This window comes from Streptomyces lacaronensis, assembly GCF_047337785.1.
GTDB lineage: Bacteria > Actinomycetota > Actinomycetes > Streptomycetales > Streptomycetaceae > Streptomyces > Streptomyces lycopersici.
In genome coordinates this window covers 1-53341 of record NZ_JBLHDK010000001.1, presented here as the reverse complement: position 1 = coordinate 53341, position 53341 = coordinate 1, and the positions used below count along the sequence as shown (strand labels likewise).

67 protein-coding genes (1 of these 67 cut by a window edge) are annotated in these 53341 nt (G+C 69.5%); 52 read left to right on the top strand and 15 right to left on the bottom strand.

What is annotated here, in order from left to right:
- From ACMTAK_RS00335 to ACMTAK_RS00325, 3 genes are all read right to left on the bottom strand, one after another.
- Window positions 1–621: the 5' portion of a hypothetical protein gene (locus tag ACMTAK_RS00335; protein ID WP_413804249.1), read on the bottom strand. It extends 1899 nt beyond the left edge of the window; 621 of the gene's 2520 nt are visible here — the first part of the coding sequence; the start codon lies at window positions 619–621; the stop codon falls past the left edge of the window.
- A gap of 1385 nt (window positions 622–2006) precedes the next feature.
- Window positions 2007–2603 (bottom strand): GIY-YIG nuclease family protein, encoded by a 597-nt coding sequence (locus ACMTAK_RS00330; RefSeq protein WP_413804248.1) that lies wholly within the window; start codon window positions 2601–2603, stop codon window positions 2007–2009.
- A gap of 73 nt (window positions 2604–2676) precedes the next feature.
- Window positions 2677–3429 carry a GNAT family N-acetyltransferase gene (locus ACMTAK_RS00325; RefSeq protein WP_413804247.1) on the bottom strand — a complete coding sequence of 251 codons (753 nt, stop codon included), beginning with the start codon at window positions 3427–3429 and terminating at the stop codon, window positions 2677–2679.
- A 373-nt stretch (window positions 3430–3802) separates the two neighbouring features.
- Between ACMTAK_RS00325 and ACMTAK_RS00320 the strand changes: the two genes are divergently transcribed.
- Window positions 3803–4336, top strand: a complete 534-nt coding sequence (locus ACMTAK_RS00320) for an NUDIX hydrolase (RefSeq protein ID WP_413804246.1) — start codon at window positions 3803–3805, stop codon at window positions 4334–4336.
- 2 nt (window positions 4337–4338) lie between these two features.
- Here the strand turns inward: ACMTAK_RS00320 and ACMTAK_RS00315 are convergent, their stop codons facing one another.
- Window positions 4339–5658, bottom strand: coding sequence for a helix-turn-helix domain-containing protein (locus tag ACMTAK_RS00315; RefSeq protein WP_413804245.1), 1320 nt, complete (start codon window positions 5656–5658; stop codon window positions 4339–4341).
- Window positions 5659–5800: 142 nt separating this feature from the next.
- Here ACMTAK_RS00315 and ACMTAK_RS00310 point away from each other — a divergent pair, with 142 nt between their 5' ends.
- Window positions 5801–6073 carry a hypothetical protein gene (locus tag ACMTAK_RS00310; RefSeq protein WP_413804244.1) on the top strand — a complete coding sequence of 91 codons (273 nt, stop codon included), beginning with the start codon at window positions 5801–5803 and terminating at the stop codon, window positions 6071–6073.
- Window positions 6074–6225: 152 nt separating this feature from the next.
- Here ACMTAK_RS00310 and ACMTAK_RS00305 read toward each other — a convergent pair whose 3' ends face one another.
- Window positions 6226–6573, bottom strand: a complete 348-nt coding sequence (locus ACMTAK_RS00305) for a GntR family transcriptional regulator (protein WP_413804243.1) — start codon at window positions 6571–6573, stop codon at window positions 6226–6228.
- 142 nt (window positions 6574–6715) lie between these two features.
- Between ACMTAK_RS00305 and ACMTAK_RS00300 the strand changes: the two genes are divergently transcribed.
- The 23 genes from ACMTAK_RS00300 to ACMTAK_RS00190 all read left to right on the top strand — a co-directional run bounded on the left by ACMTAK_RS00300 (window position 6716) and on the right by ACMTAK_RS00190 (window position 24128).
- Window positions 6716–7096 (top strand): hypothetical protein, encoded by a 381-nt coding sequence (locus ACMTAK_RS00300; protein ID WP_413804242.1) that lies wholly within the window; start codon window positions 6716–6718, stop codon window positions 7094–7096.
- A 311-nt stretch (window positions 7097–7407) separates the two neighbouring features.
- The gene (locus ACMTAK_RS00295; protein ID WP_413804241.1) at window positions 7408–8154 is read left to right on the top strand and encodes a hypothetical protein; all 747 of its coding nucleotides are present in this window, start codon (window positions 7408–7410) and stop codon (window positions 8152–8154) included.
- A 157-nt stretch (window positions 8155–8311) separates the two neighbouring features.
- Window positions 8312–8818: a hypothetical protein gene (locus tag ACMTAK_RS00290; RefSeq protein WP_413804240.1), complete on the top strand. Its 507-nt coding sequence runs from the start codon at window positions 8312–8314 to the stop codon at window positions 8816–8818.
- 116 nt (window positions 8819–8934) lie between these two features.
- Window positions 8935–9132 (top strand): hypothetical protein, encoded by a 198-nt coding sequence (locus tag ACMTAK_RS00285; RefSeq protein WP_413804239.1) that lies wholly within the window; start codon window positions 8935–8937, stop codon window positions 9130–9132.
- 34 nt (window positions 9133–9166) lie between these two features.
- Entirely contained in the window at window positions 9167–9472 is a 306-nt protein-coding gene (locus tag ACMTAK_RS00280; protein WP_413804295.1) for a WhiB family transcriptional regulator, read from the top strand.
- 154 nt (window positions 9473–9626) lie between these two features.
- Entirely contained in the window at window positions 9627–9848 is a 222-nt protein-coding gene (locus ACMTAK_RS00275) for a DUF5999 family protein (RefSeq protein WP_413804238.1), read from the top strand.
- Window positions 9849–10022: 174 nt separating this feature from the next.
- Window positions 10023–10220, top strand: a complete 198-nt coding sequence (locus ACMTAK_RS00270; RefSeq protein WP_413804237.1) for a hypothetical protein — start codon at window positions 10023–10025, stop codon at window positions 10218–10220.
- Between the two features lie 226 nt (window positions 10221–10446).
- On the top strand, window positions 10447–10710 hold the full coding sequence (locus ACMTAK_RS00265; protein WP_413804236.1) for a hypothetical protein: 264 nt from the start codon (window positions 10447–10449) through the stop codon (window positions 10708–10710).
- Window positions 10707–12452 carry a DUF2637 domain-containing protein gene (locus tag ACMTAK_RS00260; RefSeq protein ID WP_413804235.1) on the top strand — a complete coding sequence of 582 codons (1746 nt, stop codon included), beginning with the start codon at window positions 10707–10709 and terminating at the stop codon, window positions 12450–12452. The genes ACMTAK_RS00265 and ACMTAK_RS00260 overlap by 4 nt, the downstream gene beginning before the upstream one ends.
- Before the next feature lie 356 nt (window positions 12453–12808).
- Entirely contained in the window at window positions 12809–14878 is a 2070-nt protein-coding gene (locus ACMTAK_RS00255; RefSeq protein WP_413804234.1) for a hypothetical protein, read from the top strand.
- A 144-nt stretch (window positions 14879–15022) separates the two neighbouring features.
- Window positions 15023–17467: a DNA translocase FtsK gene (locus ACMTAK_RS00250; protein ID WP_413804233.1), complete on the top strand. Its 2445-nt coding sequence runs from the start codon at window positions 15023–15025 to the stop codon at window positions 17465–17467.
- A 2-nt stretch (window positions 17468–17469) separates the two neighbouring features.
- On the top strand, window positions 17470–17778 hold the full coding sequence (locus ACMTAK_RS00245) for a hypothetical protein (protein ID WP_413804232.1): 309 nt from the start codon (window positions 17470–17472) through the stop codon (window positions 17776–17778).
- A 112-nt stretch (window positions 17779–17890) separates the two neighbouring features.
- Entirely contained in the window at window positions 17891–18550 is a 660-nt protein-coding gene (locus ACMTAK_RS00240; RefSeq protein WP_413804231.1) for a hypothetical protein, read from the top strand.
- Window positions 18551–18656: 106 nt separating this feature from the next.
- Window positions 18657–19403 (top strand): hypothetical protein, encoded by a 747-nt coding sequence (locus tag ACMTAK_RS00235; RefSeq protein ID WP_413804230.1) that lies wholly within the window; start codon window positions 18657–18659, stop codon window positions 19401–19403.
- A 219-nt stretch (window positions 19404–19622) separates the two neighbouring features.
- Complete coding sequence (locus ACMTAK_RS00230; RefSeq protein ID WP_413804229.1) at window positions 19623–20168, top strand: hypothetical protein; 546 nt, start codon at window positions 19623–19625, stop codon at window positions 20166–20168.
- Between the two features lie 224 nt (window positions 20169–20392).
- A complete protein-coding gene (locus ACMTAK_RS00225; protein ID WP_413804228.1) occupies window positions 20393–20848 on the top strand; it encodes an RRQRL motif-containing zinc-binding protein in 456 nt (151 codons plus the stop codon).
- A gap of 19 nt (window positions 20849–20867) precedes the next feature.
- Entirely contained in the window at window positions 20868–21113 is a 246-nt protein-coding gene (locus tag ACMTAK_RS00220) for a hypothetical protein (RefSeq protein ID WP_413804227.1), read from the top strand.
- A complete protein-coding gene (locus ACMTAK_RS00215; protein ID WP_413804226.1) occupies window positions 21110–21385 on the top strand; it encodes a hypothetical protein in 276 nt (91 codons plus the stop codon). Before ACMTAK_RS00220 ends, ACMTAK_RS00215 begins: the two co-directional genes overlap by 4 nt.
- A 126-nt stretch (window positions 21386–21511) precedes the next feature.
- Entirely contained in the window at window positions 21512–22129 is a 618-nt protein-coding gene (locus ACMTAK_RS00210; protein ID WP_413804225.1) for a hypothetical protein, read from the top strand.
- Window positions 22126–22476 carry a hypothetical protein gene (locus tag ACMTAK_RS00205; protein ID WP_413804224.1) on the top strand — a complete coding sequence of 117 codons (351 nt, stop codon included), beginning with the start codon at window positions 22126–22128 and terminating at the stop codon, window positions 22474–22476. Before ACMTAK_RS00210 ends, ACMTAK_RS00205 begins: the two co-directional genes overlap by 4 nt.
- Before the next feature lie 114 nt (window positions 22477–22590).
- Window positions 22591–22980, top strand: a complete 390-nt coding sequence (locus ACMTAK_RS00200; RefSeq protein ID WP_413804223.1) for a hypothetical protein — start codon at window positions 22591–22593, stop codon at window positions 22978–22980.
- Window positions 22981–23086: 106 nt separating this feature from the next.
- A complete protein-coding gene (locus ACMTAK_RS00195) occupies window positions 23087–23758 on the top strand; it encodes a hypothetical protein (RefSeq protein ID WP_413804222.1) in 672 nt (223 codons plus the stop codon).
- A 154-nt stretch (window positions 23759–23912) separates the two neighbouring features.
- Entirely contained in the window at window positions 23913–24128 is a 216-nt protein-coding gene (locus ACMTAK_RS00190) for a hypothetical protein (RefSeq protein ID WP_413804221.1), read from the top strand.
- Between the two features lie 139 nt (window positions 24129–24267).
- Here the strand turns inward: ACMTAK_RS00190 and ACMTAK_RS00185 are convergent, their stop codons facing one another.
- The gene (locus ACMTAK_RS00185) at window positions 24268–24765 is read right to left on the bottom strand and encodes a nuclear transport factor 2 family protein (protein WP_413804220.1); all 498 of its coding nucleotides are present in this window, start codon (window positions 24763–24765) and stop codon (window positions 24268–24270) included.
- Between ACMTAK_RS00185 and ACMTAK_RS00180 the strand changes: the two genes are divergently transcribed.
- The 9 genes from ACMTAK_RS00180 to ACMTAK_RS00140 all read left to right on the top strand — a co-directional run bounded on the left by ACMTAK_RS00180 (window position 24685) and on the right by ACMTAK_RS00140 (window position 30022).
- Window positions 24685–25296, top strand: coding sequence for a GGDEF domain-containing protein (locus ACMTAK_RS00180; protein ID WP_413804219.1), 612 nt, complete (start codon window positions 24685–24687; stop codon window positions 25294–25296). The genes ACMTAK_RS00185 and ACMTAK_RS00180 overlap by 81 nt on opposite strands.
- Window positions 25293–25751 (top strand): ASCH domain-containing protein, encoded by a 459-nt coding sequence (locus tag ACMTAK_RS00175; RefSeq protein WP_413804218.1) that lies wholly within the window; start codon window positions 25293–25295, stop codon window positions 25749–25751. The genes ACMTAK_RS00180 and ACMTAK_RS00175 overlap by 4 nt, the downstream gene beginning before the upstream one ends.
- Window positions 25748–26032, top strand: a complete 285-nt coding sequence (locus ACMTAK_RS00170) for a hypothetical protein (protein WP_413804217.1) — start codon at window positions 25748–25750, stop codon at window positions 26030–26032. The genes ACMTAK_RS00175 and ACMTAK_RS00170 overlap by 4 nt, the downstream gene beginning before the upstream one ends.
- A 213-nt stretch (window positions 26033–26245) precedes the next feature.
- Window positions 26246–27088 carry an Lsr2 family DNA-binding protein gene (locus tag ACMTAK_RS00165; protein ID WP_413804216.1) on the top strand — a complete coding sequence of 281 codons (843 nt, stop codon included), beginning with the start codon at window positions 26246–26248 and terminating at the stop codon, window positions 27086–27088.
- A complete protein-coding gene (locus tag ACMTAK_RS00160; RefSeq protein WP_413804215.1) occupies window positions 27088–27552 on the top strand; it encodes a hypothetical protein in 465 nt (154 codons plus the stop codon). The genes ACMTAK_RS00165 and ACMTAK_RS00160 overlap by 1 nt, the downstream gene beginning before the upstream one ends.
- A 172-nt stretch (window positions 27553–27724) precedes the next feature.
- Window positions 27725–27964 (top strand): hypothetical protein, encoded by a 240-nt coding sequence (locus tag ACMTAK_RS00155; RefSeq protein WP_413804214.1) that lies wholly within the window; start codon window positions 27725–27727, stop codon window positions 27962–27964.
- A gap of 107 nt (window positions 27965–28071) precedes the next feature.
- Entirely contained in the window at window positions 28072–28785 is a 714-nt protein-coding gene (locus tag ACMTAK_RS00150) for a hypothetical protein (protein WP_413804213.1), read from the top strand.
- Between the two features lie 126 nt (window positions 28786–28911).
- Window positions 28912–29187 carry a hypothetical protein gene (locus ACMTAK_RS00145; RefSeq protein WP_413804212.1) on the top strand — a complete coding sequence of 92 codons (276 nt, stop codon included), beginning with the start codon at window positions 28912–28914 and terminating at the stop codon, window positions 29185–29187.
- 76 nt (window positions 29188–29263) lie between these two features.
- Window positions 29264–30022 (top strand): HIT family protein, encoded by a 759-nt coding sequence (locus ACMTAK_RS00140; RefSeq protein ID WP_413804211.1) that lies wholly within the window; start codon window positions 29264–29266, stop codon window positions 30020–30022.
- Between the two features lie 88 nt (window positions 30023–30110).
- On the opposite strand, the gene ACMTAK_RS00135 is transcribed toward ACMTAK_RS00140, so the two are convergent.
- Window positions 30111–30926, bottom strand: coding sequence for a DUF6292 family protein (locus tag ACMTAK_RS00135; protein ID WP_413804210.1), 816 nt, complete (start codon window positions 30924–30926; stop codon window positions 30111–30113).
- Window positions 30927–31255: 329 nt separating this feature from the next.
- Here ACMTAK_RS00135 and ACMTAK_RS00130 point away from each other — a divergent pair, with 329 nt between their 5' ends.
- Both ACMTAK_RS00130 and ACMTAK_RS00125 read left to right on the top strand, forming a co-directional pair.
- Window positions 31256–32518: a ParA family protein gene (locus tag ACMTAK_RS00130; protein WP_413804294.1), complete on the top strand. Its 1263-nt coding sequence runs from the start codon at window positions 31256–31258 to the stop codon at window positions 32516–32518.
- Window positions 32515–33588 (top strand): ParB/RepB/Spo0J family partition protein, encoded by a 1074-nt coding sequence (locus ACMTAK_RS00125; protein WP_413804209.1) that lies wholly within the window; start codon window positions 32515–32517, stop codon window positions 33586–33588. Before ACMTAK_RS00130 ends, ACMTAK_RS00125 begins: the two co-directional genes overlap by 4 nt.
- Before the next feature lie 163 nt (window positions 33589–33751).
- Here the strand turns inward: ACMTAK_RS00125 and ACMTAK_RS00120 are convergent, their stop codons facing one another.
- Together ACMTAK_RS00120 and ACMTAK_RS00115 are read right to left on the bottom strand one after the other, a co-directional pair.
- Window positions 33752–34639, bottom strand: a complete 888-nt coding sequence (locus ACMTAK_RS00120; RefSeq protein ID WP_413804208.1) for a hypothetical protein — start codon at window positions 34637–34639, stop codon at window positions 33752–33754.
- A gap of 132 nt (window positions 34640–34771) precedes the next feature.
- A complete protein-coding gene (locus tag ACMTAK_RS00115) occupies window positions 34772–35071 on the bottom strand; it encodes a hypothetical protein (protein WP_413804207.1) in 300 nt (99 codons plus the stop codon).
- A 372-nt stretch (window positions 35072–35443) separates the two neighbouring features.
- Between ACMTAK_RS00115 and mobF the strand changes: the two genes are divergently transcribed.
- The 5 genes from mobF (at window position 35444) to ACMTAK_RS00090 (ending at window position 41617) form a co-directional block, all read left to right on the top strand.
- On the top strand, window positions 35444–37345 hold the full coding sequence (gene mobF, locus ACMTAK_RS00110) for a MobF family relaxase (RefSeq protein WP_413804206.1): 1902 nt from the start codon (window positions 35444–35446) through the stop codon (window positions 37343–37345).
- 3 nt (window positions 37346–37348) lie between these two features.
- Complete coding sequence (locus ACMTAK_RS00105; protein WP_413804205.1) at window positions 37349–37609, top strand: hypothetical protein; 261 nt, start codon at window positions 37349–37351, stop codon at window positions 37607–37609.
- A 212-nt stretch (window positions 37610–37821) separates the two neighbouring features.
- The gene (locus ACMTAK_RS00100; RefSeq protein ID WP_413804204.1) at window positions 37822–38022 is read left to right on the top strand and encodes a hypothetical protein; all 201 of its coding nucleotides are present in this window, start codon (window positions 37822–37824) and stop codon (window positions 38020–38022) included.
- Window positions 38023–39308: 1286 nt separating this feature from the next.
- Window positions 39309–40706: a replication-relaxation family protein gene (locus ACMTAK_RS00095; RefSeq protein WP_413804203.1), complete on the top strand. Its 1398-nt coding sequence runs from the start codon at window positions 39309–39311 to the stop codon at window positions 40704–40706.
- Window positions 40707–40849: 143 nt separating this feature from the next.
- Complete coding sequence (locus tag ACMTAK_RS00090; protein WP_413804202.1) at window positions 40850–41617, top strand: hypothetical protein; 768 nt, start codon at window positions 40850–40852, stop codon at window positions 41615–41617.
- On the opposite strand, the gene ACMTAK_RS00085 is transcribed toward ACMTAK_RS00090, so the two are convergent.
- Both ACMTAK_RS00085 and ACMTAK_RS00080 read right to left on the bottom strand, forming a co-directional pair.
- Complete coding sequence (locus ACMTAK_RS00085) at window positions 41607–42242, bottom strand: 2'-5' RNA ligase family protein (RefSeq protein WP_413804201.1); 636 nt, start codon at window positions 42240–42242, stop codon at window positions 41607–41609. The genes ACMTAK_RS00090 and ACMTAK_RS00085 overlap by 11 nt on opposite strands.
- A 1-nt stretch (window position 42243) precedes the next feature.
- Window positions 42244–42495, bottom strand: coding sequence for a hypothetical protein (locus ACMTAK_RS00080; RefSeq protein ID WP_413804200.1), 252 nt, complete (start codon window positions 42493–42495; stop codon window positions 42244–42246).
- 168 nt (window positions 42496–42663) lie between these two features.
- Here ACMTAK_RS00080 and ACMTAK_RS00075 point away from each other — a divergent pair, with 168 nt between their 5' ends.
- Entirely contained in the window at window positions 42664–42954 is a 291-nt protein-coding gene (locus tag ACMTAK_RS00075; RefSeq protein WP_413804199.1) for a hypothetical protein, read from the top strand.
- 107 nt (window positions 42955–43061) lie between these two features.
- Here the strand turns inward: ACMTAK_RS00075 and ACMTAK_RS00070 are convergent, their stop codons facing one another.
- Window positions 43062–43724, bottom strand: coding sequence for a hypothetical protein (locus ACMTAK_RS00070; RefSeq protein WP_413804198.1), 663 nt, complete (start codon window positions 43722–43724; stop codon window positions 43062–43064).
- A gap of 181 nt (window positions 43725–43905) precedes the next feature.
- Between ACMTAK_RS00070 and ACMTAK_RS00065 the strand changes: the two genes are divergently transcribed.
- The gene (locus tag ACMTAK_RS00065) at window positions 43906–45786 is read left to right on the top strand and encodes a pRL2-11 (RefSeq protein ID WP_413804197.1); all 1881 of its coding nucleotides are present in this window, start codon (window positions 43906–43908) and stop codon (window positions 45784–45786) included.
- A 70-nt stretch (window positions 45787–45856) separates the two neighbouring features.
- On the opposite strand, the gene ACMTAK_RS00060 is transcribed toward ACMTAK_RS00065, so the two are convergent.
- On the bottom strand, window positions 45857–46174 hold the full coding sequence (locus tag ACMTAK_RS00060) for a hypothetical protein (protein WP_413804196.1): 318 nt from the start codon (window positions 46172–46174) through the stop codon (window positions 45857–45859).
- A 363-nt stretch (window positions 46175–46537) separates the two neighbouring features.
- Between ACMTAK_RS00060 and ACMTAK_RS00055 the strand changes: the two genes are divergently transcribed.
- The 3 genes from ACMTAK_RS00055 to ACMTAK_RS00045 all read left to right on the top strand — a co-directional run bounded on the left by ACMTAK_RS00055 (window position 46538) and on the right by ACMTAK_RS00045 (window position 48341).
- Complete coding sequence (locus ACMTAK_RS00055; protein WP_413804195.1) at window positions 46538–46957, top strand: hypothetical protein; 420 nt, start codon at window positions 46538–46540, stop codon at window positions 46955–46957.
- 331 nt (window positions 46958–47288) lie between these two features.
- Window positions 47289–47804 (top strand): hypothetical protein, encoded by a 516-nt coding sequence (locus ACMTAK_RS00050; RefSeq protein WP_211831925.1) that lies wholly within the window; start codon window positions 47289–47291, stop codon window positions 47802–47804.
- 240 nt (window positions 47805–48044) lie between these two features.
- A complete protein-coding gene (locus ACMTAK_RS00045) occupies window positions 48045–48341 on the top strand; it encodes a hypothetical protein (protein WP_413804194.1) in 297 nt (98 codons plus the stop codon).
- Here the strand turns inward: ACMTAK_RS00045 and ACMTAK_RS00040 are convergent.
- On the bottom strand, window positions 48320–48682 hold the full coding sequence (locus ACMTAK_RS00040) for a hypothetical protein (protein ID WP_413804193.1): 363 nt from the start codon (window positions 48680–48682) through the stop codon (window positions 48320–48322). The genes ACMTAK_RS00045 and ACMTAK_RS00040 overlap by 22 nt on opposite strands.
- Window positions 48683–48766: 84 nt before the next feature.
- Between ACMTAK_RS00040 and ACMTAK_RS00035 the strand changes: the two genes are divergently transcribed.
- The 6 genes from ACMTAK_RS00035 (at window position 48767) to ACMTAK_RS00010 (ending at window position 52645) form a co-directional block, all read left to right on the top strand.
- Window positions 48767–49627, top strand: coding sequence for a TIGR02391 family protein (locus ACMTAK_RS00035; RefSeq protein WP_413804192.1), 861 nt, complete (start codon window positions 48767–48769; stop codon window positions 49625–49627).
- Between the two features lies 1 nt (window position 49628).
- Window positions 49629–50144: a hypothetical protein gene (locus ACMTAK_RS00030; protein ID WP_413804191.1), complete on the top strand. Its 516-nt coding sequence runs from the start codon at window positions 49629–49631 to the stop codon at window positions 50142–50144.
- Window positions 50145–50207: 63 nt separating this feature from the next.
- A complete protein-coding gene (locus tag ACMTAK_RS00025; protein WP_413804190.1) occupies window positions 50208–51008 on the top strand; it encodes a DUF6042 family protein in 801 nt (266 codons plus the stop codon).
- Window positions 51005–51568 (top strand): AAA family ATPase, encoded by a 564-nt coding sequence (locus ACMTAK_RS00020; RefSeq protein ID WP_413804189.1) that lies wholly within the window; start codon window positions 51005–51007, stop codon window positions 51566–51568. Before ACMTAK_RS00025 ends, ACMTAK_RS00020 begins: the two co-directional genes overlap by 4 nt.
- Window positions 51569–51641: 73 nt before the next feature.
- Window positions 51642–52262, top strand: coding sequence for a zinc finger domain-containing protein (locus ACMTAK_RS00015; protein WP_413804188.1), 621 nt, complete (start codon window positions 51642–51644; stop codon window positions 52260–52262).
- A 71-nt stretch (window positions 52263–52333) separates the two neighbouring features.
- The gene (locus ACMTAK_RS00010) at window positions 52334–52645 is read left to right on the top strand and encodes a hypothetical protein (RefSeq protein WP_413804187.1); all 312 of its coding nucleotides are present in this window, start codon (window positions 52334–52336) and stop codon (window positions 52643–52645) included.
- Window positions 52646–52832: 187 nt separating this feature from the next.
- On the opposite strand, the gene ACMTAK_RS00005 is transcribed toward ACMTAK_RS00010, so the two are convergent.
- The gene (locus ACMTAK_RS00005) at window positions 52833–53222 is read right to left on the bottom strand and encodes a hypothetical protein (protein ID WP_413804186.1); all 390 of its coding nucleotides are present in this window, start codon (window positions 53220–53222) and stop codon (window positions 52833–52835) included.
- Between the last annotated feature and the right edge of the window lie 119 nt (window positions 53223–53341).

Sequence of the window (53341 nt, the reverse complement as noted above, 5' to 3'; positions counted from 1 at the left end):
CCGAGAGCTGTCCACACTGCCCGGACACAACTGCAACCAACCCTTGGAGTTCGAGGACAGCACCATCAACAGCAGCCCGAGACGATCCGTCGCCGCCCCGCGACCCATACGGTCCGCGAGCAACCCCGCCGGGGTCACCGACCCATCCCTGTGCGACCACCCCGGCCCGAACAACACCTCGATCAGCCGCAACAGCACCGCAAGCTCCACCCGCGACAACGCCAGCACATGCCGCCGGTCCCCCGCCTGCTGCGCCCGGTACATCGGGATCACCCAGCACTCCAGGCCCGTCGCCCACCCGGCCGCGTTCGTCTTCGCGATCGAACCGAGCACACCGCGCTCCCGCAGCCGCGGCAGCACCGCATGCGCGACCCGGGACGTCCTCAGCCCCAGCCACCGGCCCAACTCCCCCGCACGGATCACCGTGCTGTAGTCATCGGCGACCCGAGCCTTCGACGTCAGCACCACCGACGCCAACCGCGCGGGGTCACCAGCACCCTCCAGCGCCGGATCCGACACCAGCGCGAGCACCGCCGCGAGCAGGCGGGCACGCATCGTCTTCGACAGCTGCAGCGGGTTGCCGAGCTCCAGCTGCTCCACCGGACCGGCCTGATCCGGCACAGCCCGCAACCGACGCCGACGTTGCCCCGGCACGCACGTCCTCCTGGCGGCCTCCGCCGCCACGGCACTCACTGGGCCGCCCGCACGGCGCGGGCAGGCAACAACGGAAACGCGTGAAAGATCACGGGGCGACCCTCGAACGGATCACCTGTGGACAGAGATCGAGCCGAACCGCCGTGACGGCCAGCTCGGGACGCATTGGAGTGGACGGGCAGGACGGTGAACGCGGAAGTGGTCCTCACGCCTGCTACAGGTGTGGGAATCCGCCGCGGTGTGACACCGATCGGCCGATCGTCCCGCCAGCCGGGATGTACCAGACAAAACGGGCTGTGAGATTCCGCCAGACGGGAAGCCCTCAACTGGCAAACATGGGTGAAAAGGGCATAACTGGACTGGCGAAAGGCAAAGCGGTCGTGCACAATGACGACGTCCCTTCGAGTAGTCGGGAGGGCATGACGAAGCCCCAAAGGGTGCTTCGTGGTTCTGGGAGGAACCTGACTTGCTCAGATCGACCGGGTGGTACCGGAAGATCGAGCCTTCGCTTCGGTTGGTAGCCGGAGCGGTGACGTGAAGGGCCGCAGGATCCGCAGGTGGCTGGTAACCACCACGCGGACGCGGCCGACGATCTACCTCATCCCGACCCCCTCAACAGAGGGGCGCTTCGGCGCGGGATCAAATGCGAACACCCCGCCGACGGGCCAGCGCTCACGCATGCGTCGCTGACCCCACGGCGGGGTGCTGTGTGTCTGGTGCAGGGTACGGGTACCCTGATGCATGTCGATCACCTTCGTATGGCTATAAGGGTGCTCGGCAGGCCGAGGACCCCCGCTACAAGGTCCGATGGCCCGCCCCCTCGACTTGCTCAAGGTCGTGGGGGCCATTTTTTGATCAATGTCGGAGACACGATACTCCCCCACCGAGGCCTTAGGGGCACCAGGGAAACCCGTGTCGCCGCCGCCGTAAAGTCCCCGCGAGCGAACAACATGTGACTCCATCTCACGAGCGCCGACAGTCCGACAGCTGCTTGCCAGACCACCCTCCGCGCACTGCGGCTGCGCAGCACGGGCGTCGGGGCCGACCAGAACATGAACGTGCCGACTCACCTGGCTCATCCGTCCGCTGTACCTCCCCGATGAGGTCTTTGAGTCGTTGTGTGATGCCTACGAACGCGCGGTTGTAGCGCCCATGATCCGAGCAGACTTTTTCGGATTCGCCAAGAGGGTTATGCCGGTTTCGCCGGACTTCCCGTCCGGCGAGCAACTTGCCGCGCACGCCTCCCGCCAGGCGGGAGGCGTAGACGGTGTACTGCCCGTGGGACGGTGTCGACGACTCGCGCCTGCTGTGCGGGCACTGTCATAAGCGGGCAGCTGGTCGATGGTTCCTCATCAGCCCTTCTTCGCCGCTTGACACCGACGGCAGTCTGCTGCCGCTGTCAGCCATGCGCTCGGCGACCATGGCACATCGCTTCGGAACTCGAGGCACTCGCATCCGTAATCACAGCCCCACCCAGGGATGAGGCCGCCACAGGTGTAGGGAGGAGGCCCTCCGTGGGCGGTTGTGGTGTGTCCGCACTTGCAACGGATGCCCTTACCGGCGCCTTCGGTAGCCCAATCTGGAATCCCGCTGGGCGGTCGGTGTGTGTGCCCGACCACGAAGGTCCGCTTTCCACCCTGCTTCTTGTGGAGCTTCTCGCCTTGCTCCGGGCACTGCTGCTCCAGGAGTTCGGCCACCTGGGCGATTTCTTCGGGCCAGTCATCCTGTTGGAAGCGGAACCACTCCCCAGACACGCGCTGCGCGGCGAAATGACGGTGCAGCTTGGTTTCCAACGCAGGGTCGGACGTTTCTCGCTGCCACCACACCTGGAGTGGGACCGGTGAGGCGGTTTGTAACTGACGCAGCCTCTTGGTGACGTTACCTGACTTGCCGATCTTCACGGGTGCTGGCTGTTCTGAGCTACTGATGGCGTACAGGAATGTAGTCATCGGTCATCTCCCGGTATGTGATGATTGGTGGCTTTGGCGGGGCACCCTCGGGTAGATCGACGAGGTCAGGCCATCAGCCCCACTCATGGGAGAGGACGGAGTACAGCACACTGTCGCGCCAGGCACCGTTCGTGTAGACGTGATCGCGCAGGACTCCCTCCCGGGTGAATCCGAGCTGCTCCACCATGGCGATCGAAGCCGCGTTCTCGGGTCCGATCGCCGCACTGATTCGGTGCAGGCCCAGCTCCGTAAATGCGTACGTCGTGAGGGTGCGGGCCGCGTCCGTGGCGTAGCCGCGGCCCCATTCCTCTGCTGCGATCGCGTAGCCGAGCTTGCCAGCTTTGACGCCGGCGTATCCGATCCGCGCGAAGCCGATGACCTGGTCGTCGCCGTGCTTGGCCACTGCCAGGTAGTACTCCGTCCGCGGCTCCTGCTGGGCGCGTTCGAGTGTCCCCTCGATCATGGCGATGGCCTGGTCCCGGTTTCGACTGTCGAAGGACAGCCACTCGGTGACCTTGTCGTCGCCGATGATCGCCAGGACGTCCTCGACATCATCGTGGGTGAACTCGCGCAGGACGACTTGGTCGCCGACGATGCGAAGTCGTTTGATGGGCAGTTGCGGGCGGACGACCGTCCCGTGACCACGCGACGACGTGACGAGACCTTCGGCTTCGAGAGCCTTATAGGCCGCGTGGACAGTTGATTTCGATCCCTCGCCAGCTGCCACGAGATCTCGGATGTGGGGCAGCTGCTGGCCGGGAGTGAGGTCGCCACGTCGAATCTGCGAGGCGAGCCTGTCCGCCAGCTTCCGCCACTTTGGTGCCATCCGTACCTCCTCCGGCCAAGGGAATCATAGTCCTAGGACTACTGTCGATGGGGGCTATTCTTCGTAGCTCGAGCTGCTTGGACGAGCTCCGCCGAGATGGCGAACGGTTGCCCAGAGATGCGGGAGTTGTGGCCATGGGCGCACACGGGTGCCGATCAGATAGCCGAGCTGGCGCACGTGGAGTGGTCCAAGGTGCACATGATGATCGCCTCCAGCCGCTGGTTCGTACGCCAACCAGCATCTGCAGGAGGACAGTCGTGTGAGAGGTCACCTGGATTACCCACGGTGGGTAAACGCTGGTCCGCCCCGCGGTCGGGATGGTTCAGTCTGAGATCCTGGAGCCAAGACGAATACAGGGAGCGGGGCCGAATTCATGCAGTGGACCGTGCACGGCGAGCGCCAGATTTACAGCAACCCATGGGTGAACCTGTGCCTCGTTGATGTGGAGCAGCCGGACGGGGCACGCTGGGAGTACCACGTCGTCCGGCTGCGGCACCTCGCGGTCGCCGTCGTGGTCAACGACCGCCGAGAGGTCCTCATGATGTGGCGGCACCGGTTCGTCACGGACTCGTGGGCCTGGGAGTTGCCCATGGGCCTGGTCGAACAGGACGAGACTCCGGCGGAGGCCGCGACGCGAGAGGTTCTGGAGGAGACCGGGTGGCGGCCAGAGGTGATGAAGCCGCTCGTGTATGCGGAGCCTGCCAATGGCATCACCGACTCCCAGCATCATATTTTCCGTGCGGACGGAGCAACCTATGACGGGCCGCCGACCGAGAAGAATGAATCGGACCGCATTGAGTGGATCCCTATCAATCGCATCCGCGGCATGATAGACCGCAAGGAGATCATCAGCAGCGGGAGCTTGGTAGGCCTTCTCTATCTCCTTATGGACGAGGCTGGCCGCTGACCTCATGGAAGCGCATGCGACATACGCTGCTCAAAAGCCACGACTTGCGGTGAGTTTCGGTAAGGGTGGAGTTCCTTCCGAAAATCCCTCAGATGCTCTGCAACCCTCTGTGAATCGACGGATGAGGCCAACGTGACGGCCTTTTCTGCCGAGTTGCATGCCTCATCTAGGTTCCCGTTCTGGAGTTGGCTGGTCGCCAGCCAGAAAAGGTGGAAAGCCCTACCGCGCTGATTAGACGTTGGCTCGTGACTCAGAGCCTGGGCGATCAGCGGTTCGGCCGCAGAAGCCTCGCCAAGCTGACCGTGGGCGATACCAGTGTCAACGGTCAGCTTGGTTTCATCGAAATACACCACCCATGATGGGTCATCGTCAGCGCCAGAAGTCAGAGCGAACTGTCGGTGAGCTTCACCGATCGCCGCGTGCGTACTCGTACGATCACGGAGCGTCGCATGGGCGAACGCCTCACGCATGGCCAGCATCGCCATGACCCTCGGGGTGCCGCGGCCGCGGACACTGTCCTGAGCCGCAGTCACCAAGGCGAGCGCATCAGCCGGTTTGTCTTCGTACGTGGCCTGGAGGCTCAAACAGGCAAGGACGTTCGCGACGAAGGCACGGTCATCGATTTCCCTCGACAACCGTAGTGCCTGCGTGAAATAGGAGCGAGCCTGGCTGTACTCCCGGGCGTCGAAATGTGTCCAGCCAGCCATCCGCGCCAACTCGGCCGCGACAGCTTGCAATCCGCGTCGCAGAGCGCCGTCCCTGCTCTCCTCTACTAGTCCGAGAACATACCGGAGCTGGCCCGTCACGGCTGGACGCAGAGCTGTCCCACCGTGTTCATCGTCTCGCCGCCAGTAGTCCTGAATAGAGGCCTGTAGGGCTCGCAGCGTCGACGGAGTGGACTGGGGTCCCGCTGCGATAGCAAGGATGCCCTCCAGGTCCGTACTCGGCAGAGCAACTCCCTTTGGTGAAACTTCTTCCATCGCACCGCGCTGCGAGCCCGGTGGAATAAAAAGCCCGGAAGCCGGTTCCTCGCCCTTTTCCCATGACCTGCGGGCCAGCCCGAGCATGTGTCCAGGAATTCCAAGACCATCGGCCACACGCTCGATCACAGCGATATGCGTCAGTGAACGACGACCCGAGATGATTTCACCCACTCGGCTTGGAGTCATGTCGCATCGACGCGCAATCCGTGACGGATAGAGCCCCGCCCGCTTAGCGAGGGCGAAGACTTTACCGAAGTCGCGGTCCCGACAGGCTTCCACCATCGCAGGATCCGAGAGCAGGCGCTGCGGGAGACCTGGCTCCTCCCGGCTGTCAGCCATCGTGTGCTCCCCGCTTCGCGCATCCGCAATAACCGGATCCTACCCACTGTGGGTAACCCAACGGACCTCCTTTCACAGGTCCCGCACCGGTCACCGTGAAGACAACCCAGGTCCACGCCAAGCACGTTGAGAGGAGGGCACGATGTCCAAAAGGCGGCACGTGGTGACCGATGCGCATGGTCGCTCGCTCGACCTCACGGCCATTGGCCAGGCACCCCAGGTGCCCGCGCATCCGAGCCCGCAGCACCGACTGATTCCTTCCGTTGTTGCTGTTACCGCAGTGCTGGTTGGTGGCGTAGTCGGGATCGCGCTGATCAACGCGATCCACGACATCGCCATGACGGTGGCAGGGACAGGTGCCACCGGCTTGATCTTCAAGGCTTTGCTGGCGACATCGAGCCGACAAGAGCGGTGATCTCTGTGACCACTCTTGAGCATCGGGCGGCGCCGCAGCTGTGCTGCTGCCTCAGTTATGTACGGGGGCAGCAGCAGGTGGCCGACGAAGGGTCAGGATTCGAAGGTGCCCGGCACGTTACCCGGCTGTTCGCCGTACACGATGCGCAGCACTCAGCTTTCCTGTCTGGTGTCGTCCTGCGACCGCTCTATCCGCTCCAAGCGTGCGGCCAGGTCCGCCACCTGGTTCTCCAACCGCTTGATGGCCTGGGCGGTCGGGTCAGCAACAGCCTCCACCGCCGACTCGCGGATGTACGAACCACGCCCCTGGTGGGAGTAAATGACGCCATCCGACCGCAGTTCTGCGAGCGCTCTCTGCACCGTGCCCGGGGCTACTCCAAAGCGATCAGCGAGCTCTCGGGTACTGGGCAGTTTGTCGTTGCCTTTCAGACGGCCGAGCCGGATCTGGTCGCGCACGTCTTGCGCGATGCGCTGATAGGGCTGCATGGCCTCGTCCGTCATGAACCACATCGTAAGGCCGCCTCGTTGGTCTGGATGGCTTGCACAACTTGGTTGACACAGTTACTGTATCAGCTAACATGAGTAAGTCAGTAAGGTTGGTCAACCGGGAAGCATGCACCCCTTCCGAGAGGAGCGCCACCTCATGAACGTCATCTCCACCCCTGCCGCCGCAGCCGATCTGGCCACGTTGTACGGCCGCTACTCCGCCCGCCTCGCCGCGCACGCCGCTGAGCGCCTGGCCGCTGCGGGCGCCGACCCGGTCAACGAGGTTGACGACGTGACGCAGGAGGTGTGGTTGTGGGCCGGGCAGCAGCGCCGTCTGCCCGGGTGGGAGGGCTTGCAGGTGATGACGGACTGGGTGGTCGAGGCGGCTACCTCCGAGCGGCAGGCCCGGCTCGAGGTGCCGGTGGGTGTGCGGCTGTCCGGTACGCCGGTCGTTCCCCTTCTCGGCCTTGAGAGCGTGCGGCCAGTGCGCATTGAGGCGGCCGAGGCGTCCCCTCTCTCCTTGTCGCCCGCGGCCTGACCTCGCCGGGTCCTCACGGGCCCGGCTCCCCCACCCGGAACCGCCCCTCGGGCGGCGCCGGCTGAGGGAGCCGGAACCACGGTCCCTGACCAAGCGCCACCGCAGAACAGCAGGAGTCACCGTCCCCTCCGGGGCGGCGGCAGTGGGGTTGAGCCCGCGCTCCCCCGGTCGAGGCGCCTGTACCGAATACCGCGTACCACCTGATCTACCTCGAACAGCGCGCTGCGCTGTCTGTGCGCCAGGCCGCCGGGTTACCGGTCCGGCCTGGCGGGCGGAGAGAGCAGCACCGCTCGATGAACCAGGAGGACTCGATGCCCCAGAAGCGCCCCGGCCGGACCCGCACCAAGCGCACCAACCGTCGTGAGCCGCTGCTGCTCAGCACGGTGGACCCGCAGTGCTACAACGTCCGGCCGGACGAAACGCGGTCGATTGTCTGCCCGGACTGTCGTACCTGGCGCCGGATCATGGGTGAGAAGACGCTCAAGATCCGTGAGCACTGCATCTCCGACCGCGTCGCTGAGGGTGAGACGCACGTCTGCTGCCCCGGAAGCAATCAGGTCGTCATCATCGACATCAACGTCCGTGATTGGCAGCGGCAGGCGGACCGGCTGCTGAGGGATGGAATGTGGGCCGACCAGCGGCGTGCGGCCCAGCAGTTCCACAAGCCGATCCCGTCGTCGGCCACGCCCGTTACCAAGATGTTGCCGGTGCCGATGAGCGCGCAGGCCGCTCTCACCACCTACCGCCAGCATTTCAAGAAGTGCCGGGCCTGTACCGGCACCCAGCGTTGCGCCGACGGCGCCCACCTCGCCGAGCTGTACGAGCGGCTGAAGCGCACCCAGCCTCGGCGCGACAAGGCCCGCGCGGTCCTCGCCCGTGAGCGGGCCCGGTTCGACCGCGGCTACATCGCAGAGGGCGCCGAGAAAACGGCCGCCGTATGGACGGCGGCCCGGGAGGCCACCGCCAACCCGAAGGTATTGGCCAAACGCTCCGGTACGGCGCTTGAGGAGCAGAACAACCAGTGCAAGCGGCAGCCGCGTGATGTGCTCCCTGCCTGATCAACACTGACGAACGACCACGGCCGTCGCCATCAAGTTCAGATGGCGGCGGCCGTGGCTGCTCGTACGGCAGTCAGCAGCCCCCCGGGGACGGCCATCCCCGGGGGGCTGATCTCACACCACTGGACCTAAATGGGAGGCCCAGATGACCGTCAGCATGACACACACGCCCCCGCCGCCCGCGGCTGAGCCCGACCCGGTGATCCTCGAAGCTCTGCGCAGGGTCATCGACGACCAGATCGGCCCGCGCCGCCCCGGCGCGCTCTACCAGAACATCGACGGCGCGTTCGAGGTCCTGGCCGTGGTCCGCGCCCCGGAGCAGGCCCGGGCCCTGCTGGGGCGCCGGTGCGCCCAGTGGGCCGTGATCGTCCGTGATGTGCTCCGTGCGGACGGCGAGCCGTTCGCGGTGGGGTCGGTGTGGACCACGGAGGACCGTCTGATCCGCGCCGCGGACGATGCGTGCCCGTTGTGCGGGTACTGGACGTGCCGGTGCGGCGAGGCCGTCGCGCTGGCCACGGCGGTGAAGGCCGCGGTCCCGGAAGTCTCCGGGGCCGATCAGCGGTGCGTCTGCGGGCGTCCTGCGGATCAGTGCCGGTGCAAGGACCCGTACCCGTCCGGGCGGATGAGGGTCCGCGCCGGTGCGCTGGCGGCGGTGGTCCGGTGAGCTCCTGCGGACATCCCCCGAAGTTAGTGACCGTCAACCACGTTGGCGCCGACGGCAAGTCCTACCAGTCGGTGCGGCACGAGCCGTGCCAGTGCGGCGGAAAGAAGCAGTAACGCGTGCATCACCTACGCCGGGCCCGTACCGCGCATCGTCTCGCGGTACGGGCCCTCGCGCAGCGCGGCCTGGCCCATCCGGCTGCAAGCGCCCTGCTCGCCGCGGCCGCCCTGGCGGCCGCGGCGGCATGGGAGGCCGGCCACCGCGTCACCGACATCCACCCGCCCACCGGCAACCAGCCCGACAGCGGGGCCCGTTGACTCACACGCATCCCCGGGAGGATCCGTGAAGCACATCGTGCGCACCACCTTCGCCTCGAGCCTTGCCTCGGACGACCGCGACCGTGATTTCCGGGCCAGCGGGGTCTGTGGAGGGGAGGAGCCGGACCTGTTCTTCCCGGTCGGCAACACCGGCCCTGCCCTGCTGCAGATCGAGGAGGCCAAGGCTGTGTGCCGCCGCTGCCCGGTCATGGAGACCTGCCTCCAGTGGGCGCTGGACACCAACCAGCACTACGGCGTCTGGGGCGGAATGAGCGAGGACGAGCGGCGGGCACTGAAGCGCCGCGCCGCCCGCAAGGGCACCCGCAACACCAGCGCCTGATCGCAGCCCTGCGCTGCCCGGGCACCACCGGACCGGCTTCTGCCCGGCCCGGTGGCGGCGGGGAACGCAGGGACCGCATCCAGCAGGCGACCACACGGTCGCGCTGACTTCCGGTCCACACCTCAACCGCACCGGCAACCAAGGGAGATCACTCATGGCAACAACCCCCGCTTGCCCGCACACGCCACCGTGCCCGCTGGCCGGCAGCTCCGACCGGGAGGCCGCCCATCTGGTGGCGCACCACCCGGAGCAGGGCTGGAGCCTGCTGTGTAACGGCGTTCTCCTCTTCGAGGACACCGGCGAGCTGCTGCCCGATGGGCGGGTCATCGCCCCGCACCGGCCGCTCACCGGCCAGCGCATCAGCGTCGCCGCTTGAGCCTTTCTGTTGGTTGTCTTCTCTGCTTCGCTCCCGCCCGGCGGGAGCGCCAGACAACTTCCTGCCCGCACCGCAGCACTACCTCGAGTCGGCCGCCCGCACCCCGGGTGGCCGCGTTGTTCCGCCTGCTGCTCCTGGCGACAGTCCAGGAGCGATACCTCGAAGGAGTCCTCGATGGCCGGGATATTCGCCCGTCTGACCAGCCCGTTGCGCCACATCGACGCCGACCCGGACCAGCTGGTCCTGGAGGCGTACCAGCTGCTTCAGGACGCGAAGAAGAACCACGGCGTGTGGCCGGCGATGGCGGCGTACACCGGGATGGCCACCGTGAAGATCCAGATTGCTCAGTACCTCAAGGAGCACCGCGGCTGACGGCCGCCTGGAGCCACCTGCCGCGGCCCCGGACGGAGTTGTTCTCCGTCCCGGGGCCGGCGGTTCTCCCGCTTCGCCACGACCGCCTGGGCTGTGGCGGGGGCGGAGAGCCGGAATCGGCTCGGCAAAGAGAAAGAGGCCCCATGCCCGGGGCCTCTCCTTTGTTCTCGCGATCCGCTGATAAGGGAGCGATTCGCATGGTCAACGCTACCAGCGGGGGTGCCCGGTGAGTACCACCGCCACCACCCCGGACCTTGACAAGACCCCGGCCGACACCTACGTGGCGCGCAGCCCGCTGTCGGCCCTGCTGGCCACGCTCACCGCACTGGTCGCCACCATTTTGGCCTTGTTCGACCTGTTCGCGAACGGCCTGTGGCCCACAAGCCTGCACCTGACCGTCGGCCTTGCCGTGTTCGGCGTGGTCCGGCTGTGTGTCGGCCTGGCCCTGGACCCGTTCTTCCCGACCGACGACCCGGAGAGCAGCACATGACCGCCGTCGACATCCGAAAGCCCGACATGGTCCGTCCGGACGGCGACGACGACTCCCGCTCCTGGGGTGTCCCCGACCTGGCTGACCATCCCGACCACGGCGAGGACCAGGAGCCGGAGCAGCACGATGTTCCGGAGCAGGCGCCGAAGCCGGACAACCCGCGCACCATGCGGCTGCTCGCCGTCATCGCCGGTGTTGGCGGCCTGGTGCTTGCCGGGATCGGCTTCACCGGTTCCTACGACACCCTGCGGCACCTCGCGGAGGGCAAGGGCTTCGGCACTTTCTCCTATGCGTTCCCCATCGGCATCGATGCTGGCATCCTCGTGCTCCTTGCGCTCGACCTCTATATGACGCGCAAACGGATGCCGCTGCCGGTGCTGCGCTGGGCCGCGCACGGCCTGACCGCCGCCACGGTCGCCTTCAACGCCGCCGCCCCGCCGGGGCCGGTGTCGGCCGACCCGCTCGCGGCGTCCATGCACGGCGTGATTCCGGTGCTGTTCATCATGGCTGTGGAGGCGGCCCGCCACTACATCGGCCGGATGGCCGACCTGCTGGCCGGTGCTACTCCGCTCGGGTCGGTCCCGCTGGCCCGATGGATCCTCGCCCCGCTGTCCACACCCCGCCTGGCCCGCCGGATGCGGCTGTACAACCTCCCCTACAAGGAGGTCGCCGCCCAGCATCAGCAGCTGCGGATCTACCGCGAAGGGCTGCGTCAGAAGTACGAGAGCGCCCCGGAGAGCTGGCGCAAGGCGGCGACGCCGGACGAACTGCTGCCGTTCAAACTCGCCCCGTTCGGCTTCGATGTGGAGAGTGCTCTGGAGGTGCCGCTCCAGGAGGAGACCAAGCTCATCGAGCGGAGGGCGCGGGCGGCTGTTCAGCGGGCCGAGGCCGAGATTCAGCGAGTGAGGACTGATGTTCAACTCGGAGAGGCTCGCATTCAGGCGGAGGTCGACAGGATCCGGGGCGAGGGCCGGTTGAAGATCGCCAAGGCCGAAGCGGAACGCGAGGCTCAGGCGGAGATTCAACAGGCCGAAGCCGATGCTCAACTGCGCGAGGCGAAGCGTCAGCACGCGCTCAAGCTCGCGGAGGACCAGGCCGCGGCCGAAGCGCAGGAGCTCGCCGACGAGACCGAGAAGCGCCGCACCCTCTCCCGCATCGAGCGCGAGAGGGTGCAGGCCAGCTGGGGTCTGGAGCAGCAGCAGATGGCCACGGAGGCGACCGAGCACGAGCGCCGCATCCAGGCCGATGCCGCCGCCCGCGCCCAGCGCGATGAGGCCGCCCGGCAGGCCGGCATCGCGGAGCAGGACCAGCGCCGCGCGCGGGCCCTGGCCGAACAGAAGCGGGCCCTCGAAGTGGCCGCTGAACACGAGCGGAAGGAGGCTGAACACCGCGCCGCGACGGTGAACGCGGCCCGTCAGGAGCAGATCGCCAACGAGGAGATCGCCGCCTCGAAGGCCCGGGAGGAAGCCGCGGTCGAGGAAGCCGCTGAGCACCGGGCGCGTGCCGCTGAACACGAGGCCCGTGCGGTTGAAGCCGCCGCGATGGCCCGCATGTCTCAGGTCGACTGGGACACCCACCGGGTCGCCGCGATGATCCAGGCCCGGGGCGAGAGCGCGGTCACCGTCCGCGTCATCGCCGAGGAACTGGGCATCTCCACCGGCTCCGCGCAGGACCGTAAGACCCGGGCCGTCGCCCTGCTCAATGGCGGCGGCAACGGGGCCCCGGAGCAGGCCGCAGCCTGAAAACGGAATCTGATCTGAGAGCCCTCCTGGCCCCCAGGGTTGCCCCTCGCACCTCCCCTCCGGCGCGCCGCCGGACAGGGCGGCTGCGGGGGTCGGCCGCGGCCGCCAGGCCACTGCGTCACCCGCTCCACCCCGCACCAACCGGCCCTGCCAACGGGCCGGAAAGCACCTTTTGTACCCCCGGCCCTGTCGTTTACGGAAAGTAGCGGCGAGGCGAAGCGAGGCGAGGCGAGGCGAGGGGAAACACCCCTCCCAGCCCCCTGCTGAGCCCTTCAACCGGGGGTGAAGGGGGGCTTCGTGCTCGCGTCGCGCCGCCTCGCCTCGCCTCTCCGCTACACATTGTGAGGAGATTCGTCGTGGCAGACACCGCGACCGCGCCCCCCGACATCACCACAGACAGCACCGGTGGTGAGGGCGCCGATACTGCCGATTACCCCGTCGTCACCGAGCCCTCGAGTGGCGCCGGCCTTGCCCCGGAGCCGAAGAACACCAGCCGCGGACGCCCCCGGGCGCTGCCGCTTCTGATCCACGGTGGCAACACAACCGGAATAGCCGCAGGTGTCGCGTACGGCGCCGCCGGAGTGCCCGGACTCATCGCCGCTGGCGCGGCCGGAGCAGCGGTCGGCGCCGCCGCGCTGGTCGGCCGCAAGAAGCGCTCGAAGGTCTCCAACGTCCGCAAGGTCACCACCGGCAACCGTTCTGGTGGCGGCTTCGGCCGGTCTGGGGGAGGCGTGGGCAAGGGCGGCCTGTTCGGACGCGGCGGTGGTCGCGGCCGGGGCGGCGGTGCTGCCGGTGGCGGCGGCCGGGGCCGGACGAACGGCACCGGCTCCACCGGGACCGGTGCCGGACGCCGACCCGGCGGCGGCCGCCACGCCGCAGGCGGCGGCTCCGGCCGCGGCCCCGGCGGCCGGGGAAGCGGGAACGGGAAGAACGGGCGCGGCCTGGGCGGTCTCCTCGGCGAGGGCGGCCGCCGCAAGAACAAGGGCGGCCTGGGCGGTGCCAACAGCCCCGGCGCCAACATGCCCAAGGGCACCGGCGGCGGCAGGAACAGCCCCGGGAAGGCTGGCGCTCACCAGCAGTCCCGCTCCGGCAAGGCGTGGCAGACCCTCAAGGGCTGGGGCAACAGGATGCGCCGCAAGAACGACGGCGCGGGCGCCGGGGCTTCCGGCTCCGGGAACTCCGGTTCTTCCGGCGGCTCTGGCACCAGCGGCAAGGGCACCGGTACCGGATCGTCCACGCCCGCCACGACCCGCTTCGGACGCGCGCTGCGGAAGATGCGCGGCTGGGCGGGCAAGCTGCGCCGCTCGAAGAAGGGCAAGAACGGAAGTTCCAACGGCTCCGGCAGCAGCGGACCGGCATCGGGCCGCCTCTACCGGCTGCGCCGCGTCGCCGCCCGCAAGCTCGGGCACTGGGCGCGCTGCGCCGGCGCCGGGTTCCTCGCCGGACTCGGAGGGTTGCTCACGCTGCCCCTCGGACTCCTGTGGGGCGCCTGGCGCCTGCTCACCCGGCACCGCGACCCGCTGGGCGGGTTCGCGTTCCCCGTCCGCATCGCCGGACGGATTTGGCGGTTCTTCTTCCGCCGCTCCCAGGCCCGCCACGACAAGGAAGCCCAGGCGGACCAGCTCACCCTCAAGGTCAACAACCCGAGGAAGGACACCGACCCCGTGACCGGACCCTCCCTGACCGCAGGCACCACGGTGCTGGACGGCAACAACAGCAAGTTCGCCATGGCCATGCGCGCCGCGCACTCCGCCTACACCGGCTACAGCCCGCGCAGCATGATGGAGGTCGCCGCCGAGTACGCCGGCCTGCCCAACGGCATCCGCGCCGCGGCGATGGCCGTACACCAGATGGCCGTCAACTCCGACCAGAAATACCCGTGCAGCAAGCGGGCCATCGCCAAGCTGAGCGAGGCGTACCAGCGGCTGATCGCCGCTGCCTCTCGCGCGGACAACATGGTCGCCCTCTTTCGTGGTGCCCACGCGTTCGACATTGAGCGGATCGTCGCCCCGAGGACGAACGAGTGGATGTGGAACGTCACCCCGACCGGGGCCGACGCCCCCGAGGGTGCGATGTTCATGCCGGGCCGGATCGAGTCCGGGTGCGTCCTGATGGCCGTGCTCTACCGCACCTTCGAGCCGGTCCACATGATGCAGGTCGGCAGCGAGTTCCAGGGCACCGCCTACGGGATCACCGCCCTGGCCGACTGCATCCATACCCTGCACCAGCGCACCCGCGACCTGTACCCGGTCGACGACCGCGTCACCGACGAGCTCGGCATGCTCGAGTCGATGATCCGCGCGGCCGGCGACGACGCCGACATGGCCGCGAAGCTGTTCCTCGAGGACCACAGCCGGGAAATCAGCCACAACATCAACCCCCGCAAGGGCCCGGCTGCCGAGTCCATGTGGAACACCCCCCGCTGACCCACACCCCCCAGCACGACCGCACCACCAGGAGCCGGTGGCCGGACCCCGAACCCCGGGTCCGGCCACCGGCTCCCTTGCTGCCTGCCTATCGCCTTGCTGCCCCCGCCCCCGCCTTCCTGACCAGGATGGAGAACTCTTCCCATGCCGATGCGTCACTGGGACTGGTCGCTGCCCAGCGGCCACACCACCTTCCTCGGATACGCCAGCGAGACCGCCGCCTCGATGGTGATGCTCGCCCCGATCACCGGACTGCCCTGGCAGGCCGCCGCCGTCACCCTCACCGGCGCGGCCGCCGCCGGGACGGTCCACGACCTGCGCGAGGGCACCACCGCCGGCACCCTCACCACCCGCGCCCTGTCCTGGCTCACCGCCGCCGGATGGGCGTCCTGGGCGCTGGCGACCGCGCCCCTGACCTCCACCGGCTGGGCAACCGGCCTGGGCCTGGCCGCCGTCGGCCTCGCCGCGAACGCGTCGGCGACCCGTACGGAGTCCACCCGCTCCCAGCGCAAGCGGCTGCTGAAGCTGCGCCGCGAGTCGGTCGGCATCCTGCGCGACTGGGAAGACCGCATGGCGCGCGTCGCCCGGATCGAGAAGTGCCAGGGCAAGGACGTGCAGCACTGGCCCGGGAAGGTCGGCTACACCGTGGAGATGGACCTGCCCGACGGCGGGACCACCATCGACGACCTCAACGGCTACGGCCCGAAGTTCGCCAGCGACCTGCGTCTGGCCGACGGCTGTGGTGTGGAGATCTTCCCCGGCGCCAACCGCGGCACGATCCTGATCGAGGTCACCCTCAAGGACGTCATCAGCGAGGACATCCCCTACCCGGAGGACTACTCCGAGATCAGCCTCACCGAGCGGTTCCCCTTCGGTGTGCACCGCAACGGCGAGCCGGCGCTCGGCAGCCTCTGCAACGACTGCGGGATCCTGATCGGCGAGACGGACGCGGGCAAGACGAACTCGCTGCGCGTGGTCACCGCTCAGCTCGCCCGGATGCCCGACGCGCTGATCTGGGCCATCGACATCACAGGCGGCGGCGTTGCTCTCCCGTGGATCACCCCGTGGGCCACCGAGGGCCTTGCCTCCGCGCCGATTGTCGACTGGATCGCGCATACCGAGGACGAAGCCCGCCTCATGCTCAAGATGGCCGGGGAGATCATTGCTGCCCGCAAGGCCGGCTACCAGCAGCTGATGCGTGAGCAGAAGACCGACAACAAGCTCCCGATCAGCCAGGAGATTCCCGGCATCGTCATCATCTGTGACGAGACCGCCTCCCTGCCCTTCGACATCAAGGAAATGGTCGACAAGGTCGAAGAGGAGGGCCGCGCGATGCGTGTGCGGGCGCTGGTCGCGGCCCTGCGCGCCACGCAGGACGCCATCACCGCGATGATGAAGCTGATGTCGAAGTGGCGTGTCGGCATGACCGTGAGCGACCCGGAGGAGCTGGCTTACCTTTTCCCCGGCTACATCAAGATCGACCCGAAGGACGCGCCCGTCGCGGGTTCCGGCTGGACGATGCACACCCGGCTGGGACCGAAGAAGCCCACCGCGATGAAGGTGTGGCGCCTGGTCGACGAGCTGATGGACAAGATCTGCGCGGCGACCGCCGGGCGGCGGCCCAAGCTCGATGAGCTGTCCGCGTCCGTCGACAGTGGCGCGCACTACCCGCAGCGGTGGGCGCGCACCTTGCCGGACCTCTACAAGGGCCAGAAGCTCACCGAGTCCGCGCAGTACGCCATCGACAACGCCGGGGAGATCATCGACGCCTCCACCCTGCTCGCCGCCGACCCGGCCCCCGCCGCGGCGGCCGGCACCACCGAGGCGGCCCCGGCCGCCTCGGTGCCGCAGGGCTTCGAGGGCTTCGGCGGCGCGGCGGAGCTGTTCGCCGCCGTCACCGCCAGCCTGGACCCGACCGCCGCACCGGTCGCCGTCCCCGCAGGCCCCGCCCCGGCGTCGGCCGCTGCCCCGCAGGCTGCACCGCTCCCCCGCCCCGCCCGCCCGGTCGACCCGCGCGAGAAGGGCTGGGAGCTCCTGGTCGCCGCCGGTGAAGACGGCTACTCGCCCAAGGCGCTGCACGAGATGCTCAAGCAGCTCCTGGGCGAGGACGTCGCACCGGCACAGCGCACGGTCGGCGGCTGGCTGCAGACCTGGGCCAAGGACGGCAAGGCCATCAAGGACGATACGCGGCAGTACACCCGCTACGTCGCCCGCGAGGCCGTCGTCCAGCAGCCCAGCACCGCCCCGGCCACCCCGGCCGGGCCGGAGGCGGCGGCCCTGCCCGAGGGCATCGATGGCGCTCTGGTCCTCCAGGCCGTTGAACTGCTCGTATCCGCCCAGTTCGGGTCGACGTCGATGCTCCAGCGCAAGCTGCGCATCGGCTTCGCCCTCACCGAGAAGCTGATGGACTTCCTCCACCAGCTGGGCATCGTCGGCCCGTCCGACGGCTCCACGGCACGCGAAATCCTGGTCTCGACGCAGGACCTGGAGGCGACCATGATGAGGCTGGCCGACGAACTCGGCTACACCGCCCGCGACTTGGGCGCGATGGGCCTTGCGGCTGCCGCCGCTTCGCACACCAAGGAGTGACCATGTCCTTCGAGACAGCGGATGAGGAGATCGAGCGCCTGGAGGCCGAACGACACTCCTACAGCGAGACGTTCAAGAACACTGCCGAGTCCGACACCGTCACCCGCGCGCACCTCCAGACGGAGATGGACCGGCGCACCGCCCGGATCCAGGAACTCCAGCAGCATCAGCCGCTGGGGTTCTTCGCTCGCTGGGGCCTGCGCGCCGCCTCCCTCGCCCTGCTCTGGGGAGCCTGGGAGGTCGGCCCGTGGTGGGCGAAGCTCGGCTGCGTTCTCCTCGCTGCGTTCCTCGCCTTCTACAGCCTCGGCTGACCCCACCGCCCCGTCTCACGGCCCACCCCGGGCCCCAAGGACCCGCCCAGCCATCCCGGCCGGGCGGGTCCTTCGTGTTCCCCACCACCTTCTCCCCCGCCAAGGAGCACCCGTGGAACCCCGTGACCTCACCCTCACCGAACACCAGCAGACAGCGCCCGCCCCGCAGGCCCCCGGCATACCGACCGTCGGCCTCCCGTACGACGGCCTGGAGGAGATCTGGGCGCTGTTCCCCGAGGCCCGCCCCGGCACGCAGACCACCGGCCTGCCGGTTCCGCCCGCCCCCGCCCCCGCCCACGCTGCCGCCGGCCTCTACACCGACGAGGCGTACATGGCCCGGGTCTACGACCTGGTGCGCAGGGAGGAAGCCCTCAACTACCTCCGCGCGCAGTACCAGCAGGCCGCCCTCGCCCCGGTCCCTGCCTACCCCCAGGCCGTGGCTCCGGCCCCAGCGCCCGCGCTCCCGCCCGCCGCCCCGGCCGCGCCGCAGCGAGCAGTGCCGGCCTTCGTGTGGAAGTACAGCGCCATCGCCCTGTCCACCGGAGGCGGCATCGCGCTCGCCGGAGTCGGCGTCGGAGCCGCGGCCCCCACCCTCGCCCTGCTCCCCGCCATCCTCACCGCGACCGGCCAGGCCGTGATGAGCATGGCGGGCCTGTTCGTACTGGTCTTCCTCGCACTCGCCGTACGCGGAGCCTCACGCGGCAGCGGCGGGGGCGGCACCACGGTCAACATCCGCAAGGCGGTCTTCCGGCGCAACAAGTTCCACGGATGAGCCGGGCTGCCTGCCTCGCCCCCGCCCCGCCCACCCGGGCGACGGGGACGGGACAGGCCGCCCGGCCCGCCCCACCCACCCCGCCTCGACAAGGAGCAGCATCACCTTGGCACCCAACAACCCCACCCCGGCCGCCGAAAACGATCGCCCGACGACGCAGACGAAGAAGAAGCCCCGGCTCGCCGAAGCCCGCGCCTGGTGGAACGAGGCGTGGGACGAGAGCGGCGTCTTCCACGAGATGTGGGAGGACGTGCGGCGCGCACCCGACGCCGGATGGCACGGCATGGCCAACTGGATCAAGGCCGTCGCCTCCATCGCCGTCTTCTCGTTCGTCGTCCTGCTCTTCGACGGTGCCGTCGACGTCCTGCTGGACGCCGCGCACCGCATCCTCACCGCCGTGCCGAACGTCCAGGTCGGCGACAACACCTCCACCGGCGTGTGGGCCACGATCGACAACCCGGTCCGCTCCTACATCGCCGCCCACTCAGCCGGCCTGCCGATCAGCGCATCCACCGTCTACACCCTGTGGCAGGTGGTCGGTCTCTTCTCCCTGATCGCCGGGTTCATCACCCGCAGCAACGGCGTGCGGCTGACGTGGGCGGCATGGGGGTGTGCGGGTATTGCGATGGTCTGGACGACCACCCCGGACACCTCGCGCACTGTCGCCACCGCCATCGCCGTCCTCGGCTGGACGATCGCCTCGGCCTTCGCCCTGCGCGGGCTGAACCTGCGCCCGCGGGTCTTCTCCTCCGTGCATACCGGCGCCCCGCAGATCACGGTCCAGCCGCAGATCCACATCCCGGCTCAGCCCGACGGCGGCACCCCGGACAACGTCCGCCAGTTCAACCGCTGATCCGGTCGCTCCGCCTGGTCACCGGCACCGCCGCCCCGCACCCCGGGCGGCCGGTCCCGGTGACCCGGGCGGCCCCCGCCCACCCCGTGCTTCCCGGGGCCGGCGAGGGCTGGACAGGCCGACCGGCCACCACGCACCACCCCGCCCCGCCGGTCGACGCCGGTGGGGCGCGCCGCTTACTGCCCACCTCTTCCCGTCAGCGACAAGGAGTAGCCCCGCGTGACCACCACCACCGACCTCGACACCCTGTTCACCGGCCGACGCGTCGGCCGGCTCGGCACCCTGGACCGCGACGACGCCTACAGCGCGCTGCTGGAACTCCTGGACCACATCCGCGGCCTCGGACAAGACCTGATCTCCGAGCCCGAACTGTGGGCCACCCTGAACTGCTTGCCCGAGGCAGAGAAGTTCGGTTCCCGCGCCCGGCTCCTCACCCTGCTGGGCACCGCCCAGAGCGACCACGCGATTCGCCGCGCCTCCACCGGTCAGATCCTGCTGCGCCTGGACGCTCCCTCCTGCGGCGGGCCGGAGCACGTGTGGATCCGCCTCGAATGCTCCCGCAGGGCCGAAGTCGAGATCACTGGCGCAGACCCGTGGCCGGAGCCTCAACTCCACGCCCCGGGCCCCGCCTGGTGGCGCTGCACCGGATGCCGCGCCACCAGCGGCATCCGCGCCCAGGACTTCGATCTGATCCGCGATGACGCCACCGAGCACGCCCGCACCTGCCACGCACTGCCCATGCCGCTGCCGTTCCAGCAGCGCTGATGCTCCGATCGCTCCGCCTGGTCTTCGCCGCCCGGCATCTACGGGTGTGCGAGGGCCGGACAGGCCGATTGGCCGCCATGCACCACCGTGCCCTGCCGATGTCTGGAGGAACAGCCCGTGCTCATCCCCCGACCGCGCCGCCGGATCGGCCAACCCCGCCCTCTCCGCCCCGGCCCCCGCTACCTGCACCGTCCCGCCCAGCTGCCCGGCGCCTGGAGGCAGTGATGTCCCGCCCCCGGAAGAAGCGCCGCCGCGAGGTCACAAAGGTGCCGCGCAGCGAGGCGAGGCTGCCGGAGTTCGACCGGCGCGCTTGTCCCGAAGGCATGGTCACCCGGCGGCAGTTACGGGAGAAGGGGCTGAGCCCGGGCGGGCACGGTCCGGTGGCGGTGTTGCGCTGCAAGGCGTGCTCCTACCGGCCCGACCAGGCGTGCATCCATCCCACTCGGGCCTGGCTCTACAGCGTGGAGCTTGCCCGGCCCAAACGGGTGCCGACGCTCGCGCAGGAATGGGCGCTGGACCGGGCGATGGCCGCGAGGTCCACCTGTCCCCGGTGCAAGCGCCGGTACTACTTCTGCCTCCCGCTGCGCACCCAGGGCTGTTGCGACCCCTGCGACAAGGGCTACGAGCCCAGCCTCGACACCTACATGACCTCCCCGGCCACGCACCGTCTGGCCGCCTGATCCGAGAGGACGACCACCCATGAGCACCGCCACCCTCGCCGCCTTCACCGAGCCGGACCGCCCCAAGGATCTGCTGATCCGGTTCATCACGATCGGTGGCTCGTACGTGGACGTCACCGGCCCCGGTCAGCACTCCGACAAGAACCGCTGGAACTGCCACGGCTGCGGCGACTCCTCCGGCCGGCCGGAGCAGGACTACCTGTTCCGCATCCGGCCGGACGCCAACAGCCACGCCGCCGCCTGCCGCGCCATCCCGCTGACGTGACCGCCCGCCGCGTTGCTCTGCTGCTCGCCGTCGTCCCGGCCGCCGCGGTGACCGCCGCACTCAAGCCCAGCCACCTCAAGCTCTACGCCGACCGGCACCGCATCGAGATCACCGCTCGGCCCCGGCCCAACTGCCCGCACTGCCGCGGCGAGGGCGGCTGGTGGACCGGCGGCGCCTTCCCGGAGATGGAGGCGCGCGGGTGCTGGGCCGACCGGCGCGAGTTGCGCGTCCGGCTCCTGCCCGTCCCGGCCTGGGACGAGCCGCTGTTCTGAACACCACCGTCCCCGGCCGGACTCCGGCCGGGGACGGTGTCATCACGGGGCGCCCGCAGCATCGGCAAGAGGCCGGTCGCCCCGAACACCCTGCACCCCGAATCCGAGATGAGGAGTACCTCCAGCATGACCGATCGCATCCGCGCCATCGAGGGCCTCGCCCTGGTCGCTGCCCTGACCGCCGTCTTCGACGGGGTCCATCCCCTGGGTGACCAGTTCGTACAGCGGGCGCACGACGCGTCGACCAAGGCGATGCACGGCTCCCACCTTGTCTACAAGAACGACGGCTCCCCGGTGAAGGAGAACCCGTGGCGGCACGGCAAGGAGGGCCGCACCTGCACCGCCAGCGCCTACGGCCGCCGCTCGGTGAGCCGACACGTCGCCAGCTACAGCGCCGTACAGCTCGCTTCCACCCTCGCCGTCACCCGCACCCTGGGCTACCGCGTCCCCGCGGCCGCACTCCTCACCGGCGCCGCGATCAACGCGATCACCCACGGCATCATCGACCGCCGCGACCCGCTGCTCTGGCTCGCGGAGAAAACGGGCAAGACCGGCTACATCAAGCACGCCACCGTCGTCCGCAAGGCCGGAGGCGAGGGCACCGCGTACCCCGAGCCCGTCCAGGACGTCTCCGGGCCCGGCACGGCGCTCATGGAGCTGGACCAGGCAGCCCACCGCGCGATCGGCGTCGCCGCCGCCCTGGTCACCACCTGGATCACCCTGCGCAAGGGCAGCCGCCGGTGACCCCCGCCGCCCGCACCCGGTTGAATCGCGTCCGAGCTTCGGCCGGGATCGTGAAGCTCGCCCTCCAGCAGATCGAGGACGAACTCGCCGGCGACATCGACGCCCAGGAGCTCGCGGAGATTCTGCGTGAGCTCCACCGCGAAGCTGACCCGCAGGACTGCCTCTTCGGCACCCTTGCGCAGCTGCTCACCGCCGCAGCCCGGACCGCGGAACGGATCGAGCCCGACCGCGACGGTGATGCGTCGTGTCCGCTGCATGAAGTGGCCGCGCTCATCACCGACAACGCTGGGCTCCGGGCCTACTACGCCACCCGTGCTCTCGACCCGCAGGGAGAACGCGCCCCGTAGTCCGGTCGGTCTCTGTCGGCCCCGCACTCTTTCGCCCTTGGCGGGAGGTGTGCGGGGCCGGCGCTTTCCGCCCGGCCGCCCGGCCCGGCGCCCCTCCGAAGGAGATGCACGAGCATGACCACCATCACCCGGCGCGGCCTGTACGAGCGTGTCGTGAGCCTGTTCGGCCGCCGTATCGCCTACGGCAGCACCACCGCGGTCGACGAGCGCCTCGGACAGCAGACCGCTGCCGCATACAGCCCGCAGGCGTGGCACGCGCAGCAGGCCACCGTCCGCAACACCAGCGCACTGGCTGTCCAGCCCGTCCTGCTCGATGCCCGCGGCCGCATCTTCGCCGAGGCCCTGTTCCTCGAGGGACACCTCGCCGGGGCCCGCGCGAACGGCCTCAGCCCCGAGCTGATCGAGGCCCTGGAGCGGACCGTCGACCACAGCCACGAGCTGGCCGTGCTCCTGGCCACCGCCGCCCGCACCACCACCGCCGAGCCGGAGATCACCGGCCGTTGACCCCGTCCCGGGGGCGGCCACCTGGTCGCCAAACCTGGCCGCCCCGGGACGGTCCACCCCTTCCCCGATCACCTCGGAACCCGATCACCTCGGAAAAGGAGCATTCATGGCCAAGACCGTACGGCAGATCGCCCGCGAGCTGGGCAGTGCCGCTGTCGAGAGCATCAGCACGGTCACGACGCTCGCCGCCGCGGGCATCGGCGGCTGGATCGGATACGACGCCGCACCCGACACCTGGGACGGATGGCAGGCCGTCGTCGCCGGAATCGGCGGCATCGCCATGGCGCTCGCCGCCGACGAGCTGGTCGAGCCCGTCATGCGGCCGCTGCGGCGACTGACGAACCCCCACAGCACCAACCTCACCACCTCGCATACCAGCAGCGGCGCCACCCCCGACGCCGGTGACAGGACCCCGCCGATGTCGGTACGGGACGGCATCGACCGGGTCGCGGAGGCCGCGTGCGCGGACGCCGCGAGCCAAGCGGCCATCGACGCCTGCCTGATCGACCGCGGCGGCGTCCTGCTCACCGAACGCGACCGGTGGCAGGGCTACCCCGACGGCACCGCCAGCTTCTACCTCGCCCCCGGGGCGCATCTGCACTACTGGCGCGACACCAAGGACAGCGGCCACTACCCCCGCGCCGAGTACACCTTCGTGAACTCGGCGGATGACACCCCGGTCGAAGTGACCGCGATGCGGCAGCTGCGCGAGCTTCTGGAAACCCAGGCCAGCCACGAGAACGCCGACACCTGCGATGGCGCGCTCCAGACGGTCTGACAGCCTTCCGCGCCGTCCCGTCCCTGCGCATGGGCCGGGGCGGCGCGGCGGACCGGGCCAACCCGGCCGGATCCCCGGCGCCCCGGGGGACCGCGACGGCGACGCCTCGTGCCCGCTGCACGAGGCTGCCGCACTGATCACCGACAACATTCGCATGGACCCTGGCCAGCGCAAGCGCCTCATCGAGATCATCCACAGCCTCACCGACCGCATCAAAGAGGCCAAGCTCAATGGCTGGCTCGGTGAAGCAGAAGGGCTCCAGGTCAGTCTCCAAGCCGCCAGCAAGAAGCTGACCGCAATGGATCAAACCCAGACCCGGAGCAAGACCCACATCACAGACCTGGGGATTCCCCAGATCAGACAACCCTGAGAACGCGCGAGGTGCGGCCCACCTACCAAGCATGCCGCACCTCGCCTCCACCTTCATGGAGGGCTCCAGCATGGCACGTCGAATACGCGAACTCTTAGCCCGGAGCAGGGCTACCAGCCTCACCAACGGGCTCGACCGATCAGGCTCGGGGCTCGCTGGTGCCAGCGTCTCCGGGCGGACCAATCCGTTCTGTTGCCCCGCCGAAGGGCAGAATCAGACTCCTCTTGGCCAGCAGCCAGATTCCGTCCACCTTGCGGAACGTGTCCTCGTAGTGCCCCACATTCGCCGGCAGCCGAGGTGGGATGAGCGTGCCCTCGGTATAACCGTCGACCCGATAGGTTGCGAAGTACGTGGTGGCAGTGGCGGAGAAGGCCGAATCCACCGTCACAAGGATGTTGGTGCACATACGGCGCGACAGACGGTCCGCGGGCCGGGACCCGAAGTAGTCGCGCAGAGCATCACGACCTTCCACACGACGGCCGTCATAGGACCACTCCCAGACTCCATCAGGGATGAAGAGCTCCGCGACCGAGCTCGGTTGCCCCAGGTCGAGTCTGTGGATGAACTCGAGGATCAGGCGTTCAATCGCTCGCTCTGCCAGCAAGCGGTCTATCGGTGTCAGCGCTTCAGCATCCATGGCCGTGTCCTACCAGGATCACGCCCACTCCAACGACCGGTTATTACGGGGCGAACGTCTCAACTGCACGTCGCCGTAGTCCAGGAAAACCACTTCAAGGACGTCAACGACTCGCTTGGCCACCCGGCCGGGGACGCGGTGCTGAGTGCGACCGCCGACCGGCTCACGGCCTGGGCCGGACGCGGCGCGTCTGTCGGCAGGCTGGGCGGTGACGAGTTCGCCGTCGTGCTGCCCCTCCCCCGCGGCCGCCGCGATGCACGCCTCGCGCAGCTGGTGCGGATGCTGCACACCCCGGTCACCCTCGAGGACGGTCAGGTCATCGACGTCGCCGCCTCGGTCGGCGTCGCGGCTCCGGACGCGATCGGCACCCGCGACCTGTCCCTGTTGCAGCGGGCCGCCGACGCGGCCCTCTACGAGGGCAAGCACTCCGGCCGTGCGCACTTCGCCACCAAGAAGCACGCGACGGTGCCGTCCGTCAACGGCCGGTGCGCGGGCCGCCCGGGCACGCACCTGTGGGGGCGTGCCGCATGAGCGCCGCCAAGCCCGTGCTGCCTGAGGGCGACTGGATCCGCGGCATCAGCATCAAGCAGCCGTGGGCCACCTGCATCCTCACCGGCGCCAAGACGATCGAGAACCGCTCCGGGAAGCGAAGGCCGGGCTGGAGTCCGGGCTGGGTGCTGCTGCACGCAGGCCAGCGGATCGACCGGCCCGCGCTGCGCATCCCGCTGGTCGCCCGCACGATCCACGGCCGCGAGCTCCCGACCGGCGCCGTGATCGGGATCGCCCGCACCACCGACTGCCACCAGGACCCCGCCGGGGAAGAGCCCTGCACCGAGTGGGCGGAGCCCGGTGTGTGGCACCTGGAGCTCGCCGACATCCAGGAGCTCGCCCTGCCCGTCCCCGCCGGCGGACAGCTCGGTCCCTGGAAGCCGTCGCCGGACCTGCTGGCTCAGGTGTTCCAGCAGCTGCCCGCCTTCCGGCCGTGAGCACGCGACGCAAGAACAAGAAGCCGCTGTTCGAGCCGGGCCTGATCCCGGCTCCCGGCGGCCTCCTCGAGTGGCGCGACAGCCAGCACTTCGACCGCTGGCAGGACCGCCCCTGCGCGCTGTGCGACAAGCCCACGCCCATGCGCTCCCACTACGGCGAACCCGCGCACAAGGCGTGCGCTGAGGCATGGATCGCCGCGAACCCCACCGACGCCCGACGCCAGGGGCGGTTCGCCTCGGACATCCAGCCCAAACGCCAGCGCGCCGACGACCACGTCTGAACCCTCCAACTGGAGGCCCCTCATGAGCAGGACCCCGCAGCACGACCCCGACCACGCCCTCGCCTACCCCGAACCCCCTGCCCACCCGAACTGGCGCCGCCGCGGAACGGCCAAACCCCAGCCCCTCACCCCCGACCAGCAAAAGCGCAACCGCGAGCTCCTGGCCCTCGCCCAGCGCAACCCTGCACCAGCGCCGCACAGGGGGAGCCGGCCATGTTCACCGATATGAAAGAGGCCCTCGAAGCCGAGGCCCTCCAACTCACCCCCAACAGCACCGGCCAGGCCGCCGCCGCTTCCGCGGCGATCGCCCGCCGCGCCCGCGACAAGGACGACCTCGCCGAGCTGCTGGGCGCACTCGGACTGCCCCACGGCGAGGACGACCTCGTGCGCCTGCTGCCCCACCTCCCCGCCACCGACACCCCGACGACCGGAGACCCCATGCCCGACAAGGCATTCACCGCCGTAGCCGCCTCCATGCTGAACAACGGCGACACCGCCGAGCACGTCCGCAGCACGCTCGGACTGTCGGAGAGCGAACTCGCCGAAGCCGTGCAGCACACCGGCCTGCCCGCTACCCCGGACACGAGCGACGGTTGCACCACGCCGGAGGAAGCTGTCCCGGCGCCCAACGACACGGTGGTCACCGACGGCATCGAGGCTCTGCTCACCTGGGCGGAGAACCACACGGCCGCCAGCATCCGCAACCGCGCCGCCCGCGTCCGCAGCGACCTCACCGAGCTGACCGAGCGCCACGCCACTGACGCCGCACAGCGGGACGCGGAAGAACGGGTCGCCAAGGCCAAGGCCGAACTGGAAGCCGCACAGGCGAAGCTGCGCGAGGTGAAGACCAGCGGCCGCGCCACCACACCTCTGTCCCCCACCCCCGCCTCGGCCTCGGGCCCTACCGGCAGGCGCAGCAAGGAGGAGCTGGCCGCGATCCGGACGTGGGCGCGGGTCAACGGCTACCAGGTCGCCGACCGGGGCACCCCGGCCAAGACGGTCCTGGACGCCTACGACGCCGCCCGCTCTGCCGCCAACCTGGCCGAGGCGAGCTGATGGACGCCACGCACCTTGCTGTCGACGGCTACCTCGACACCGTCCCCACGCCTGGCGACAGCCCGGGCACCGCCCGGTTTCAGCTGATCGTCTCCCCCACCGACACTGCCGTGGACGACGTCGTCTGGGCCTGCGCCACCGGTGAGCCCCGCATCGCGCAGGTACTGCTCACCGAGGTCCAGCCCGGCGACCTGCTGCGCGTCACGGGATTCCTCACCCAGCCCGACGACGCCGCCGCACCCGTCCATCTCAGCGTCGATGCCCTGGAGGTTCTGGCCGCCGCGCCGATGGGGGTGCTGCACGGCATGGTCCTCGACCGGTACGGCCCCTATCGGTGCGTGTTCGACGCCGACACCGCGACCGTGCCCGTCTTCACCGAACACGGCGCCTGGGTCGGCGAGGCACCGAACCCGGACGCCATCGGCGACCTGATCGACGCCTACGAAAACGGCGGTCCCCACTGACGGCCGCCAGCCGCAGCGCAGCTTCCTCAGAGCAGGACACGCGCGTCGTCATGGACGTGCGCACTGGCCTCTGGTCGGTTGCCGAGCATCGGCACACCCTGAGCGCCGTGCCCGCCTCCTGCGCGGACACGGCGCTCCGTCGTCACATCCCCCGCAGACACAGGAGCCCTCGATGGCCCGCATCACCGTCACCGTCGAACCACGCCACGCCAACAACAGTCCCTGCGAGCACGCGGTGAAGCCGTCCGGGAAGCCCCGCGATCCGGCGTCCGGCTGCCCGGGCCGGACCGCATTCGCCGTCGTGTGCAGTGAGCACGGCGACGTCGGCGGCCTCCACCACCTGAAGGTCCTCGCCGAGCCCGCGGCCGTCGCGCACCGCCAGGAGCACCGCGCCGCCCTCGCCACGCGCTGACCCCGTGCCCGGCCCCGGCCGGGATGCCCTCATGCCTGCGGGACGACCGTCGACACCGACTCCGGCCGCCCCACCGACACCAACCGCACGAAGGAGCACTCCTACTCATGACCGGCACCACTCACCTCACCCGCCTGCGCACCCGGATGCTCGCCACCGCGTACACCAACGCGGACTTCTGGGCTCGCCGCTGGGCCTTCCTCACCGACCAGGCCGTGGGCGCGCTCGCCCGCCGCGACCCCGCCGCAGCCGAAACCCTCGCCGCGTCGCTCTTAGCGCCGGAGTTCGTCCACGACACCCAGATCCTGGGCGCGGCCGTGGAGGCCGGCATCGACACCAGCCACTGGGAAGAGCGCCGCCAGAAGGCACGCGCCTACGCCCGTGAGGCCCATGAACTGCCCCCGCGGTTCGACCCGGACGCCGAGGCCCGCAGGCTCTGGGCATCGCTGTTCGAGCACTACCAGCCGATCGCGGCCGCCCTGACCAGCTACCTCCGTGAACTGCCGCCCACCTGGCAGGAGGACCTGTTCACCCCCAGCCCCGACTCCCCCGCCACTCACCAGCCGGACCTGGAGCGGCCGGGGCCGGAGACCGCGCCGTACGACGTGTCCTGGGAGGACTGCCCGGCCTGCACCGAAGCCCAGGACCAGTGCCGCTACCACGCAGGCGTCTTCGCTGGCATGGAGTACCAGCGCGGCCTGATCACCACGGCCCTGACCGACCACACCGCCATCGACCAGCTCCAGCAGCGCCACGACGAACTCCAAGCGAAGACCGCCCAGCCCATGGCCGCTGACGCGAGCACCTCCGCCACCCCCTGACTCCCAGGTAACCGTCGACTCTCGAGCCCGGCTGCTTCGCCCCACCACCGACACACACGCGTGGGGCGCGCCCCACGCCTGGACAGCAACGGCGCGCCCCACCACCTCACAAGGAGGCACGACCAGATGACCACACCCACCACCGCAGCGGAACCCGACCCCATGCGCCGACCGGACGTCTTACGCCTGGCTACCGACCTCCGCAGCGCGGAGGACGAGCTGGGGACGCTGCGCGGGCAACTCCGCGAAGCCGTCACCTTCGTCCACGACCCCGCATACGACATCGAATCCCGCCGTGCGCTGGCCCGGTGCCTCGGGGTCCACGAGCCGAGCGACATCCCCACGGTGCCCCCAGCCGCCGCCCCACACCAGGGGCCCAGGGCTGTGTCTGCCGCCCGCTGACGCTCACTGATCTACCAACGCGGCGCCGGGGGCGGCGCCGCGTTCGTCTTTTCCTCGTACGAGCCTGGAGGCTCCTGTGGTTGACGTGTTCATCGACTCCTTCGGCGCCCGCTGGCAAGACCCGCCACCCCCGCGCTACCGTGCCGCCGTCCTCAGCATCAACCTGACGAACCAGTTACTGAACCCGCCCGACGACCCGGCCCTGGCCGACGTCGTCGCCAAGCAGACTGGACAGGACGCGGGCGTACGCGACTACGTGCTCAACACCCCAGGCGCGGCCCACATCATCGCCGACGCCGTGCATGAACTCACCGCGCTGCTCGCCACCGCCAACGGCCGTCCGGTCCAGCTCCTGGTGAACTGCTGGTACGGCAGGCACCGCGCACCCGCCATCGCCGACGCCATCGCCCACCGGATGCGAGAGGCCGGAGTCCGCGTCCACGTCACCCACCATCACATCAGCCGACCGCCGGTCCCTCGCAAATACCCGCGGCCCGACTGCCCTTTCTGCCGGATCATCCACGACGGAGCTCCCGCGACGATCGTCCACGAGTGGGACGACGCCCTCGCGATCGTGCCCCGCAGCGGCGGCTGCACCGACGGCCACCTCCTGGTTCTGCCCCGCGGCCACGTCCAGGACTTCACCACCGACCCCGTCGTGGCCGCCACCGTGCAGCTGCGCGCCGCCGAACTCGCCCAGCAGATGGGCGGCCAGTGGAACTATCTCACCTCCTGCGGCGAAGCCGCCACCCAGACCGTGCTTCACCTGCACGGCCACCTCGTCCCCCGCGCCGCTGGCGACGGCCTCGCTCTCCCTTGGGCCCACCCCGCCTGAGGGCAAGAGCCTGCCCGATGAAGCCCTGCCCCGGTCTCTGCCGGGGCAGGGCTTTTTGCGTTTTCAGGCTCATTTCCGAGGGTGAGTGCTACTCCTCTTCCAGGTCTTTCCTGCGGCGGTATTCCTCGATCCGGCGGCGCACCTCGTGCGCATGCACGATGGCTTGCCGGTGCTCGTGCGCGCTTGCATGGCCTTGCCCCACCCGACGCGTCAGGTCGGCAACGACTGGGGCCACGAAGTCGTCCGGGCCCCTCGCTGTGGAGTCGGCTGCTTCGGCGTATTCGAGTAAGTGGAGCACGGCTTGCAACTCGTTGCGCCGGATCGGCAGGTCCACGATCGTGTCGTCCCCGGATACCAGGGCCCTGATCACACGCTGTCGGTATGCCTGGCCCTGCAGTGCCTGGAAGCGGTACTCGTACCCATGCCCGCCAAACTCGCCTTCGGGTGCGACTGACTCCAGTCGCTTCAGCAGCTCGGAGAGGTCCTCCCGGGGGGTGCGGTAGAAGGGCCGCTCTGCGCTGCCGGCACTTCGGGCGTCCAGCTGAGCGGACGAAACGAATGCAGCCACTCTCTCAGGAGAGGGCAGCAGGCCCGCGCCAAGCCAGCGCGCTCCGTCGTATAGCCCACCCCCACTGTTCGGGACGAGGAACAGACACCAGCCGGACGTGGCTGCCCAGTGGAGCCCTGCTTCGCCGTCCGGGAAGATGCTTCGCTGGAAGGCGGAGCCGAAGTCGATCCCGCCCTCGACGTCATCGGTGTCCGGTTGGGTCATGTCGTCGTGGTGGCCGTACGCATGGACGGACTTCACTGGAAGCCCGTCGGCTAAGAGCTTCTCGGCAACGGCTGTGACGTAGTGGCCGATGGCGGACTCAAGGTCGTCCTTGAGATTCGAGTCGGGTGTCATCCGATCCCCTCTGCTGGGACACTGCCGTGATCACACTGTGCCGCCATCACTCCCCGCAAACAGGTGAATGGGCGGACTTTCTATCGGCCGTTCCAGGGAGATTGGGACCTACTCCCGGATATCGCGAGCCTAGGAGCCCGTCAACGAGGGACGCCACCGAACCCACCTCGCCGCGCGCCAACTATCACGGCGTGATAGTTGGCAGGTGCCCGTGCCCAGCCCCTCGCGCGGTAGGCATGATTATCACGGCGTGATACCTGACGCCGCATAGGGAGCTAGGTAACGTGTCCATGCTTGAATCGATCACCATCGTTAGTAAGGTGTCAGGCATGGCTTCCCCCGCTTCCGCTGGCGACCGCGAGAAGGTCGTTTCCAAACTCCCCGGGTGGCTCCGCCAGGACCTCAAAGTCCGTGCAGCCCAACTGGGTACCGAGATCCAGACCGCAGTGACGCAAGGCATCACCTACTGGTGCGACCTCGCGTCGACCCCGCCCACCGTCGACACCTCAGGCGCCGACTCTTTCTCCACCTGGCTCCCCCCAGGCCAGTGGGAAACCTTCAAGGACTCGGCATCCGATCGCAAGGTCTCGATCACCCAGGCCCTCGCCCAAGCCGTACAGCTCTGGCTGCAGAAACACCCCGCACCCACCGTGCAGAGACCAGACATCCCCCGCCGCATCATCACCTGCAACCAGAAAGGCGGCGTAGGGAAAACCGCTGTCGCCGCAGGCACCGGCGAGGCCATGGCGGAAGACTCGAACGCTCTCTACCCGGTGCGCATCTCCAAGCACTTCGCTGCAGCGCTACTCAAGGAGAGTCCGGGCGAAACCAGCGACAGGTACTCCGACCCGCTGGCCATAGAGGACCGGCCCGGCCTCGGCCTGCGCGTCCTGCTCGTGGACTTCGACCCCCAGTGCCACCTCACCCAGCAACTCGGGCACACTCCACTGCCCATGGACGGTGACAGCCTCACCAAGCACATGGCGGGCGAACCCGCCGGCAAGCTCCGCGACCTGATCGTCCCCATCGAAGACGACCAGTTCGGCGACCGCCTGCACCTCCTGCCCAGCTGCAACGACGCCTTCCTCCTCGACGTCAAACTCGCTGGCGTGCGCGCACGTGAAGCCGCCCTCGAACGAGCCCTCGCACCGATCGAAGCCGACTTCGACGTCATCATCGTCGACTGCCCGCCCAGCCTGGGCCTGAGCATGGATGCCGCCGTCTACTACGGCCGCCGCCGCGAGAACGAACCTCCCGGCTCCTCCGGCGCCCTCGTCGTCGTCCAGGCAGAAGACAGCTCAGCCGACGCCTACACCCTCCTGACCACCCAGATCGAAGACCTCGGAACCGACCTCGGCCTGGACATCGACTACCTCGGCATCGTCGTTAACCACTACGACGCCCGCCGCGGCTACATCGCCACCTCCTCCCTCGAAGCCTGGATGGACATAAGGGACCCCCGAGTCGTCGGCGTCATCGGTGACCTAAAGGAGCAGAAAGAAGCAGTCCGCGTGAAACGCCCTCTCCTCGCCTACTCCCCCAAATGCGACCAAGCAGTCGGCATGCGCGCCCTGGCACGGGAGATCTCATGAGCAGCAAAGCCTCGAAACTCGGAGCGAGCGCCTCATTCGGCCAGGCCCGACCCGTCAGCGCCCGCCGCGCCGCGATCAGCGCAGCCACCGGAGCACGCACCGAAGGCGTACCCGACCCCACAGAGCTGCCCGTCGGCCAGATCAGCCAGAATCCCGACAACCCCCGCGACCACCTCCGCGACCTTGAGGACATCACGCAGAGCATCAAGGAACTCGGCGTCATCAACGCGATCACCGTCGCCAGCATCGACGCCTACCTACAGGAACGCCCCGAACGCGCCGACGACCTGGACGAAGGCACCAAGTACGTTGTCGTGGACGGCCACCGGCGTCTCGAAGGTTCCCGCCGCGCAGGCAAGGACACCATCAAGGTGCTGGTCGACGACGCCCGCGTGGCAACCGATGAGGCTCTCCTCGAGGCCGCGTTCGTCGCCAACTTTCATCGCGACGACATGACCGACCTCGAGCAAGCCCACGTCCTGGAATCGCTGGTCAAGTTCTACGGCAGCCAGACCAAAGCCTCACAACGGCTCGGCCTCCCCCAGGCGACAATCTCCTCCAAACTGTCACTGCTCAAGCTCTCCCCCGACCTCCAGGCCGAACTGGCCAGCGGCCAGCGGCAAGTCGAACACGTCCGGAACCTTGGCAAGCTCAGCCCCGAAGGACAACGGGCTGCGGCGGACACCCGAGCCGCAGAAGCCAAGCGGCGCGCAGAACAGAAGCGAAACAACCAGAAGGCGGCAACACCAGCCGCAACCCCCGGCTCTGCCCCAAAGCAGAAGACTGACGACTATCACGCCGTGATAAGTCAGAACGCAGGCCAGACAACCACAGAGCCATCAGCAGAGGGAGCGACCACCCAGGCCCCGGCCAAGAGGGCGACTGGTACAACGTCCGCCCCCGTGCCGGCGCAGCCCGGCGATCGGGGAAGGGACTCCACGGAGCGGAGCGAGGGGCAAGACACTGTCCAAACGCTGCCATGGCGTGATGTACCTGCGGTCGCCAAGCTCATCCGCGCCCGCATGACGGACGACGAACGTCGGGAGTTGGTCGCCCTGCTCCAAGCCTGAACCAACCGCCCAGCAAGGAAGACGTGACCGGGGTGGCGTCCTTCCTAGGTCGGCGCGACTTCTACTGCGGTCGCGACGGAGTGAGCAAGCCTCCGCGTCCTCGAGGACACCGATACTGCGCTGGTGACCGTCTGCCGCCCCGGCGCCGAAGCACGCTGGCCCACTATTCCGCCGTGCTCCCGGCGCGCGGGATCTCAACCGGGTTGTCGAGATAGAGGCGGGCGGCTTGGAGGAAGACTTCGCGGTCCTGCCGCAAGAACCGCAGAATGTCTCCCGCTTCGCTGGCCAGTTCATGCCGACCGTCATGACTCGCGTCCCGGAGGAGCAGCTGAACCTGGCTGGTCGGGATGGCACATTCGGCGAGCGCAGCGACGACTGCGGAGTGAGCAGCCTCAAGCTCCCGGTACGCCATGTGGAGAGTGCCGTCATCCGTAGATCCGGCCAGGAGTAGAGGTTCCCCCGAGGCGGACCGGACACGATTCGCCAGAAGCGTCAGGCGCTCCAGCGCGGACCAGGCCCTCTGCGCACGACCCGCGACACCATCCGCGGATCGGGCACGTTCCCCTTCGACGGCCGCCGACAGCTCTTGCCACGCGCGTGCCGCGGGACGGTCCTCCTCGCAGAGTTCGCAGAGGTCATTGCATCGCTGCACGAGCCGTTCAGCTGCTGCCACAATCGGAGTTGGCCCTTCAAGCTCAAGGACGACGAACGCCGTCTGCACACTCCGGAGGCCGGGGTCGAGGTCAACGTCGGACCCGCTGAAGACGGCCTCAGACGACTTCACGACGTCCTCAACGGAGAGCAGGAAGGCCGACCAGGCATCGCGCCGGATACCGCGGCGCCATTGGTCGTAGGCGGCGCTGTTCTGCGCGGCGGCCTGGTCGAGCGCGGCTCTGTATGTTGCCTCGGCCTGCGCGAGTCCCGCCTGACTGGCGGCCTCCGCACCCCGTAAAGCCGCACGAAGCTGCCACTTCCCCACCAGGACAGCGGCCGGTATACCGAGTGCCGCGACCGCAGCAGCCGCCAGGGCGCCGATTCCTTGAAGGTCCATAGCTGGCGATCGTGTCGCAGACGAACGTCAACACGGAAGCAATCACGCCGGGCCTGCGCAGTCCGGCAACAACCTGGGGAAGGACACGCCACGCCCGCGATCGGGCCCGCCGTCCCTCCTTCCCGGGCCCGGTCAGGCCGTGGCGAGGATGGCGTGGGTGCCGATCCGGCGCCAGACGATGTGCGGGATCCCGGGGACTATCTCCGGGCCGTACTGCCAGGTGGCCCGCCCGTTCCCCGCCCAGGTCAACTCGTAGACGCCACACGGAGCGGAGCGGACGCGCTTGATGCGTAACGCGGCTCGGAAGCCGGCGCCGGAGCGGAGGTCGGGAATGAAGGCCCGGGCGAGGACCTGGTGGAAGCGGTGGTGTTGTTCGGGTGTGAGGTGGTGAAGGTCGGTGGTGAAGCGGGGCAGGGCCTCGTAGGTCGGCACGCGGTCCTCCAGGAAGCACGAAGCCCCCGGCGAGTGCCGGGGGCGGTGGGTGTCTTGTCTGGGGTGAAGGGAGTCGGTGACGTGGTGCGGGGCGGAGCATCTTTGGCTGGTAGCCGGGGGAGCGGTACGTAGGTGCGGGGTGGTTGACGGTGGAGGCGGCTGCTGTCGGCTTTTGGGGTGTGTGTGGTGTGGGTGGCTGGTCGTCGCGCAGTATTTGCATGGGCCCTGAGCGTCAAAAGCGGTGCCCGCCGGGCGGGCGCGAAGCCGTTGCCGGCGCCCGCCGTGCGGGATTGGCCGTGAAGTTCTGCTGAGCCCTCCCGCCCCACGGGATCGGGGCTTTTTCGCAGGTCAGAGCCGGTGTTCCCTATGGGGATGCTGAGCATTGCGAAGGTGCAGCCGGGGAATGCGTGGCGGTACTACCTGCGGGGCGTGGCCGTCGGGGATGGTCGCCGTCCGGCCCGCAAGCCGCTCAAGGCCGCCCAGAAGGAAGTTGGTCTCCCGCCCGGGGTGTGGATGGGCCGTGGTCTGCCCGCGCTTGGGCTCACGGCCGGGGAGACGGTGACGGAGCGGCAGATGGAGCTGCTGTTCGGCGAGGGTCGGCATCCGGATGCCGACCGGATGGAGCGTGAGCGCCTGGACGACGGCGTCGACCCCGACACGGCGCGGTTGAAGACCGTTCTTGGGCAGCCGATCGAGGAGATCGAGCAGCGGAAGCAGACTCCGCTGCTCGCGCTCGACTTCGTGTTCCGGCCGCAGGCGTCCCTGGTCGTGCTGTGGGCGCTGGGTGACGACCACACTCGGCGGGTCATCGAGCGGGCGCATGAGCGGGCCATCGCCACCGTGCTGCGCTGGCTGGAGGACGAGATCGCAGAGACCCGGTGGTCCTCCGGCCGGAAGCGTGCAAAGGCACCGGCCCTGGTGGTCGCGCGGTTCCGGCACATGGACAACCGAGACGGCCTCCCTCTACTCCATGACCATTGCCTGATCCTGAACCGGGTGCAGCGCCTGGACGACGACGGTGAGCCTGTGTGGGGCGCCCTCGACACCCGCCGCCTCTACCAGCATGTTGTGGCGGCCGGGACGCTCTACACCCTCACGATGACGACGGAGGTGTGCGAGGAGCTCGGACTGGCAACCGTGCCCCGCGAGGTCACACCCGGCCTGCGTCCGGTGATGGAGATAGCCGGCGTCGGCCAGGAGCTGATCGACTGGTCCTCCACTCGCCGTCAGCGGATCGAGGACGCCCTGGAGGGCATCACCGACCAGTACGTGAAGGACCATGGGCGGCTTCCCGGCGAGCGCGCCCGTCACGGGCTCGGGTGGAGGGCTGCGCAGGACACCCGCCCGGAGAAGAAGACCCCGCGACCCCTGCACCAGCTGCGCGCGTGGTGGCGGGCGTCCGCGATCCGGCGCTTCGGGCAGCAGCTGGTCGACGGGCTGCTGGAACGGTGCCGTGCGGCCGGTGCGGCGATCCGGGCCCGGGTGCGGCCGCTGGTGGACACCGCGCTCGCCGCCATCGACGTTGCCGCCGTCGTCTACACCGTCCGCGGTGCGCTCGCCCGCCGCCACGTCCTCGCCGAAGCCCGCCGGCACCTCGCCGAGACCCTCCGCGGCCGCGCGTGCCCGCCCGGCCTGGACGACTACATCGCTGACCAGGCCCTGGCCCGCCATACGCGCCAGCTCACCGTGCCCCGGCCCGGCCGCCGGAGCCCGGCACCGGACCAGATCACTTACACCGCCGACTTCCGCTGCCCCGCCCGCTGGTGGATCGCCGGTACGGGTAGGCCGCCGCGGGCGTCGACCCGGTACGAGCGGGCCCAGGTCGCCAGCCTCGCCCTGCAGAACGCGATCCGCATCGCCCGCGCTGGCCCCGCCGCTGCGCGGGACGAAGCCCACGCCGCGACCGCTTCAGCCACCGCGCACACCGAGGACCACAACCACGACCAGACGGCGGCCACACCGCATGCCGTCGACCACCCAGACCGGGACGCCGCCCTCATCCCGGCGCAGCGGGCCGCCGCCCACCACGCCCACCAGCAGGCCGCGATGCCGGAGCAACTGGAGGGCCGGACGACGGACCCCGCGACGTGGCTGCGCACGCCGGAGAACCTCAGTCGGCTCGCCGCCTTCACCCGCGAGGCCGACGCCCGCCGCCGCGCCATCGCCGACCGGCAGCAGCCGGAGCGACCGGCCGCCGCGGACCGTCCCACTGACCAGCAGCAGCACCACACGCCCCGGCCCGACCAGGGCAGGGGAGCGGCCCGCGACCGCTGATGGATGCAGACCAGCCAGCGTGTGGCCGATCTGTGCCTTCACTCCGTCGTGGACTCGGTGCGGGTCGAGAATCGAGAAGCGTTGGCACCCGAGCCGGGAGGCCCTCGGCTCGGGCCGGCCGATTCCGATGGGCAGAACACGGCTGCCGGCGCCCCGTATGAGCGGGCGCACCCCGCGATCCTCGCCTGGACCGAGAGCAGCGCGGCCGACCGCGGCAGGAACGAGCTGACGCTGCGGGACCTCAAGGCCATGCAGCGGAGCTGACCGACGCCACGCGCTGACGCCCACGGACCGGATGCCCGTGGGCGTCAGCGCCTGCAATGCCCGGTACGCCGGGCCAGCGGCGGGGCCCCGTCTCGCGGGACGGGTGACGAAGCCGCCGGAGCGTCTGCCGGGACGCGGCCGACACGCACGTCCTGGAGGTGATGGAGAGAGGGCAGGGTGCACAGGACCAACACCCGAGCACGGAGGCCCGCATGGCTGACTCCGCCCCGCTGTACCTCTCGCCGGAGCGCCTGAAGCAGCTCCAGCGAATCACCGACGCGATCCGGCTGCGAGCGGCGCTGTACCCGCCCCCGAAGCCGCCGCAGCGCCGTCGCCGCACGCGGCAGTACCCCAGCGGCAAGCCGAACCCGTCGTGGCAGTCTGTGTACTACCGCGGGCGACGCCGGGGATGAACCGAACGACGCGGTGCGCACCGCGTCCGACGACGAAGCACATCGCGCGCACCGAGGCGCGCCACGATGAACTTCACCCTGCGCACCGGTGCGCGCACCGGCGATGGCGTTCACTCCCGACCGCCGCACCGGTGCGCATGACGATGCCCCCGGTGATGCGCACCGCACCGCGATGCGCGCACTCACAGTGACGCTGCGCACGGTTGGCGCGGCCGATTGCGCACCCCTCCTCGGGGTGCGCAATCGGCGACGTTCTTCCTAGACCACGTTCGCTACCGCCTGCATCATCTCCTTATGCGTGCACGATGCTGCGCATCAAGGGGAGAACTCTTGCCGCCCCTCCCCGCCCTCGAGCCATTCACGTTGAGTGAAGCGGTGCGTGGCGCGGTGCGCACCCCCGACCACGGTGCGCACAGCTGGGAGGGAACGCACAGCATCGTGCGCGCCGGGGCGGGAGTGAACCGCGCCGAATGCGCACCGCTGGTGGGGGAGCGCCGTTCATCGCGCACCACGCACTGCACTGGTGCGCACCACGATGCGCACTGGTGACACCGCAGCGGCCCGCCGGACCTGCTCCGGGGCGAGCTGGGTCTTCGGCGACGTCGTCTCCATGACGCACCCCTACCTGCTCGCTGGCCGGGTGCTTGCTGGCCCGGCCGATCGCCCTACGGTTCGGGTCTGGGCCTGTGGGCAGAGGCCGTGCTTCGGCCCGTGACGTCGGTCACGGACAGACCCGTCCGGACCAGGGGCGGTCAAGGCGAAATCGGACACCCACCGGTGGTGACCGTCAGACTGTGGACAAGGGGTGCTTCCTCACGGTGGGCTCGGCCCGTACGCAGATCCGCGTGCGGGCCGGACAACCGACGGCCCGGCCATCAGGCCGGAGAATCCGAGGACACCGTGCCTGCACCCGACCGACCCGCCCCTTGCCGCCGCCGCGCCCGTCCGCGATCCTGGAGCCCGGCCCGCCGCCACCTCACTATCCGGCCCGGCCGCGCCCGGCGCATCGGCTGTTGGTCAAGCCCCGGTGAGGCACTGCCGCCGGCGCTTGCGTTCCCACTGCCGAAGCCACTTCCGTGCCCTGCACCCGCGCACCCGTCATTTCTCCTTGTCACCACAGGTTTCCGGGCCCGCACTGGATCGTCACAACCCTCTTCTCTCCCCTTGTCCTTGAGTTGGTTGTCGGTGGTGGGGGAGAGCATCGGGTCCGGGGGCCCGGTCCCCTCCACGGCCGGGGGCCGGCGCCCGGCCGCTGGCCGGTCGCGGACGACGGGAGGGCGAGCCTGATGGCCAGCAAGCGCGAGGCGAACGAGGCGGGATCGAGCAACGACCTGCGCGGCGATGTGCTGCGCGTCCTCGGAGTGCTCAAGGTCGCCACGGCCGACCAGATCCAACGGCTGTGCTTGCCGCACCTGACCTACCGGCACACGACCAAGCCGACGGCGGCCAAGCAGAAGGAAGCACGCACCGCCTCCCACCGGGCTGCGGCGAACGACCTTCGCCGCCAGGGCCAGCTCCTGGACGGCGGCCGCACCAAGCGAGGGGAAGAGGTCCGCATCCTCACCGCTGCCGGGCTGGCGGCCGCCGGACTCGAGCTGGACCGCGAGCCGGAAGAGATGGGCGGCATGCCCAAGGGCGCGGGAAGCTCCGGGGCCTCCCACCCGATGACGGTGAACGAGACAGTCATCGCCCTGATCCGCCCGAAGCCGAACCTGGACCTGGTCGCGGGCGAGCCGCCCGAAGCGGTCGCCGCCGCACAGGCCGCCGTCGACGCCCCAGACGGGATCGGCACCCTCGCCTCCTACGCCACCGAGGTCGCGCTCCCGGTGAAGGGCACCTGGAAGAACCCCGCGATCGGCAGCGCCCGCGCCGACGTCGTCCTGACCGCCCCGGAGGCCGGGGTGCCGCTGCTGTTCATCGAGGTCGACAACTGCACCGAGGAAGCCGTTCTCATCTCCCAGAAGTTCGACAAGTACGCCCGGTTCTTCCAGCGGCAGGAGAAGGACACCGACGGCATTGAGAAGCCGCTGTGGCGCACCCGCTGGTCTGCCCCCGACTGGGAGGGGTACGAGCGGGTGCACCCGCCGGTCCTGCTTGTCTTCCACCAGGTCGGCCAGCGCTCCGCCAAGAGTCAGATGGCCCGGGTCGCCGACCTCACCCGCCACCACTGGCAGGGACGGTGGCACCCCGAGGGCGGCTACCACTCCTACGACCGCTGCATCCCGATCGTGGCGACCACGCTGGAGGAGCTGCGCGAACACGGCCTGGCCGGGCCCGCCTTCTGGCGCTTCGGACGCGACCACCGCCAGTCGCTGCTGGACGCGATCGGCAATGCCCGCCGGGACGCCTACCTCGCCCGCCGCCGCCAGGCCGCCGGGGAAGAACAGCGGCGCCGTGAGGAGCGGGAAGCCGCAGAGCGGGAGGCGCGGCGGCCGGTGTGCAAGGACTGCGGGCAGAAGTTCACCGACGACCGGTGGAAGGCGGTCGGCTACACCCGGGACTGGAGGGCCCGTCAGTCACACCCGCACCTGTGTGAGGCCTGCCAGAGCCAGGCCGTCGCAGCCGAGCAGCAGGCCGAAGCCGACGAACGCGAGCGCCAGGAGCAGGAGCGCCTCCGCCAGGAGGCGGAAGCGGAGCAGGCCGCGCGGAAGACCGGCGGTTGGCTCGGGCGCTGGCGCACCTGACCCGGGCGGGCCTTCCGCCGACGCGCGGGCAGCCCATGGGTTCCGGGGACAGGCCCGTTGTCTGTGGCGACTGGAAGGCCGGCGGATGAACGGAAAGGCGACTGCCCCCGACCGGCGGACTGGCCCTCCGATACGGTCGCGGCATGACCGAAGCCTTGGGTCTTCCCCAAACCACGTGGGAGCATTGCCTTTCTGCCGCTGACGAGCTGGTGCTGTGGCACCTGCGGCAGGGGGAGGACATCCCGGAAGCCGATCGCCCCCGGGTGGTGACGCTGATCGGCGCCGCCACCTACGGTCTCGCCTCCAGCATCTGTCTGGAAGGGCCCGAGGTTGCCGGCCTTCCGCTCACCGGCCCCGATGAGAGCCGGTCCGCCAGCGTCCGAGGCGTCCTGCAACACCATGCCCTGGTCGCCCTCCAGACGTGCCCGTTCGAAGTCCTGGGCGCTGCCGAGCGTGAGCAGCTGCTCGCCGCGTACGGCAGCCGCACGTTCGACTTCGCGCGGGAGACGGCGGTCGCGGTGATCAACCACCACGCCCGGGCGGCCGGGGAGACGGGGCAGCCCCACCCGACCATCAGGGACCGCGCACCCGCGATGGCCGACGCCCGGGCGGCCGCGGCCAGAGTGGACGTCGAAGAGGCCCGCAGCCGTCAGCAGTTCCTGAAGGCGGCCGGGGTGATCTGGGTGGTCTACGACGGAGGCCTCAGCCGTCTGCCCGTCGTCTGCACCCGATGCCAGGCCCGCACCGGCCTGACGCTCCAGGTCGACGCCGACGCCGGGAGCGTCCGCGTCATCTGCCCCGACCGCCACACCACCCATGACCCCCGCCTCACGATCGCCGGGGTACTGGAGACGATCGCACTCGGAGGGGCGTCCCGTTCCGAGGACGAGGACATCGAGATCAACGCCTAGCGGCCGTTGTACAGCCCCGTGAGGTGCTGTCGGTGCCGAGGCGGAACTCCTCGACGACATCCCAGGTGTAGTGGCCGGCCACCGGGTCCTGGTACTCGTTGACGAGAGCGATCCGGTCGACGGTGAGGGTGACACGGTCCGGCCGCAGTGCCCGCAGTTCTCGGTTGAGGCGCCGGTCGTCGAAGTCGTCCAGGGCGTAGGCCAGGGTGCTGTGTCCCCAAAAGGGCTCGGGTGGCCGCAGGGTGATGCCGGGCACGCTCTCGGCAGCGACGCGGGCACGGGCGTTGAGCGCGGCCAGCCCGTCCTCGGGATACACCGCGGCGGTGATGGCGGTGACGCCGGGCCACACCGGGCCCAGTTGCACCTCGCATGGCGCAACCGTGGACAGCTCGGTGCGGGCGGCACGGCACAGCAGCTCCAACTGGACGGGGCTGACCCGATGGTGGATGCCGAGGATCGTGCCGTGCAGCCACTGGGCAGGCACCACTCCGAGGGGATAAGCCGAGAGCAGGCCGTGGTGTGCTTCGGCGTAGGCGCGGTAGGCCGGATGCTCGTTGAGCAGGATGAGGAAGTGCGGATACGGGCCCTCGCCCCACAGCCGGTCGGGGCGGAAGAACCTCTCCACGTCAGCTGCCGTCGCCTATGGGCTGCACCGCCGCCACCCTGGCCCACATCACGGCCAGGTCGATCGCCCGCGGCTGATCGATCTCGTTGCTGAGGTGGTCAAGAAGCCACCGCTGCCACTCGGTGAGGGAACCGGACCTGGTGTTGCTGAGCTCGCGCGCCTGTTCCCGGTCCTTGCTGGCGGTCCGAAAGCCGCCCGCGACCCGCGCCCACATATACGCCTCCCGGGCGGCCTCAGTCCTGCGATCGAGCATCCCTGTGTTCCCCCTCGTACCCCGGAACAATCGGCAGCCATCACCCTACCCAGCAGCCTTCCATCAGTCCGGCGAGATGACCGTGTACGCGCCTACCGGATCGAGCCCGTCCTCGCCTGGGATGCCCACAAGCCCGCGTTGTCGGTGACGGCTGGAACGCTGGGACGGATGAACGGCGATGAGCAGCTGCTGCGCGGCCGAGTCTACGGCTGCGACCACGATGACCCGGGCCCGCTCCCGCACCAGACCTACGCCGCGCTCATAGGTGGGCCGCTGGACGGGTTGCTGCTGGACATCACCAGTTGGCGGCCCGAGGAAGTCGATGGTGGCGCGGCCTTGCCGACCGAGCTCGGTCGGTTTTCCGGCGGGCGGTCGTTGTACGACCCGTGCCCTGGCGAGCCTCGCACACCGGGCCCGGGTGTCAGCTGCCGCTTCTACTACTCGGGCGACACGCCCTGACCGACGTCCCGACTGCGGCAGGTCAGGGTCGGGGCGTCTGCCGCAACCTGCGGCTATGGCCTGCCTTCGGTCAGCTGGCGTGATCGGCCGGATGCGGTCAGGCGCCGTCAGAGCAGGCTGGTGATGTGCTGCTCCCACCGGTGCAGCCAGTCGCCGTGACTGTCCTCACCGGTCCTGGGCACGGTCCGCAGGACCTCGGGCAGAGTGATCTCCTCCGGAGCCCAGGTGCCGACGTGGAAGTAGCAGGCCCACACGGCCTGTCGGGCGGAGTCGATGACGACCGCGCCCACGGCTCCGTCCTCGGCGAGCGCGCCTTCGTCCACGGCTGTGCGCCCGGTCTCGATCGCCTTCTCGTCGCTGCGGAACACGCGGGTGATCATGCCGTGCGGGTGGCTCTTGCCGGTGAGGAGATGGAGCACCCACTGGGTGCCGACGGTGCCCGGCCACCGCTTGCGGGCGGCCTGCCGGGTGATGCCCGCGGACAGTCCGAGGTCCGCGTAGGTGGCCCCGGCGCGCCCGGCGCGCTCGGCGGCGGCGGTGGCCAGCCGCTGCGCGGTCTCCCCGGCCTGCGTGGCCACCTCGAGGTACGCGAGGTGCAGGTGCAGGGCGGCCGCGGAAGTGGGGTTGAGCGCGTTCGGGGTGGCGGGGCCCTCGTGCTCGCCGAAGCCCAGGCGCCTCTTCGTCTCGTGCCACACCAGGTCACGCACCTGACGGTCGAACTCAACGCGCTCTTCTATGGCCTCGCCGTCGAGGTCCCACATATCAACCATGCGACAGCCCTAGGGCACGCATTCGCGATGTGACAACTAAAGTTTCGCGCTGGTCTCGGTGCGGGTCGCCGAAATCTATCCACAGGGAGATCGTCTTAGCGTCCCTTCCGGGCGTGGGTGACCGTTTCCGGCGGCACCGTCGCGCCCACGTACACCCGCACGCGAAGGGCGTTGGACAGCCATGGCGCAGACGAAGTTCGACCGGCAGGTGGAAGAGACCGCCGAGGCCCTCATGTTCGGCATCGGCCGCTTCCTGGGCGGCCGGGACATGGACGGCATCAAGCGGACCGACGCGACGTTCTGGCATCCCGGCACCCGCGTCCTGCCCAAGGTGGAGGGCCGTGTCGCACGTTCGTCGTACCGGGCCGGGTGGCAGCGCATCACCTTCCGCGTCAGCTTCCTGAGCGCGGCCGGCGGGGGCGGCTCCTGGATCTGGGCGCACCAGGACACCGCCCAGGCCCTGTGGGAGGACAAGGAGGGCACGCTCCACGCCCTCCAGACCGGCGGGATCGGCGCGGCCTCCGTCGCGGCCGTCAGCGGCCTGGCGTACAGGGTCCTCACCCGCAAGCGCCGCGAGCTGATGCGCGAGTGGGTGGTACCGCTGCACCAGGCACTCGCCGTGCCGCTGGGCATCGCGGAGCAGACCGACCCGCGCCGCTACCTCCACGTCCCCGTCAACTTCAACGACGACGACGCGGCGATACGCATCGACGTGCCCGCCCATCTGCGGTTCAACGAGGACCTGGTGGCCGACCTCATCGTCAAGAAACTCGCCCTGCAGAACGTCTCCTTCACCTGGCGCCGGGCCGGGAAGGACACGCACGTCATCGTCAAGAAACGGCACATCCCGCCCAAGGAGCTGCGCCTGTCCGACCCCGGCATGCGCGAGATCCTCGCGAAGATGCCCGAGTCCGCGCCGCTGATCGGCCTGGGGGCGAACAAGAAGAAGGTCTCCGTCGACCTGGACCACGACTCCCCGCACGTCCTGATCTCCGCAGGTACCGGCGGCGGCAAGTCGACCATCCTGCGCTGCATCTGCTGCCAGTTCATCCACCACGGCGCTCTGGCCTACGTCCTGGACTACAAACGGATCTCCCACACCTGGGCCCGCGGCGTCCCCGGCGTGACGTACTGCCGGGACATCGCCGAGATCCATGACGCCCTGATCCAGCTCGTTCAGGAAGGCCGGCGCCGCATCCGGCTCGCGGAGCAGCTGGGCGACGACGTCCTGGAGAAGGAGCCCTGGAGCGTCGGCCCGCGGCTGGTGATCCTGCTCGAAGAGGTCAACGCCACCATGGCGCAGCTCAAGCGCTACTGGGAGCGGATCCGCGAGAGCGGCGACCCGAAGGTCTCCCCGGCCGTCGACGCACTCGCCGAGATCCTGTTCATGGGCCGCGCGGTCCGTCTCCACGTGCTGCTGGTCGCCCAGTCCGCCACGGCCCGCGCGATCGGCGGGCCGGAGATGCGCGAGAACTTCGCCACCCGCATCCTGGTCCGCTACACCCTCAACGCCTGGCGGATGCTAGTCCCCGAGGTCAGTCCGGCACCCGCCCCCACCCGGCACCCCGGCCGCGTCCAGGTCGTCCTCGGCGGCCGCGCCCAGGAGACACAGGTGCTGAACCTCTCCGACGCCGAAGCCCGCGAATGGGCGATCTCCGGCGTCCACACCAGCGGCGAGGCCGGCCCACCCCTGCCCAAGCCGCCCACACCCACACCCGAACCCGCGCCCGTCCTGCCCGCCCCGGCCGCCGACCCCGACGTCCTCACCGACGTCCTCACCGACGTCCAGAGCACCACTCCCCAGGCACCAGCCCCCGAGCCGCCGCCCGCCGCGCGCCCAGCGCCGACGCCGGACGACGCCGTCGTCGGGCTGCGCACAGCCCAGGCCGAGCACCTGCCGCAGCTCACGCTCGCCGCGCTGCGCTGGGCTCGTGCCAACGACCCGGGCTTCCCCGCCTCGGTCGACAAGAGGGGCACCGAACTCCTCTACCGCGTCGGCGACCTCAAGCGCTGGGCGCGCAACCGACCCCGCGGCGCCATCGCCTCCACCGACCCGTCCTGATCCGTAGCACCGGACACGCCACGGGTCCCGGGATGTCAGCCACGACAACGTCGGGGGCCGGATGGAACGTTCAGTCTTCCCCGTCCTGGGCGGGCTCGATCTGGTGCAGGCAGTACACGCACCTGGACTCCGTGTCGACCAGCCCCATGCACCGCCGGCAGGTGCCTCGCTCGAGGACCGGCCCGCGACCGTCCGCACATCCCGGGCAGGTCATCACCGGCTGACTGAACCCGAAGCTGATCACCCAGCCGTCGCTCTGGGCGGCGTCGCGCGCCATCTGTGAGACCTCGGAGGCGGAGCGTGCGTCTCCGTCGTCTCCGGTCCCCACCGCCAGATAGACGGCAAGACAGTCATCGGCGTCGCATACGACAGCTACCCCTGTAGGCATCCGGTCTCCTCCCCACCGTGGCACACGCAGCCACGATCCAGCGGCGGCCTGCAACCGGCCGCGCCCAATAGGACCATCTTGCTGAAGCGGCAGGCTCACGCGCCGGACTCCCGACGGAATCGGCCGACGCCGCTCCTGGCCATCCTGGGTGCCTTCCACGGATAGACCACGACGAGCTACGACGTGGACCGCTACAACACCGCCCACGTCCGGGCGGCCGCCGACTATGTGATGTCTGCGGCCCGCCAGCGGCCTGGCTCCATGAGCCGTGGATGGCTCGCCGAATTCGAGGGTGGACGAGACCCCTGGTCGTCCGGTGACCGGGATGGCAGGCTCTGTCTCCAGTTGGAAGGGAGCGCCGCGATGACCGAGAAGCCGGAGACGGAACGCGAGGAATGCACCGACTGCTTCGCCCAGCCGGACCCCGACAACACCCGCATCACGTACGCGATGAAAGACGGTGGGATTCACGAAATCTGGCACACCCCGGACTGTCCAGAGCTCACCATCATGCGGATCAACCTTGAGGAAGGGCACAAGCAAGTCCTGGAACAGGACGCCTGGGCCAAGGACGTCTTCCCTGCCGCACACGAGCGGCTCAAGCAGACCGCCGCTGCTATGCCCGGCGAGGCCGCTGCTCAGCCGTTTGTCGCCGCCTTGACCGAGCTGGTCCAGGCGCAGGCGGACAACCTCGTCGGTTTCGTCGCTCTGCACCGCTGGGCAGAGATTCTGGAACGGCACTTCCCGCCGGAGCTCCCCGACCCTGGCCACGCCGCCGAATAGCCACACCATCGGTGGCACACACCACCCGCTCCGGGCCTCTCTCAGAGCCCCGGAACCGGCGTGAGCTCGTGCGCAGGCCCCGACCGATTGGGAAACGATCCTGGGTCTTCCGGCGCAACCTGCAACTGAGATGTCTCTCAAAGATCGCTCCAGCCCTTCGCGGCGCCGCCGCTCAGGGGGGAGGTCTGGAGCGTACTGGCTGCGTCAAGCCGCCATCAATAGATCAACCGGCGGACAGAGAACACGGCATAGGCTTGACCACGCGGGGTGTCCCGCTCGGCGAACCCGGCTATCTATCGCAGACGGACAAACTCCACCACACTTACAGGACATGGGGGATGCCACGCTGTGGGTAGCAGTGTTGACGGCTGTGACGGCGATAGCGGCAAGCTGGGTGACCAGCAGAGGCAATGCACAAGCGGCACGGGTCCAGGCCCTTGCCGCAGCAGAGGCTCAGCAGGCCGCGACCAGGCGTGACGCCATGCGCACGGCTCATCTTGCGTTCAGCGAGCAGATCAATCACATGGGCGCTCTCTATCGGAAGACTCCTGCGTTCTTGGGAATTGGTGACCCATCGGAACGGTCGCCCGCTCTTGATCGGCATTTAGAAGAGTTGCGTACGGCGTACGGCGAGTTTCACCAACAGCTCAACGTCATCACGCTCGATGGTGGCCATTCCTCTCGGCTGGCCGCCGACGCTGTACATGCTGCTTCCACTCACGTGTACAAGACGTTGCTGGGCATAGCGGCTGGTACTCAAGGGCCCGAGGACTTCGCATCAGCCGTACGTGCGTACTGGGACACAGCTACAGCGTTCCTTCACGCTGCGCGGCAGGCCGACGAGTAGCGATGGACCCAGAGACCGAACTCTCCGGCGGCTCCATTCACCTCCTCGCATACGACGCTGAGGGCCACGATCAGGGCCTCCCTCGCCCCGGAGGCCGTACGCTATGTCGCCACGGCGGCCGCCGACGCTGGCGCCGCCGCTGTCTTGGCCAACGCTGAGATCTGGGTTCGTGTCCAGGACCGACACGTCTGTCCTGGACAAGCCCGCGGTGATGTCGGTGGTGGCTGGAACGCTTGGGGGATGAACGGCGATGAGCAGCTGCTGCGCGGCCGGGTCTATGGCTGCGACCACGATGATCCCGACCTAGGCCCGCTCCCGCACCAGACCTACGCCGCGCTCGTAGGCGGGCCGCTGGATGGGTTGCTGCTGGACATCACGGGTTGGCGGCTCGAGGAAGTCGACGGTGGGGCGGCCCTGGTTACCGAGCTCGGTCAGTTTCCCGGCGGGCGGTCGCTGTATGACCCGCGCCCCGGCGAACCTTGCACACCGGGCCCGGGCGTGAGCTGCCGCTTCTACTACTCTGGCGACACCCCCTGACCGACCCGACCACGGCAGGTCAGCGGTCGGTCGACGTCGGCGCCGGCGCCGACGGAAGATGTTCGGTGGGGACCTGGTCCGTAGTCGACGCCATCGACCGGCCGCACGTGCTCGGGCGCCCGGACCCACACCCGGTACTCCGCAGCCTCCACGCCGCAGTCCTCGAGACCCCGGTACGACGGCAGTCCCACGAGGTACAGCCAGCCCGCCTGGGTCTGCCGCCGCCTCCACAGCCGTGCCACGACCTCCTGCTCCGGGTGGCCGAGCACCGGGTCGGCGAGCAGCACGACGCGCACCGGCACGGGTGCCGGCTCGTCTGCGTCGTCGGAAGAGGGTGTCACGGTGCCTACCGTAAGCAGCCGCCGAGCTGCGCCCTTCTAGGCTCTCGGTGTCAGGCAGGCACGATCCGGTGGAGGGGGTAGGGCGTGGCGACGTACAGCGCTGACTACTTGAAGCGGCTGATGGCCGCTGTGGAGCGGTTCGAGGAAATCTTCGGGCGTTGGATGGAGACTCAGGAGGAGTCGGACCACGTCCAAACGCGCGGGCTGTACCCCACGGTTTGGACCAAGGACGGGCAGGACCAGGCGGCGGTCCGCACGCTGGAGCTCGATGTTGCGGAGGCTGCGGGGGCCGCTGCGCGGGCGGTTGCCGTCACGGGGGCGAGTATGCGCGTCGCCGGGCTCGGTGTCGTTGACCCGATCGAGAACTGGTCGTTGATGTCGGCCCCGAAGGCGATCTTCACTCCCCAGGAGGTCCGTGCCACGGCGGCAAGGGTCCGGGGCCGTCTGAGCACGATGATCAGCGAGGCGGAGGAGGCGGCGCAGTCAGGGACGCCGGGGTTCGCCCCGTCCGAGCTCCATGAGGTGATCTGGACGGCGGCGGCCGCGCACTGGACGACCCATCAGTACCGGGTTGCGGTGCGGGAGGCGTCGGAGGCACTGACCGTGCACTGGAAGGAACGTCTGGGCCGCAACGACGTGACCGACACCTCGTTCTGGCAGCAGACCCTCTCCGCGGGCGAACCCGAGCCAGGCAAGCCCAAGCTCGCCTGGCCCGGCCCGGTGGAGGACCAGACGGCCAAGAGCGTGCGCGGCGGTCTGGCACCGTTGGCCGGTGCGCTCAACAACCTCGCGACCGGACTGAACCTCACGGTCAGGAACGTCGCGACGCACACCCGCGATGAGCTGACCGAGCAGGAGGGCATGGAGCGGCTGGCCGCCTACAGCTACTTCGCCAGGCTGCTCGATCAGTGCGAGATCCGCCGCGCCCTAGAGAGCGATGCCTGATATGAAGCTCAACGACCTCGGCCCGCTGATGGCTCGCCGCCGGGACGGCGGCCTCAGCTTCGACTTCGACCGCTTCCGCGCCGACCCGGCACTGGCAGCCCTGCAATGGCCGGACGATGTCCTGAGGGACTTCCTCTTCGACCACGGCGACAACGGCCACTTCATGGACGACTACGGAGACGTCGATCTGCGCGCCATCACCTGGAAGCTGGAGACGATCCCGGCCGCAGCCTTCCCCACCATGCCGACCGGCGAGAGCGACGCCGGCTGCATCGAGAGCTACGCCGCCGACCCGGTGTACTGGGTCAAGGTGCGGCCCCCGGAAGTCGGCCGGCACTGGGAGGACCACGGGACGTGGCTGCGCCCGCCGCTCCTCATCGACCGGCGCCTCCTGGCCCCGGCGGACAGCGGACTGCAGGTCCTGGAGGGCCGCACCCGCGTCGGAGTGCTGCGCGGCCGCATCCGCGAGCAGCTGCGCGTCGCTCCCGCCCACCAGGCATGGGTGGGACGTCCGTGAGGTCCTGCCGCGTCTCGCTGCGTACGCTGCGAGCACCGAGGTGTTTTCGAGGAAGAGCTGCGGATGACTGAGAAGGCGTCTGTGCCCGGGCCGCGCCGGGACATGGCGATGCACAACGACTGGTGGGTGTCGGGCTGGGAGCACGTCCTGCCCCGTCAGGGCTTCCCGCTGACCATGCTGATCGGGACGGCATGCCAGCCCGGTTTCACCGGCTCACTGGACGACCTGGTGCACGAGCTCTTCGACGGGCACTGGGACATGATCGGCGGCGACCTCGACGGCGCGCTCACCTTCTCCTGGCCGGATGAGGAATGGGACTACGAGGCCGCGCCGGAGGGCCGCGAGGCATGCGAGGCGGCCCGCTGGGAGCAGTTCAGCACCATGCTGACGACCGCCGGCTTCCCGGTGCCCACCACCGTGCGGGAACTGTCCGAGCTCTACCTGGCGTGGGGCCTGGCCCGCCGCGAAGAGACGCCGGACGGCACCCGATGGTCCATGCCCGCCGCGCTGCCGCTGCCCGGCGACCTGCTGCCCCTGGACCCCGAACTCACCAAGCGCCTCGACTCGATCCGCTGGACGATGCGCACCGGCCCGCTCCTCGACACCCTCATCGACCACCTGGTCGACGATCTGGGGGAACCGACAGAGACCCTCACCTCCCTGGACCGGCTGGCGGCAGCTACAGGCCAGGACGTCGACGACGTCCGGCTCGCTCTCGCGGAACTCGTGAAATCCGGCGACGCCCGTGTCCAGCGCGGCGAGGAGCCGGCCGACGCGGAGCGCCTGGAGGCCCACCGCCGCTTCCGCCTGGTCATGGACTGGGAACACTTCCACGAGAACCGCATCCAGGTCAGCCGCGGGTGACTGAGGCCGCGCACGGCACCGTGGGGACCAGCGACACGCGCCTAATCGTGCTCCGCGGCAACAGCGCCTCGGGCAAGTCGTCCGTCGCGGCCGGCCTGCGCGAGAAGTTCGGCCGCAACCTCGCCATCGTCGCCCAGGACAACCTGCGTCGCATCGTGCTGCGCGAACGCGACCGGCCCGGGGCTGCGAACATCGGCTTGATCGACCTCGCCGCCCGCTACGCCCTGGACAACGGATTCCACGTCGTCCTGGAGGGCATCCTGTACGCCGACCGCTACGGCACGATGCTCCAGGACCTGGTCCGCGCCCACCAGGGCGTCACACGGTGCTACTACCTCCACGTGCCCTTCGAGGAGACGGTGCTCCGGCACGCGACGAAACCAGATGCCGAGTACCTCGCGCACGTCAACGAGGGCCACCTACGCGACTGGTACCGAGAGAAGGACCTGCTCCCCAACGGCCTGGAGACCGTCATCGACGCGGCCAGCACCCTGGACGACACGGTCCAACAGATCCTCTCCGAGAGCGGCCTGGACGGCATTCCCCCGATCGACCGCTGAGGGGCGCCACCGCAGGTACGGTCAGCTTCACGGCAGGTAAGACGGCACACACCACCGGACCCAGGGGGGGCCAATGGACGTGGAGAACGGACCGCAGAGCATCCCGTGGGGCGGCGAGTGGCGACGCCACCTCCGCTCCAACGCCGAGATGGATCTCGTGCGCTCGTGGATGCGCCGCGTCGAATGCCCGACCTGCAAGGCAGCCGCAGGGCGGGCCTGCCGCACCGCGGGGGGCCGCCCGACCAACGAACACCGTGCACGCCGTGATGCCGTCGGCCTCATCCCGTACGCGAAGTGGCGAAAGGAGGGCCTCATCCCGGAGCAGCGGACGTACACGATTCCGGCCGTGCTCAAGGAGTCGGAGAAGGCCCGCGCCGACTTCAACGTGGACACCGCCCTGGCCGACGGTGTGGCGGTCGTCCGGATGTTCCTCGCCGACCGGCTCGGGTTGTTCCTCCAGGGTGAGGAGGCCATGGACCGCATCGACGACGCAGTGCGCAAACTGATCGAGGTCCGCGGCCCGGTGGGGACGGCCGACGTGGTCACTGTCCTCGCCAGCCAAGTCGCCTCGCTGCTGGCTGCGAGCGCTGGCCCCGACGGCGATCCGGAGGCCCTGTTCGACACGATGATCCGCGCGCAGATCGACATGGTCCGCAGGATGAATGCGATCGAGAAGGAACGAGCCGACGGCTGACCGGCCGGCCAACACTGATGCAGTACCAACCTGCACGCTGGCGGTGTCCCGTTCGAGCGAAGGGATGAGCTGTGCCCGACCGACCTGAAATCGTCTGCATCTGCGGCTCTACCCGGTTCGTGGACGAGATGCGTGCGGCGAATCGTGATCTGACCTTCGCCGGGGTCATCGTTGTCGCGCCAGGCGAAGCAGACGAGTTGATCACCGACAAGCAGAAGAAGGCGCTGGACGCCCTCCACCTGCGCAAGATCGACCTGGCAAACCGGGTTCTGGTCGTCAACCCTGGCGGGTACATCGGCGAGTCCACGAGCAGGGAAATCGACTATGCCCGCGCCATCGGCAAGCCGATTACGTTCACCGATCCCGTACCCGCTGCAACGTAGTTCGCCGGGGGAGTACCCCGAAGATCCCAGGGCCTACACGCACTCCAGTGCGATGCCGCAGCTCAGACCCCCGGGCATCGCACCTCAGTGCGTGTAGGGCCTGGGAGCGGTGCCGCTGGCCCCGGACAGCGAAGGACCCCGGGCCGCCATGCGCCCCCGGGGTCCTGTCCGCCGGTCTCACCGCCGCTCACCAGTCGTCAGGTGCGCTGCCCACCCACGCGATCGGCCGGCCTTCGCTGTTGCGGCCCCAGTGCGGTTCCTCCATCGAGGTCTCGTGCCCGTCGGGCAGGACGCAGATCCGTCCCGAGCGGCCGTGCTTGCCCACGCAGACCTCGGTGAGCCGGGCCGCGTCGCCCTCCGCCACGGCTTGGTCGTAGCGGTCCTGGAACGGCTGGAGGCGGGCGCACAGCTCCATGCCGAGCTCCGTCTCCGCCGCCTCCACCCGCTCTCGCGCCTCCTGTACCCCCGGGTCGGACAGCACAGCCGAGATGACGTCCTCCGCCTCCGCGAAGGCCCTGGTGCGAGCGTGCCGCCGCACGGCGTCCTGGACGCGCCGCTCTTCCTCGGGTGCGGTCATCACGCCGCTCCTTCCGTGGCCGCCCACTCCAGCCCGAGGCCGGCGAGCGCGGCGAGCTTGTCGACGGTGAGCTTGGCCCGGCGGCTCTTGGTGTTGGACAGGAACACCCCGAGCTTGAC

Excerpts from the sequence above, each read along its gene's own strand:
- ACMTAK_RS00330 (WP_413804248.1), bottom strand. The coding sequence starts at position 2,603 with ATGACTACATTCCTGTACGCCATCAGTAGCTCAGAACAGCCAGCACCC.
- ACMTAK_RS00325 (WP_413804247.1), bottom strand. The coding sequence starts at position 3,429 with ATGGCACCAAAGTGGCGGAAGCTGGCGGACAGGCTCGCCTCGCAGATT.
- ACMTAK_RS00320 (WP_413804246.1), top strand. The coding sequence starts at position 3,803 with ATGCAGTGGACCGTGCACGGCGAGCGCCAGATTTACAGCAACCCATGG.
- ACMTAK_RS00315 (WP_413804245.1), bottom strand. The coding sequence starts at position 5,658 with ATGGCTGACAGCCGGGAGGAGCCAGGTCTCCCGCAGCGCCTGCTCTCG.
- ACMTAK_RS00310 (WP_413804244.1), top strand. The coding sequence starts at position 5,801 with ATGTCCAAAAGGCGGCACGTGGTGACCGATGCGCATGGTCGCTCGCTC.
- ACMTAK_RS00305 (WP_413804243.1), bottom strand. The coding sequence starts at position 6,573 with ATGACGGACGAGGCCATGCAGCCCTATCAGCGCATCGCGCAAGACGTG.
- ACMTAK_RS00300 (WP_413804242.1), top strand. The coding sequence starts at position 6,716 with ATGAACGTCATCTCCACCCCTGCCGCCGCAGCCGATCTGGCCACGTTG.
- ACMTAK_RS00295 (WP_413804241.1), top strand. The coding sequence starts at position 7,408 with ATGCCCCAGAAGCGCCCCGGCCGGACCCGCACCAAGCGCACCAACCGT.
- ACMTAK_RS00290 (WP_413804240.1), top strand. The coding sequence starts at position 8,312 with ATGACACACACGCCCCCGCCGCCCGCGGCTGAGCCCGACCCGGTGATC.
- ACMTAK_RS00275 (WP_413804238.1), top strand. The coding sequence starts at position 9,627 with ATGGCAACAACCCCCGCTTGCCCGCACACGCCACCGTGCCCGCTGGCC.
- ACMTAK_RS00270 (WP_413804237.1), top strand. The coding sequence starts at position 10,023 with ATGGCCGGGATATTCGCCCGTCTGACCAGCCCGTTGCGCCACATCGAC.
- ACMTAK_RS00260 (WP_413804235.1), top strand. The coding sequence starts at position 10,707 with ATGACCGCCGTCGACATCCGAAAGCCCGACATGGTCCGTCCGGACGGC.
- ACMTAK_RS00250 (WP_413804233.1), top strand. The coding sequence starts at position 15,023 with ATGCCGATGCGTCACTGGGACTGGTCGCTGCCCAGCGGCCACACCACC.
- ACMTAK_RS00245 (WP_413804232.1), top strand. The coding sequence starts at position 17,470 with ATGTCCTTCGAGACAGCGGATGAGGAGATCGAGCGCCTGGAGGCCGAA.
- ACMTAK_RS00225 (WP_413804228.1), top strand. The coding sequence starts at position 20,393 with ATGTCCCGCCCCCGGAAGAAGCGCCGCCGCGAGGTCACAAAGGTGCCG.
- ACMTAK_RS00220 (WP_413804227.1), top strand. The coding sequence starts at position 20,868 with ATGAGCACCGCCACCCTCGCCGCCTTCACCGAGCCGGACCGCCCCAAG.
- ACMTAK_RS00210 (WP_413804225.1), top strand. The coding sequence starts at position 21,512 with ATGACCGATCGCATCCGCGCCATCGAGGGCCTCGCCCTGGTCGCTGCC.
- ACMTAK_RS00200 (WP_413804223.1), top strand. The coding sequence starts at position 22,591 with ATGACCACCATCACCCGGCGCGGCCTGTACGAGCGTGTCGTGAGCCTG.
- ACMTAK_RS00195 (WP_413804222.1), top strand. The coding sequence starts at position 23,087 with ATGGCCAAGACCGTACGGCAGATCGCCCGCGAGCTGGGCAGTGCCGCT.
- ACMTAK_RS00190 (WP_413804221.1), top strand. The coding sequence starts at position 23,913 with ATGGACCCTGGCCAGCGCAAGCGCCTCATCGAGATCATCCACAGCCTC.
- ACMTAK_RS00185 (WP_413804220.1), bottom strand. The coding sequence starts at position 24,765 with ATGGATGCTGAAGCGCTGACACCGATAGACCGCTTGCTGGCAGAGCGA.
- ACMTAK_RS00175 (WP_413804218.1), top strand. The coding sequence starts at position 25,293 with ATGAGCGCCGCCAAGCCCGTGCTGCCTGAGGGCGACTGGATCCGCGGC.
- ACMTAK_RS00165 (WP_413804216.1), top strand. The coding sequence starts at position 26,246 with ATGTTCACCGATATGAAAGAGGCCCTCGAAGCCGAGGCCCTCCAACTC.
- ACMTAK_RS00160 (WP_413804215.1), top strand. The coding sequence starts at position 27,088 with ATGGACGCCACGCACCTTGCTGTCGACGGCTACCTCGACACCGTCCCC.
- ACMTAK_RS00155 (WP_413804214.1), top strand. The coding sequence starts at position 27,725 with ATGGCCCGCATCACCGTCACCGTCGAACCACGCCACGCCAACAACAGT.
- ACMTAK_RS00150 (WP_413804213.1), top strand. The coding sequence starts at position 28,072 with ATGACCGGCACCACTCACCTCACCCGCCTGCGCACCCGGATGCTCGCC.
- ACMTAK_RS00145 (WP_413804212.1), top strand. The coding sequence starts at position 28,912 with ATGACCACACCCACCACCGCAGCGGAACCCGACCCCATGCGCCGACCG.
- ACMTAK_RS00135 (WP_413804210.1), bottom strand. The coding sequence starts at position 30,926 with ATGACACCCGACTCGAATCTCAAGGACGACCTTGAGTCCGCCATCGGC.
- ACMTAK_RS00130 (WP_413804294.1), top strand. The coding sequence starts at position 31,256 with ATGGCTTCCCCCGCTTCCGCTGGCGACCGCGAGAAGGTCGTTTCCAAA.
- ACMTAK_RS00125 (WP_413804209.1), top strand. The coding sequence starts at position 32,515 with ATGAGCAGCAAAGCCTCGAAACTCGGAGCGAGCGCCTCATTCGGCCAG.
- ACMTAK_RS00120 (WP_413804208.1), bottom strand. The coding sequence starts at position 34,639 with ATGGACCTTCAAGGAATCGGCGCCCTGGCGGCTGCTGCGGTCGCGGCA.
- mobF (WP_413804206.1), top strand. The coding sequence starts at position 35,444 with ATGCTGAGCATTGCGAAGGTGCAGCCGGGGAATGCGTGGCGGTACTAC.
- ACMTAK_RS00105 (WP_413804205.1), top strand. The coding sequence starts at position 37,349 with ATGCAGACCAGCCAGCGTGTGGCCGATCTGTGCCTTCACTCCGTCGTG.
- ACMTAK_RS00100 (WP_413804204.1), top strand. The coding sequence starts at position 37,822 with ATGGCTGACTCCGCCCCGCTGTACCTCTCGCCGGAGCGCCTGAAGCAG.
- ACMTAK_RS00095 (WP_413804203.1), top strand. The coding sequence starts at position 39,309 with ATGGCCAGCAAGCGCGAGGCGAACGAGGCGGGATCGAGCAACGACCTG.
- ACMTAK_RS00090 (WP_413804202.1), top strand. The coding sequence starts at position 40,850 with ATGACCGAAGCCTTGGGTCTTCCCCAAACCACGTGGGAGCATTGCCTT.
- ACMTAK_RS00080 (WP_413804200.1), bottom strand. The coding sequence starts at position 42,495 with ATGCTCGATCGCAGGACTGAGGCCGCCCGGGAGGCGTATATGTGGGCG.
- ACMTAK_RS00075 (WP_413804199.1), top strand. The coding sequence starts at position 42,664 with ATGAACGGCGATGAGCAGCTGCTGCGCGGCCGAGTCTACGGCTGCGAC.
- ACMTAK_RS00070 (WP_413804198.1), bottom strand. The coding sequence starts at position 43,724 with ATGGTTGATATGTGGGACCTCGACGGCGAGGCCATAGAAGAGCGCGTT.
- ACMTAK_RS00065 (WP_413804197.1), top strand. The coding sequence starts at position 43,906 with ATGGCGCAGACGAAGTTCGACCGGCAGGTGGAAGAGACCGCCGAGGCC.
- ACMTAK_RS00060 (WP_413804196.1), bottom strand. The coding sequence starts at position 46,174 with ATGCCTACAGGGGTAGCTGTCGTATGCGACGCCGATGACTGTCTTGCC.
- ACMTAK_RS00055 (WP_413804195.1), top strand. The coding sequence starts at position 46,538 with ATGACCGAGAAGCCGGAGACGGAACGCGAGGAATGCACCGACTGCTTC.
- ACMTAK_RS00050 (WP_211831925.1), top strand. The coding sequence starts at position 47,289 with ATGGGGGATGCCACGCTGTGGGTAGCAGTGTTGACGGCTGTGACGGCG.
- ACMTAK_RS00045 (WP_413804194.1), top strand. The coding sequence starts at position 48,045 with ATGAACGGCGATGAGCAGCTGCTGCGCGGCCGGGTCTATGGCTGCGAC.
- ACMTAK_RS00030 (WP_413804191.1), top strand. The coding sequence starts at position 49,629 with ATGAAGCTCAACGACCTCGGCCCGCTGATGGCTCGCCGCCGGGACGGC.
- ACMTAK_RS00025 (WP_413804190.1), top strand. The coding sequence starts at position 50,208 with ATGACTGAGAAGGCGTCTGTGCCCGGGCCGCGCCGGGACATGGCGATG.
- ACMTAK_RS00015 (WP_413804188.1), top strand. The coding sequence starts at position 51,642 with ATGGACGTGGAGAACGGACCGCAGAGCATCCCGTGGGGCGGCGAGTGG.
- ACMTAK_RS00005 (WP_413804186.1), bottom strand. The coding sequence starts at position 53,222 with ATGACCGCACCCGAGGAAGAGCGGCGCGTCCAGGACGCCGTGCGGCGG.